This window comes from Pseudomonas putida (assembly GCF_028682175.1).
Taxonomy (GTDB): domain Bacteria; phylum Pseudomonadota; class Gammaproteobacteria; order Pseudomonadales; family Pseudomonadaceae; genus Aquipseudomonas; species Aquipseudomonas putida_AD.
This window is the reverse complement of record NZ_JANHKS010000029.1, coordinates 1-57,671: the sequence shown is the minus strand read 5'-3', so window position 1 is coordinate 57,671 and position 57,671 is coordinate 1. Positions and strand designations below refer to the sequence as shown.

Genomic DNA, 57,671 nt, shown 5'->3' with positions numbered 1-57,671 from the left:
GTTACAGGATTTCGCCTGTGCACTGGCTTGTGGCGGTTCCCTTCTACACTCAAGGGGTGGTCGCAGAGAGAACCGAACAGGTCGCTTTGGTGCGCGATCGGCCAAAGCGCCATGGCAAGCTGCCCTTTAGCCCTTGATGAGGTGTGGCGCAGACCGCACCGGGCAAAACAAGACGCCCGACAAGGGTGCCCTGGCCAACGGCCTGAACTGCCACGAAGCCGTGACGTGGCGCGGCCGCAGCCGACACTTTCGGACAACCGACTACCCCTGGTATGTCCGTGACCGTGAGGAATGCTGTATGCCTGATGAGATGTCGTACCTGCCGATGGTCAACCACGTGCTGGAGCGCCACAAAGGCTCCCCCGGCGCGCTGCTGCCCATTCTCCATGAGATTCAGGAGGGCATCGGCTACATCCCCGATGTCACCGTCCCCGAAATTGCCCACGCCCTCAACCTGAGCCAGGCCGAAGTGCGCGGGGTGATCAGCTTCTACCATGACTTTCGCACCGCGCCGCCTGCGCGCCACATCCTGCGCCTGTGCCGTGCCGAATCCTGCAAGAGCCGCGGCGCCGAGCAACTGGCCGCGCAATTGCGCGAACGCCTGCATCTGGACGACCACGGCAGCAGCGCCGACGGCAACATCAGCCTGCGCCCCGTCTATTGCCTGGGGGCCTGCGCCTGCTCGCCGGCGCTGGAACTGGACGGCAAGATCCATGCGCGCCTGAGCGCCGAGCGTCTGAACAGGCTGATCGACGCGTGTCAGGAGGGTGCGTGATGACCCATCTCTACCTGCCTGTCGATTCACTGGCCCGCGCCGTGGGCTCCGATGAGGTGGCCGTGGCCCTGGCCAGCGAGGCGCGCAAACGCAACCTGCCGCTGGACCTGCACCACACCAGCTCCCGGGGCCTGTACTGGCTCGAACCGCTGCTGGAAATGGACTCCCCGCAAGGCCGCATCGGCTTCGGCCCGCTGACCGCCGAGGACGTGCCCGGCGTGCTCGACGCCCTGCAAGGTGAACCTTCAAGCCATCCGCTGGCCCTGGGCCTGGTGGAAGAGCTGCCCTATCTCAAATCCCAGCAACGCCTGCTGTTTGCCCGCGCGGGCATTACCCAGCCGCTGTCGCTGGATGACTACCGCAGCCACGGCGGCTTCGAGGGCCTGACCCGGGCCATCGCCGTCGGCGGCGAACAGACCGCCACCGAAGTGTTCGATTCGGGCCTGCGCGGACGTGGCGGCGCGGCGTTCCCCGCCGGGATCAAATGGCGCACGGTGCGCGGCACCCAGGCTGCGCAGAAATACATTGTGTGCAACGCCGACGAAGGCGACTCCGGCACCTTCGCCGACCGCATGCTGATGGAAGGCGACCCCTTCCTGCTGATCGAAGGCATGGCCATCGCCGGCATTACAGTGGGTGCGAATTACGGCTACATCTACGTGCGCTCGGAATACCCGCAGGCCATCGCCACCCTGCGCGAAGCACTGGGCATCGCCCGCGCCGCTGGCTACCTGGGCGCCAATGTCGGCGGCAGTGGCCTGGCCTTCGACATGGAAGTACGAGTCGGTGCCGGCGCCTACATCTGCGGCGAGGAAACTGCGCTGCTGGACTCCCTGGAAGGCAAGCGCGGCATCGTTCGCGCCAAGCCACCGATCCCCGCATTGCAAGGCCTGTTCGGCCAGCCAACCCTGGTGCACAACGTGCTGACCCTCGCTTCGGTGCCCATCATCCTGGCCAAGGGCGCGCAGTTCTATCGCGACTACGGCATGGGCCGCTCCACCGGCACCATGCCCTTCCAGCTGGCCGGCAACATTCGCCATGGCGGGCTGGTGGAGCGAGCGTTCGGCCTGACCCTGCGCGAGCTGGTGGAAGACTACGGCGGCGGCACGGCCAGTGGCCGACCCTTGAAAGCCGCTCAGGTCGGCGGCCCGCTGGGCACCTGGGTGCCGCCTGAACATTTCGACACCCCGCTGGATTACGAAGCCTTCGCCGCCATCGGCGCGATGCTCGGCCACGGCGGTGTGGTGGTCGCCGACGACACGCTGGACATGGCCCACATGGCGCGCTTCGCCATGCAGTTCTGCGCCGAGGAATCCTGCGGCAAGTGCACGCCCTGCCGCATTGGCTCGACCCGTGGCATGGAGGTCATCGACCGTATCCTCGCCGCGCCCGACCAGGGCAAGCGCACGGAACAGGCCATCGTCCTCAAGGATCTGTGCGACACCTTGCAGTACGGCTCGCTTTGCGCGTTGGGCGGCATGAGCGCCTTCCCGGTCGCCAGCGCACTCAAATACTTCCCCGCCGACTTCGGTCTGCAAGCCTCGGAGGCCGAACAATGATCACTATTTTCGATCCGAAAACCGACATCGATCTGGGCACGCCGGCGCGGGAAAGTCAGGTGCAGGTCACCCTCAACATCGACGGGCGCAGCATCACCGTGCCCGAAGGCACCTCGGTCATGCGTGCCGCGGCGCTGATGGGCACCACCATCCCCAAACTCTGCGCCACCGACAGCCTGGAAGCGTTCGGCTCGTGCCGCATGTGCCTGGTGGAAATCGACGGCATGCGCGGCTATCCCGCATCCTGCACCACGCCGGTCAGCGAAGGCATGAGCGTGCACACCCAGACGCCCAAGCTCGCCACCCTGCGCCGCAACGTCATGGAGCTGTACATCTCCGACCACCCGCTGGACTGCCTGACCTGCTCGGCCAACGGCAACTGCGAGCTGCAGACCGTGGCCGGCCAGGTGGGCCTGCGCGAGGTGCGCTACGGCTATGAAGGCGAGAACCATCTGAGCGATGCCAAAGACACCTCCAACCCCTACTTCGATTACGACCCCAGCAAGTGCATCGTCTGCAACCGCTGCGTGCGTGCCTGTGAAGAAACCCAGGGCACCTTCGCCCTGACCGTGTCCGGTCGCGGTTTCGAATCCCGTATTTCGGCCGCCGGTGGCGAGGACTTCCTGGACTCCGAGTGCGTGTCCTGCGGCGCCTGCGTGCAGGCCTGCCCGACCGCCACGCTGATGGAAAAAAGCGTGGTGCAGATGGGCCAGCCCGAGCGCAGCGTGATCACCACCTGCGCCTATTGCGGGGTGGGCTGCTCGTTCCGCGCCGAGATGAAGGGCGACCAACTGGTGCGCATGGTTCCGGACAAGAACGGCCAGGCCAACCACGGCCACTCCTGCGTCAAGGGTCGCTTCGCCTGGGGTTACGCCACCCATCCGGATCGCATCACCAAGCCGATGATCCGCAAGCACATCAACGACCCGTGGCAGGAAGTCAGCTGGGATGAGGCCGTCACCTACGCCGCCAGCGAATTCCGCCGCCTGCAACAGCAATACGGTCGCGACTCCATCGGCGGCATTACTTCCAGCCGCTGCACCAACGAGGAAACCTATCTGGTGCAGAAACTGGTGCGCACCGCGTTCGGCAACAACAACGTCGACACCTGCGCCCGCGTCTGCCACTCGCCCACCGGTTATGGCCTGAAACAGACCCTGGGCGAATCCGCCGGGACCCAGAGCTTTGATTCGGTGATGAAAGCCGACGTGATCCTGGTCATGGGCGCCAACCCCAGCGACGCCCACCCGGTGTTCGGCTCCCAGCTCAAGCGTCGTCTGCGTGAAGGCGCGCGGCTGATCGTCATCGACCCACGGCGCATCGATCTGGTGGACTCGGTCCATGCCCGCGCCGAGCTGCACCTGGCCCTGCGTCCGGGCACCAACGTGGCTATGCTCAACGCCCTGGCCCACGTCATCGTGACCGAAGGCCTGCTGGACCAGGCGTTCATCGACGAGCGCTGCGAAACCGTCGATTTCGCCCGCTGGAGTGCCTTCGTCAGCCAGCCTGAAAACGCCCCTGAAGTGCTGGGCCTGATCTGCGGCGTACCGGCCGAGGACATCCGCGCAGCAGCGCGCCTCTACGCCACCGGCGGCAACGCGGCGATCTACTACGGCCTGGGCGTCACGGAACACAGCCAGGGCAGCACCTCGGTCATGGGCATCGCCAACCTTGCGATGGCCACCGGCAACATCGGCCGTGAAGGCGTGGGCGTGAACCCCTTGCGCGGACAGAACAACGTCCAGGGCTCGTGCGACATGGGCTCCTTCCCCCACGAATTGCCCGGCTACCGGCACATTTCCAACGAAGTGGTGCGCGCGCAGTTCGAGCAGGCGTGGAACGTCACCCTGCAACCCGACCCGGGCCTGCGCATCCCGAACATGTTCGAATCGGCGCTGGCGGGCAGTTTCAAGGGCCTGTATTGCCAGGGTGAGGACATCGCCCAGAGCGATCCGAACACCCAGCACGTGACCGCAGCGCTGTCAGCGATGGAGTGCGTGGTGGTCCAGGACATCTTCCTCAACGAAACCGCGAAGTTCGCCCACGTGTTCCTGCCGGGCAGCTCGTTTCTGGAGAAAGACGGCACCTTCACCAACGCCGAGCGCCGCATTTCCCGTGTGCGCAAAGTCATGGACCCGCTGGGCGGCAAGGCCGACTGGGAAGGCACGGTGGCGCTGGCAAACGCCTTGGGCTACCCGATGAACTACAGCCATCCGTCGCAGATCATGGATGAAATCGCCAGCCTGACGCCGACCTTCACCAACGTCAGCTACGCAAGCCTGGACCAGCACGGCAGCCTGCAATGGCCATGCAACGAAGCAGCGCCCGACGGCACGCCGACCATGCACATCGATGCATTCGTACGCGGCAAGGGGCGCTTCATGCTCACCGGCTACGTGCCCACCGAGGAGAAGGTCAACACCCGTTATCCACTGTTGCTGACCACTGGCCGCATCCTCAGCCAGTACAACGTCGGCGCCCAGACACGGCGCACGGAAAACGTCGCCTGGCACGAGGAAGACCGGCTGGAAATCCACCCGACCGACGCCGAAAGCCGTGGCATCAACGAGGGCGACTGGGTCGGCATCGGCAGCCGCTCGGGGCAAACCGTGTTGCGTGCACGGGTGACTGAACGGGTTGCACCGGGCGTGGTGTACACCACCTTCCACTTCCCGGAATCAGGCGCCAACGTGATCACCACCGACAACTCCGACTGGGCCACCAACTGCCCGGAATACAAGGTCACCGCCGTGCAGGTCAGCCGCGTCTACCACCCTTCCGAATGGCAGAAACGCTACCAGGCCTTCAGCGACGAGCAACAACGCCTGCTCGATGAACGCCGCCAGGCACGCGCTGACGCGAAAGTCGAGGTGCGCCGATGAGCAATGAAAGCCTGATCAAGATGGCCAACCAGATCGCCCAGTACTTCAGCACCGAACCTGATGAGGAAGTGGCGGTAAAGGGCGTTCGCAATCACATGCAGATGTTCTGGACGCCAGGCATGCGCAAGGAGTTGCTGGCCTTGCAGAGCGGACATGAAGGCGCGCAACTGCACCCGCTGGCGCAGGTGGCGGTCAGCGGTGCGGGTTGGGGGTCATAGCGCCGCAGATCCCCACGTACCTGTAGGAGTGAGCTTGCTCGCGATGGCGTCAGGTCAGATACATCAATATGACCAACGTTACGCTATCGCGAGCAAGCTCACTCCTACAGGGGTGGCGTGATTTCAGATTTTGCGCACAAACAAAAAGCCCGGCATCCGCCGGGCTTTTGATATGGGGTCGGTTCGATCTGAACCCGCCTGTTACTCGTAACGCTGATAGTGCGAGCCGAATTCCTTGCGGTTCTCAGCGACGATCACAGTGCTGCTCGACTGGCTGGCGAAGGGCTTGGCGACTTGTTTGCCGTCAGCGGTGGCGTGGATGTAGGTGGGTTCCAGTACGACAGTCTGGCGGGCAGCCTGAGGCGTGGCGAAGGCAGAGCCGGCGGCCAGGAAGGAAAGTGCGAAGCCCAGGGCGATTGATTTTTTCATGATGGTATCTCCGGTAAGTGGGGGTGAATCGTTTTGTTGAAGCCAATTTAGACCCGTCACCGAAAGATTAAAAACCACCGCTATTTATTTCAGACATCAGGAGCGCTGATAATAGTGTTTACACTATCGGACCGATAGACGATGCACATCGGCAAACCACAAACAACAAAAAGCCCGGCATCAGCCGGGCTTTTTCATGTGCGTTCAGGTTGGACTGAACTTGCACCCTTACTCGTAACGCTGGTAGCTCGAACCGAACTCTTTGCGGTTTTCAGCGACGATTACAGTGCTGGTCGATTTGCTGTCGAAAGGCCTGACCGCATCTTTGCTGGCCACTTTGCTATCCAGGACAGTAGCGCTGGATGCATCGACGATGGCGCGTTGGTAAGTTTTTTCTGGAGCGGCGAATGCAGAACCTGCTGCCAGAACCGAAAGTGCAAAGCCGATAGCGATGGATTTTTTCATGGTCTTGATCTCCGCAGAACTGTTGGTAAGTTGGGTAATTCGTTTCGTTGGAGCTAAGTTAATCGAACGGCCTGTCATTGAAAAACCAAGCGTCGGCATACTGAACATCATTGGCCGTGATGGGTGCGTAGAAGGGCTCTAACTCAATGATTACGGCCCTTGCACGGCCCTGTAGGAGCGAGCTTGCTCGCGATGGCGGAGTATCTGAGGCGAATACGTTGCCTGACACACCGCCATCGCGAGCAAGCTCACTCCTACAGGAAGCGGGTAACTTTCGACTGTTTTACGCAAACAAAAAGCCCGGCATCTGCCGGGCTTTTTACTGTGCGTTCAGGTCGGACTGAACTTGCACCCTTACTCGTAACGCTGGTAGCTCGAACCAAACTCTTTGCGGTTTTCAGCGACGATTACAGTGCTGGTCGATTTGCTGTCGAAAGGCTTGACCGCATCTTTGCTGGCCACTTTGCTGTCCAGAACAGTAGCACTGGAAGCATCGACGATAGCGCGCTGGTAAGTCTTTTGTGGGGCGGCGAATGCAGAACCTGCTGCCAGAACCGAAAGTGCAAAGCCGATAGCGATGGATTTTTTCATGGTCTTGATCTCCGCAGAACTGTTGGTAAGTTGGGTAATTCGTTTCGTTGGAGCCAATCTATTGGATCGGCCCCAACATGAAAAACCACTCATGCAGATATCAAACATCACCTTCGATGATGCAGAGGAGCAGCGCGTCTAGCGCCGGTGTTTCAGCGAATCGGGCGCTGCTGCGCGGCACCGCGTCGGCTGATCCAGACTGAGAAAACGATCACCAGGCCACCGAAAAACAGCTTGCCCAGGTCTTCGTTGCGGCCCCAGATCAGCAGGTTGATCAACAGCCCCACCGGCACATGCAGGTTGTTCATCACCGCCAGGGTGCCGCCGTTGACCAGGCACGCGCCCTTGTTCCACCAGTACATGCCCAGCGCGGTGGAGACCAGCCCCAGAAACAGCAACACACCCCACTGCTGCGGGCCCTCGGGCAGGTGCTGGGGATTGCCGAACAGCAGGAAGGCCGGGAGTGCCACGGCCAGTGCGCCGAGGTAGAAGTAGCCGAAGCGGCGGTAGTGCGGCAGGTCGCTGGGGTGGCGGGCCACGAGGTGTTTGTACAGCACCTGTCCTGCTGCGTAGGTGAAGTTGGCCAGTTGCAGCAACAGGAAACCGCCGAGGAAGTTCGAATCGACACGGTCATAACGGATGATGACCGCCCCCAGTACCGCGACGATGGCCGCCAGCAGGCCCCAGGGGTTGAAGCGGCGATTGAGCGCATCCTCGATCAAGGTCACGTGCAAGGGCGTGAGGATGGTGAACAGCAGCACTTCCGGCACCGTCAGCACCCGGAAACTCAGGTACAGGCAGACGTAGGTCACGCCGAACTGCAATGCGCCGATCAGCAGCATCCCGCGCATGAAGCGCGGCTCGACCTGGCGCCAGCGGGTCAACGGAATGAACACAAGCCCGGCCAGTACGACGCGGATGAGCACGGCCAGGTAACTGTCGACGTGACCTGCCAGATAAACGCCGATCAGGCTGAAGGAAAACGCCTGGATCAGCGTCACAAAGAGTAGATAACCCATGATTGCCCCTTTTTCGAAGGCGGCGACCTTAGCGGGTTCAGCCAGAGCAGTTCAAGCACCACCTCGCCCCTGTAGGAGTGAGCTTGCTCGCGATGCGGTGGCTGGCGCGCCGATGGTGTGCTGGATGTACCGGCCTCTCGCGAGCAAGCTCACTCCTACAGGGGCCGTGGCGAATATTGCAGGCAATAAAAAACCCGATGACCCGGCGCAATCAGGCGGGTCTATCGGGCAATGCACTCAGGAGCGGTTCGAGTGCCAAAGGAGTGTCGATGAACGTGAAGATAATCGCTGGCCAGGATTAACCGACCGTTAAGTCCTTCCCATCAAGCCACCTGGGCCAGTTTGGCGATGGCCTGGTTCAGGCCTTTCTGCGAGAAGTCGCCGCCCATGTTCAGGCCTTCGGCATGAATGAAGGTGACGTCGTGGATGCCGACAAAGCCCAGCACCTGACGCAGGTAGGGTTCCTGGTGGTCCAGCGAACTGCCAGCGTAGATACCGCCGCGAGCGGTCAGTACGTAAGCGCGCTTGCCGGTCAGCAGGCCTTGAGGGCCAGTGTCGCCGTACTTGAAGGTCACACCGGCGCGCAGCACGTGGTCGAACCAGGATTTGAGCGTGCTCGGAATCGCGAAGTTGTACATCGGCGCTGCCAGCACCACCACGTCGGCGGCCACCAGTTCGTCGGTCAGCTCGTTGGAGCGCTCCAGCGCAGCCTGTTCAACGGCGCTGCGCTGATCCTGCGGCTTCATCCAGCCGCCCAGCAGCTCGCTGTCCAGGTGCGGAACCTGTTTCACCGCCAGATCGCGCACGGTGATCTCGTCGGCCGGGTGCGCGCCGCGCCATTGGCTGATGAACTGCTGGGTCAACTGACGGGATACCGAGTCTTGCTGACGGGCGCTGCTTTCGATGACGAGTACGCGGGACATGGGTTTGGCCTCTGGCGAATGAGTGTGTGGATTCGATGGAGGCCAGAGTAACGAGCAACAATTCGATAAAAAAGCGCAAAAAACTGCTACTAAATATCTATTAATTTGTTTTAACAGCGAGAGCGATTTACTCTCTCGCCATGACGCTGACGTCTACTGCGGCTCGCAACTGAGCTTGACCCGCAGCTTGATGATCTCGCGGCTGAATTTGACCGTGACGTTGCTGCTGCTCTTTGCCGCGATCTGCACCCTGCGCGTGCGAGGGGCTTCGGGCCCGTTGTTGAACACCGCAGTGCACTTGGCAGGCACGTCGCCGTAGTTGTTAATCGTGATGTTGCCGATGTCGTAGGCCGTGTCGTGGCTGTTGTAGTCGATCTGCATGCCGTTGAGGTGTTTTTCCACATCGATCGGGTAGGCAAAGGCGCTCAGGGGCAACATCGTCAGCAGCACACAACAGAATCTTTTCATGCGGCAGTCTCCAATTATGAGGCTGCCAGCTTAGGACAGAAGGATCCACACATGAAAGCGCCCCGCGTAACCCTTGATCAATGGCGCACCCTGCAGGCCGTTGTCGATCATGGCGGCTTTGCCCAGGCGGCCGAGGCGCTGCACCGGTCCCAGTCTTCGGTGAGCTACACGGTAGCTCGGATGCAGGACCAGCTCGGCGTGCCCCTGCTGCGCATCGACGGGCGCAAGGCGGTGCTGACCGAGGCCGGTGAAGTACTGCTGCGTCGCTCACGGCAACTGGTGAAGAACGCCAGCCAGCTCGAAGACCTCGCCCACCACATGGAACAGGGCTGGGAGGCCGAAGTGCGACTGGTGGTCGACGCCGCCTACCCCAATGCACGGTTAGTGCGCGCACTGACCGCCTTCATGCCGCAGAGCCGTGGCTGCCGGGTGCGGCTGCGCGAGGAGGTGCTGTCAGGCGTCGAGGAAGCGTTGCTTCAAGGCGTGGCCGATCTGGCGATCAGCGGCTTCACTATTCCAGGCTATCTGGGTGCCGAAATGAGCAGCGTCGAGTTCGTCGCCGTGGCTCATCCCGAGCACCCTTTGCATCTGGTGCAGCGTGATTTGACCTTCCAGGACCTGGAAAGCCAACTGCAGGTGGTGATCCGCGACTCCGGCCGCAATCAACCCCGCGACGTGGGCTGGCTGGGTGCCGAACAGCGCTGGACCGTGGGCAGCCTTGCCACCGCCGCGACCTTCGTCAGCAGCGGGCTGGGCTTCGCCTGGCTGCCGCGGCACATGATCGAGCGAGAACTGCGCGAAGGCGTGCTGAAAATTCTGCCGCTGGACAAAGGTGGCAGCCGCAGCCCGACCTTCTATCTTTATTCCAGCAAGGACAAGCCGCTGGGGCCTGCAACGCAGATCCTCATCGAGCTGATCCAGACCTTCGACACCGCGCCGCTGGATGCGCCCTTCGCGGCGCCGCAGCAGGCGGTGTGACACTGACACACACGGACGTAACCCATGCCCTGGTTCGAACACGACGGCTGTTCCCTGCATTACGAAGAATATGGCCACGGCAGCCCGGTGCTACTGGTCCACGGTCTGGGCTCGAGCTGCCAGGACTGGGAATACCAGATCCCGGCCCTGGCCGCGCATTATCGGGTGATTGCCATTGACGTGCGCGGCCACGGGCGCTCCGACAAACCCCGCGAGCGCTACAGCATCCCCGGTTTCAGCGCCGACATCGAAGCCCTGATCGATCACCTGCACCTGGGCCCGGTGCACCTGGTGGGGCTTTCCATGGGCGGGATGATCGGCTTTCAACTGGCAGTCGATCAGCCGCAATTGCTCAAGAGCCTGACCATCGTCAACAGCGCCCCTGAGGTGAAGATCAAACGCCTGGACGACTTCAAACAGTTCGCCAAACGCTGGTTGCTGGCACGGCTGCTTCCCATGGAAACCATTGGCAAGGGGCTGGGCAAGAACCTGTTTCCCAAGCCCGAACAAACCGACCTGCGGCACAAGATCGCCAAACGCTGGGCGCAGAACGAGAAACGCGCCTATCTTGCGAGCTTCAGCGCGATTGTCGGGTGGGGGGTGCAGGAGAAGTTATCGCGAATCAGTTGCCCGACGCTGATCGTTACAGCGGATCGGGACTACACACCGGTTGAGCTCAAGCGCAATTACGCCGCGTTGATAAAAGGTGCGCGGGTCGAAGTGATCGAGGACTCGAGGCATGCAACGCCGCTGGATCGCCCCGAGGCATTCAACCGGTTGTTACTGGCGTTCATCGAGGCTCAGGAAACCGCAGTAGCGTAGCAGCACGGCTTGCCGGCGGGAGCGGTGTGTCAGGCAGTAAATCTGCATCTGACACACCGCCCCCGCGGGCAAGCCCGGCTGCTACAGGATCGAGGCGCTCGTGGGATCGCGCCACATGCCTCTGTCCAAACCTGCGCAAACGTGCTTCCCTTGCCAACTGTTTGCAGTCGAACAATCAATTCAGGACTTGTGCCCCATGCTGAAAAAAATCGCCCTCTCTGCCGCCGCCGTGCTGTTCGCTTCCAACCTGATGGCCGCTCCTGCGCCACACGTCGTGCTGGACACCAGCTTCGGCCAGGTCGAGATCGAGCTGAACCAGGACAAGGCGCCGGTCAGCACTGCCAACTTCCTCAAGTACGTGGACAGCAACTTCTACTCCAACACTATTTTCCACCGTGTGATCCCGGGCTTCATGGTCCAGGGCGGCGGTTTCACCGCGCAGATGGTGCAGAAGCCGACCAACGATCCGATCAAGAACGAAGCCGACAACGGCCTGCATAACGTACGCGGCACCATCGCCATGGCCCGCACCTCGGACGTGAACTCGGCCACCAGCCAGTTCTTCATCAACGTGGTCGACAACGCCATGCTCGACCACGGCGCCCGCGACTACGGCTACGCGGTGTTCGGCAAGGTGGTCAAGGGCATGGACGTGGTCGACCAGATCGTCAACGTCCAGACCGGCAACAAGCAAGGTATGCAAAACGTGCCGCTGGACCCGATCATGATCAAGTCGGCCAAGCGCGTGAACTAAGCTACCTGAGTGCGCAAAAGCCGGGCGCCCTGCCCGGCTTTTGCATTTCTGGGACACAGTCACGGGAAAGAGTCCGAGCATTCGTGATTTCATGCGGTCAGAACCCATGCGATTGAAAAAACGCACTGCCCGACCCGCCCCTCAGAATGGAGAGCCCGCTCAAGCGTGGGCGTCATAGCCAATGCTCTATCGTCGTTTTGAAAAGCTGATCGACATCTTCCGCGACGCCCCGACCGCCGCGCCTCCCAACCAGGTCGTCGCGTTCTACGTGTATTACCTCAAGCAGGTCTGGCCCAGCTTCCTCGCGTTGCTGGTGGTGGGCCTGATCGGTGCGCTGATCGAGGTGTCACTGTTCAGCTACCTGAGCCGCATCATCGACCTGGCCCAGGGTGCGCCCAACCCGAACTTCTTCAGCGACCACGCTTTCGAGCTGGCGTGGATGGTCATCGTCGCGCTGATCCTGCGGCCGATCTTCGTTGGCCTGCACGACCTGCTGGTGCATCAGACCATCAGCCCCGGCATGACCAGCATGATCAACTGGCAGAACCACAGTTACGTGCTCAAGCAGAGCGTCAATTTCTTCCAGAACGACTTCGCCGGCCGCATCGCCCAGCGCATCGTGCAGACCGGTAACGCCCTGCGCGACTCCGCCGTGCAGACGGTCGATGCCATGTGGCACGTGCTGATCTACTCGATTGGCGCACTGGTGCTGTTTGCCGAGGCTGACTGGCGGCTGATGATCCCGTTGCTGAGCTGGATCGGCGGTTTCATTCTGGCGCTCTGGTACTTCGTGCCACGGGTCAAGGCGCGCTCGGTGGTGTCGTCCGATGCCCGCTCCAAACTGATGGGGCGAATTGTCGACGGCTACACCAACATCACCACTCTCAAGCTGTTCGCCCACACCAGCTCCGAGCAGCAGTATGCCCGCGAGGCAATCAGCGAACAGACCGAGAAAACCCAGCTGGCGGGCCGCGTCATTACCGAAATGGACACGGTGATCACCACCCTCAACGGCATTCTGATCGTCTGGACCACCGGCCTTGCGCTGTGGCTGTGGACCCAGTCGATGATCTCGGTCGGTGCGATTGCGCTGGCCACGGGCCTGGTGATCCGCATCGTCAACATGTCCGGCTGGATCATGTGGGTAGTCAATGGCATCTTCGAGAACATCGGCATGGTGCAGGACGGCCTGCAGAGCATTTCCCAGCCGGTCGGCGTCACCGATCGCGAGGCCGCGCCGAAACTGAACGTCAGCCGTGGCGAAGTGCGCTTCGAACACCTCAAGTTCCAGTACGGTAAAGGCAAGGGTGTGATCCATGACCTGAACCTGGACATCAAGCCTGGGGAGAAGATCGGCCTGATCGGACCGTCGGGGGCAGGCAAATCGACGTTGGTGAACCTGCTGCTGCGCTTGTATGACGTGCAGGGCGGGCGAATTCTGATCGACGATCAGGACATCTCCCACGTCGCTCAGGAAAGCCTGCGCTCGCACATCGGCATGATCACCCAGGATACGTCGCTGCTGCACCGCTCGATCCGCGACAACCTGCAGTACGGCAAGCCCAACGCCACCGATGCAGAATTGTGGGAAGCGATGCGCAAGGCCCGGGCCGACGAGTTCATTCCGCTGTTGTCCGATTCCGAAGGCCGCACCGGGCTCGACGCCCATGTGGGCGAACGCGGGGTGAAACTTTCAGGCGGGCAACGCCAGCGCATTGCGATCACTCGCGTGCTGCTCAAGGACGCGCCCATCCTGATCATGGACGAAGCGACCTCGGCGCTGGACTCGGAAGTGGAAGCGGCGATTCAGGAAAGCCTTGAAACCCTGATGCAGGGCAAGACGGTCATCGCCATTGCCCACCGTCTCTCGACGATTGCCCGGATGGACCGGCTGATCGTGCTGGAGAACGGCCGCATCGCCGAGAGCGGCACCCATGCCGAGCTGCTGGCGCAAAAAGGGCTGTATGCGCGGTTGTGGGCGCACCAGACCGGTGGGTTTGTGGGCGTGGAGGACTTTCCTCTCGCTCCTCAATCCTTGTAACAACACTTGCCTGTGGGGGGCTTTTGAAATCGCCCCCGCCGGCAAGCCGTGCTGCTACGGGATCCGTGGTCAAACAAAGGTTCCGCAAACACCCCTATCCCCGTAGCAGCCGGGCTTGCCCGCGGGGGCGTCGGTCAGGCTTGCCGATACGGCAAGGCCAAACGCGCTTCCTCGGCGTACGCCAGAATCCCCGCCCGCTCCTGCTCCAGAAACCCGGCCACCGCTTCGCGCAATCCGGGGTGGGCCAGGTAGTGCCATGAGTGGGTAATCACCGGTTCAAACCCGCGAATCAACTTGTGCTCGCCCTGCGCCCCGGCATCGAAACGCTTGAAGCCATGGGCGATGGCGTAGTCCATGCCCTGATAGAAACAGGTCTCGAAATGCAGCCGGTCGAATTCGGCCAGGCAGCCCCAGTAGCGCCCGTAAAAGCTGTCGCCACCGATCAGGCTGAACGCCATCGCCACCGGTCGCCCGCCTTGCCTGGCCAGCACCACGCGAATCGCCTGGGGCATGCGCTCAGCCAGCAGGCTGAAGAATTCCCTCGTCAAATAAGGCGCCTGCCTACGGACTTCGTAGGTATTGGAATAGCACGCGTAGACGAAATCCCAGTGGGCCTCGCTCAGCTCATGCCCTTCCAGCCACTGGAAATCAAACCCCTGCCCCGCCACCTGTTCACGTTCCTTGCGCATCTGTTTGCGCTTGCGTGAACTCAAGGCGTCGAGAAAATCCTGAAAGTCGCGATAGTCGCGGTTCTGCCAGTGGTACTGACAGCCGATGCGCTGCAGCCAGTCCGGCTGGCCGGCGAGCATCGTATCGATCACCGGGTCGTTGAAGTTGACGTGAACGCTGGAGAGCTCCTCGGCCTGGGCATAACCGGGCAGGCAAGCCAGCAGTTCGCGCCCGTCCTCAGGCGTTTTTGCCAGCAACCTCGGCCCGCTGACCGGACTGAACGGCACGGCCACCAGCAGCTTGGGATAATAGGTGATCCCTGCCCGGCGACAGGCGTCGGCCCAGGCGTGGTCGAACACGTACTCGCCATAGGAATGCCACTTGCGATAGGTCGGCATCGCGGCAATCAGGCGTTCATCTTCGTAATGTAGAAGATGCTCGGCACGCCATCCCGAACGCGGCCCCAGGCTGCCGCTGTCTTCCAGCGAACTGAGAAAACCGTGGCGCAGGAACGGTGAGTCGCCGGGGATCAGCGCATCCCACTCCTGGGGTGCCAGATCCGACAGCCTGTCCAAACGGTGTAACGACATCGCCCCCTCCAGAACCGCGCCAACGTTTGCGCATTATCACTTATTGAAACCCATTGCACATGAAATTTGCGATGACAGCGCTCTAGCTCGCGGGTTCCACGAAATTTTCACATGTCATCGACATGCCATCACATAGCCATCGTTTCGTAATAATCCGTCGCAATACTGGCGCCTGTTTTTAGAGCCCCCGGTTCTTAAAACCTGACTTTTTTCCGCCCACTCCGGGTCGGTTGTTCCCTGGATGGCCTTTGTCATCCCTTCTCATCTACGGAGATTGATATGCGTCTTGCTTCCACGAAAACTGCGGCAGCCCTGTGTGGCGGTATGCTGCTGGCCCTGAGTGTTCCGGCCAGCGCCGCAGTCGACGCGAAACTGCTCGACATGCTCAAGGCCAACGGTTCGATTTCGCAGGCTCAGTACAGCGAACTGCAAACCGAACTTGCCAAGGATCAGCAGGCTCAAGCTCAAGCACAAAAGGCACAAGCCGACCAGATCGCCGCCGCCACCGCCAAGTCTTCCGACCTGTCGGCTTTCGAACAGAAAGTGGCATGGGCTGCCAAGACCCAGTTCAAGGGTGACGTACGTGTCCGCCAAGAGACCGTCAAGATCGACGATCAAAACAACAGCCAGGACAAGAACCGTCAGCGTATCCGTGTTCGTCTGGGCGCCTACACCGACATCAACCCACAAGTCAGCACTGGTATTCGTATCGCCACTGGCGGCGACAACAAGGCCAACTCCACCAACGTTGACCAGAACGATTACTTCACCAAGAAAGACCTGTGGCTGGATCAGGGCTATATCGACTACCACCCGACTGCCATCCAGAACCTGCACGTGATCGGCGGCAAGATGGCCCAGCCATGGGTCAGCGAAGGCGACGTGATCTGGGATAGCGACATCAACCCGGAAGGTCTGGCAGCCACTTACAGCGTGCCAGTCACCAAGGGCTTCGAGCTGTTCGGTAGTGCCGGTACTTACACCCTCAAGGACAACATCAGCGGCGACGGCACGCAGTTCAAGAACGACCTGCGTCTGAACGCTGGCCAGTTGGGTACACGTATCGCGGTCACCGACAACGTCAAGATGACCCTGGGCGGTTCCGTTTACCAGTACCAGCACTCCAACGACTGCAACCCGGCTGCGGCCAGCACCAGCACCACGTTCTGTGGCCTGGGCATCAACGGCAACAACACCAACGACTTCCGTCTGTATGAAGGCTTCGGTCAACTCGACCTGACCGGCCTGGTCGTTCCAGTGGGTCTGTACGGCCAATACGTGGTCAACAGCGCCACCGACAGCGACCAGGACACTGCATGGCTGGCTGGCGTGAAGACCAAGGTGTTCGGTTTCGGCCTGGACTACAACTATCGCGATACTCAGCGTAACGCAGTGGTTGGCGCCTTCACCGACTCGGACTTCGCCAACGGCACCACCGGTTCGCGCGGTCACAAGCTGAGCGTTTCCTACGATGTTGACAAGAACTTCACCCTGGGCGCCACGTACTTCCTGACCAAGGCAGACTTCGCGTTCGCAGGTGCTGCGCGTGACCAGGATGCCAACACCCTGCAACTGGATGTGATTGCCAAGTTCTAAGAGGAGCAGCCGTAAGCTTCAAGCGGCAAGCTTCAAGCTAAAAGCATCAAGCCTTGAGCGCTCCCTCCAGGCTTGATGTGAGTCTCACAGCCCGCCGTTGCCCTGTCGGATCCCCATCATCCGTTCCGACAGGTCAGTGCCGGGCTGTTTTTGTTTGGGCTGCGAACACATTTTTCTGAACGCAAAAAAAACCTGTAGCAGCACGGCTTGCCGGCGGGAGCGGTGTGTCTGTGACTGATGTGCTGTCTGACACAACGCCCCGCCGGCAAGCCGTGCTGCTACGGGAACGCAGGCGGCTTTACTTCTTGCGCAAGATCACGCTGCCGATCGAATACCCCGCGCCGAACGAGCTGAGCACGCCCAGCGCGCCGCTTGGCAGGTCGGCCTGGTATTTGTGGAAGGCGATGACCGAGCCCGCCGAGCTTGTATTGGCGTAGGTGTCGAGGATCACCGGCGCTTCTTCGACCGCGGCGTCGCGGCCCAGCAGTTTCTTGACGATCAGGTGGTTCATGCTCAGGTTGGCCTGGTGCAGCCAGAAGCGTTTCACGTCGCTGACGTTCAGGTTGTTTTCTTCAAGGTGAGCGCCCACGAGCTCCGCGACCATCGGGCAGACGTCACGGAACACCTTGCGGCCTTCCTGCACGAACAGCTTGTCCGCCTTGCCTTCGCCTTCTTCGGCGGTGCGGTTGAGGAAGCCGAAGTTGTTGCGAATGTTGTTGGAGAAGGTGGTCAGCAGCTTGGTGCTGACGATGTCGAACTGTTCAGCCGACGTCGCAAGATCTGCGCGCTCAACCACTACGGCCGTGGCAGCGTCACCGAAAATGAAGTGGCTGTCGCGGTCACGGAAGTTCAGGTGCGCCGAGCAGATCTCGGGGCTGATCACCAGCAATGCCCGCGCCTGGCCCAGCTTGATGCTGTTGCAGGCGGTCTGAATGCCGAAAGTGGCCGAGGAGCAGGCAACGTTCATGTCAAAACCGAACCCCTGCACACCCAATGCCGCCTGGATTTCGATGGAAATCGCAGGGTAGGCGCGTTGCAGGTTGGAGCACGCGACGATCACGCCGTCGATATCGGCGGCGGTCTTGCCCGCGCGCTGCAAGGCCTGTTCGGCGGCTGCCGTACCCATCTGGCAGAGGATCGACCATTCGTCGTTGGAGCGCTCGGGCAGGCGTGGCTTCATGCGCTGCGGATCAAGAATGCCGTCCTTGTCCATGACGAAACGGCTCTTGATGCCACTGGCTTTCTCGATGAAGGCCGCGCTGGATTCGGTCAGCGCCTGCACCTGGCCCGCCTCGATGGCGGCGGCGTTGTCGGCGTTGAATTGCGCGACGTAGGTGTTGAAGGAATGAACCAGTTCTTCATTGGAAATGCTGTTGGAGGGGGTATAGAGCCCGGTGCCACTGATCACGACGTCGTACACGGTCGTTCCTCTCTTTTTGGATGGCAGCAGACAAAGCGCCTGCGCAAGCATGGTGCTGGCCATTTCTGGAACGACAGTACCAATGCAACGGTAAAATCCCCCGTTATACGGAGGATTGATATTAGTAACACTTGAGGTTTTAGCCGTGAAGTTTGCCATAACGGCCGGGATTTGGCGCTATCGGGCGAGCGAATGGCAGCACATCAATCTCACCGGGAGCGCAAACCCTGTGGGAGTGAGCTTGCTCACGAAGAGGCCAGTACATTCACAGCAGATGCTGAGGCTGAACGTCCGCCTTCGCGAGCAAGCTCGCTCCCACAGGCCATGCATCGTCCATGGGATAGGAGTAAAGAAAGCCTACCCCTCCACCTGACTCCACTGCTTGCTCAGGCGCTTGTCGGAAATCGGCACCTTGGTCCCCAGTTGCTGGCCGAACAGCGACACGCGGTATTCCTCCAGCCACCAGCGGTAGACCGCCAGTTCCGGGTCGCGCTTGCCTTCCTGGGCGTGTTTGTCGGCGCGGGTCTGGTACTGCGCCCAGAGGTTGCCCAGCTCGATGCTCCACACCCGGTCCTTCTGCACCTGCGAGCCGAGTTTCTCAAGGCGCAGTTCAATGGCCTTCAAATAGCGCGGCAGCTCCTTGAGCCACTGCGCCGGCGTCTCGCGCACGAAACCCGGGTACACCAGTTTGCCAAGCTGCGCCTTGATGTCGTTCAAGGCCACCGCCTGTGCCAGGTCGATCTTGCCCTTGAAGCGCTTTTGCAGGCCATGCCAGAGCTTGAGAATCTCCAGCGTCAGCCGCGCCAGGCGCTCGGCGTGTTCGGTGAGGCTGCCGCGCTTGCGTTCGGCCAGCGACATCAGCCCCGCACCATCCCGCGGCAAGGTGGCTTCGCCTTCGAGAATGCAGGTGTCCAGGCTTGCCAGCAGAATGTCTTCGATCAAGGCATCGACCCGGCCCATGTCGCGGTACAACAGAGCAAGCTCGGTCTGCCCCGGCAGTTTGCTGCGCAGGAATTTCGCAGGTTCGGCCAACTGTTGCAGCAACAGGCGCTGCAAGGCGCGGCGGTGTTGGTACTCGGCTTCGGCCGCGGTCGAGAAACGCCCTTCCTTGACCGCGCCGCCCTCTTCCACCAGCGCCGGGTAGACCGTCATGGAAAGCCCGGCGATCTTCTGCTGGGTCTTCTCGGCCACCGCCGCGAAGCCCTTGGCCTCTACCGGCTGCTGGCTTTTCGCCGTTTGCGGCACGGCCAGCGCGGCCTGCCCGGCTTCGGCGAAGCGTGCGGTCAGCTCGTCCAGATCGCGGCCTTCGCCGAGGAACTTGCCGTTGGCGTCGACCACTTCCAGGTTCATCTTCAGGTGGCTTTCCACCTGCTGGGCGGCTTCGGCCCAGGCCTCGTCCGGCACGCGGGCGCCGGTCATGCGCAGCAGTTCACGGCCCAGCGCCTGGGGCAGCGAGCCTTCGGCAAAGACCATGCGTTGCAGCGCCGCCTTGACGAAATCCGGCACCGGCACGAAGTTCTTGCGCAGCGCCTTGGGCAGGTTGCGCACCAGCGCCACGCACTTGGTTTCCAGCAAGCCTGGCACCAGCCACTCCAGGCGCTCGGCCGGCAGCGACAACAACAGCGGCGCCGGTACGCGCAGGGTAACCCCGTCACGCGGGTGATTGGGCTCGAAGTGGTAGCTCAGCGGCAGGGTCAAATCGCCCAGGCGCAGGGTGTCCGGGTACAGGTTGGCGGTGACTTCACTGGCTTCGCGGGCCAGCACGTCCTCTTCGCGCATGATGAGCAGTTGCGGATTTTTCTGGCTCTCCATCCGGTACCAGGCATCGAACGTCGCGGTCTGGTGGATTTCGGGCGGCAGGCGCTCGTCATAGAAGGCGAACAGGGTTTCCTCATCCGCCAGAATGTCGCGCCGACGGGCCTTGGCTTCCAGTTCGTCGAGCTGTTCCAGCAGCTTGGTGTTGGCGCTCAGGCACTTGGCTTTGGACTGGATCTCGCCGCGCACCAGGCCTTCGCGAATGAAGAACTCGCGGGACACCACCGGATCGATCGGCCCGAAGTGCACAGGCCGGCGCCCGACCACGATCAGGCCAAACAAGGTGATCTGCTCGAAGGCCACGACCTGGCCGCGCTTCTTCTCCCAGTGCGGTTCGAAGTGATTCTTCTTGAGCAGATGGCCCGCCAGCGGCTCAATCCAGTCCGGCTCGATCTTGGCCACCATTCGCGCGTACAGCTTGGTGGTTTCCACAAGTTCTGCGGCCATGATCCATTGCGGGCGTTTTCTGCCCAGCCCAGAAGACGGGTGCACCCAGAAGCGGCGCTGACGGGCACCAAGGTAGTCGCCTTCTTCGGTTTTCTGGCCGATCTGGCTCAGCAAGCCCGAAAGCACCGCCTTGTGGAATTTGGGGAAGTCAGCCGGCTCCTTGTTGACCGTCAATTGCAGCTCACGACAGATCAGGCTGAGCTGGCGATGGGAATCACGCCATTCGCGCAGACGCAGGTAATTGAGGAAGTTGCGCCGGCACCAGTTGCGCAGCGGGCTTGCGGTCAACGCCTGGCGTTGTTCCTCGAAGCCACGCCAGAGATTGACCAGCCCGGCGAAGTCCGAATCCTGATCCTTCCACTGTGCGTGGGCCTGGTCGGCGGCCTGCTGACGCTCCGGCGGACGCTCGCGCGGGTCCTGGATCGACATGGCGCTCGCGACGATCAGCACTTCCTGCAAGCTGCCCTGTTTTGCGGCTTCCAGCAGCATGCGGCCCATGCGCGGGTCGACCGGCAGGCGCGCCAGTTGACGGCCCAGAGGCGTCAACTGGTTCTCGCGGGAGACCGCCGACAGCTCCTGCAACAGGTTGAAACCGTCGCTGATGGCCTTGCCGTCTGGCGGCTCGATGAACGGGAAATCGGTGATCTGCCCCAGGCGCAGGTGCAGCATCTGCAGGATAACCGCCGCCAGGTTGGTGCGCAGGATCTCAGGATCGGTGAATTCAGGGCGCGAGAGGAAATCCTCTTCACTGTACAGCCGCACGCACAACCCCGGCTCGACCCGGCCGCAACGGCCCTTGCGCTGATTGGCGCTGGCCTGGGAAATCGCCTCGATGGGCAGGCGCTGAACCTTGGCCCGATAGCTGTAGCGGCTGATGCGCGCGGTGCCGGTGTCGATCACGTAGCGAATGCCCGGCACCGTCAGCGAGGTTTCCGCGACGTTGGTCGCCAGCACCACACGGCGCCCGGGATGGGACTGGAAGATCTTCTGCTGCTCGGCCGGAGTTAGACGCGCATAGAGCGGCAGGATTTCGGTGTGTTTGAGCTGGGCCTTGCGCAGCACCTCGGCGGCATCGCGAATCTCCCGCTCGCCCGGCAGGAACACCAGCACGTCACCCGGGGATTTGCGCTCGCTGCGTTCGAATGCAGCCAACTCGTCCAGTGTGGCGAGGATCGCCTGATCGACGGTCAGGTCTTCCTCGACGCTGTTGCCCTCTTCGTCCTGCTCGGCGGTCATCGGGCGATACCAGGTTTCCACAGGAAAGGTCCGGCCCGAGACTTCGATGATCGGCGCCTTGTCGAAATGCTCCGAGAAGCGCTCAAGGTCGATAGTCGCCGAGGTGATGATGACTTTCAGGTCCGGGCGGCGAGGCAGCAAGGTCTTCAGGAAGCCCAGCAGGAAGTCGATGTTCAGGCTGCGTTCGTGGGCTTCGTCGACGATGATCGTGTCGTAGCGTTCCAGGAAACGGTCGTGCTGGGTTTCGGCCAGCAGGATGCCGTCGGTCATCAGCTTGATCAGGGTGTTGCTGTCGCTCTGGTCCTCGAACCGCACCTGATAGCCGACCAGCGCGCCCAGCGGGGTGCCGATCTCTTCGGCGACACGGCTGGCGACACTGCGCGCGGCGATCCGTCGAGGCTGGGTGTGGCCGATCAGGCCGTGCTGACCGCGGCCGATTTCCAGGCAGATCTTCGGCAACTGGGTGGTTTTGCCCGAGCCGGTTTCGCCGGCGATGATCAACACCTGGTGCTTGAGCAGCGCAGCCTTGATCTCGTCGCGCTTGGCGGCGATGGGCAGGTTGTCGTCATAGCGGATCGCCGGCACGCTCTGCTGACGGCTGACCACTTGCGCGCACGACGCCTGGACACGCTCGACCCACTGCGCAAGCTTCGCCTCGTCTGGCTTCTTGCGCAGTTCGTGCAACTGGCGACGCAGGCGATGACGGTCACTGGTCATCGCGTGGTCGAGGTTCTTGAACAGTTGGTCGATGGAGGTCGATTCGTCGGTCATCAGGGCGCGAAGTCTTTTCTGTCTGAATTCAGGGCGCGGATTGTCGCAGATTTGCTCGCGGACGACACATTGCCGGTGAAGAGCCATCGATGTTTGGCGCGACACGAACCCTGTAGGAGCGCGCTTGCCCGCGACGGCGGCGTGTCAGTCGGCAAATGTGTATCAGGGACACCGCGGTCGCGGGCAAGCGCGCTCCTACAATTGCGCGGAATACACATCGCATTGGTCACGCCATGAATCCTGTAGGAGTGAGCTTGCTCGCGATGGCGGTGCACCTGACACTCCGCCTCGCGAGCAAGCTCACTCCTACAGGACCGTGTCGGGTTCTAAACAACAAACCCCGCACGAAGGCGGGGTTTGTGGGTGTTGCGATGAATCAAGCCGGTTTTTTCAGCGCCAGCTTCTTCAGCTCTTCATCACGCAACTCGCGGCGCAGGATCTTGCCGACGTTGGTGGTCGGCAATGCATCGCGGAATTCCACGCTGCGTGGCACCTTGTAGGCGGTGACGTTGGCGCGCATGTGCTCCATCACCTGTTCCTTGGTCAGGGTCGCGCCCGGCTTGACCACCACGAAGATCTTGATCGCCTCGCCCGATTTTTCATCCGGCACGCCAATGGCTGCGCATTGCAGCACGCCCGGCAGGGTCGCGAGTACGTCTTCCAGTTCATTGGGGTAGACGTTGAAGCCGGACACCAGAATCATGTCCTTCTTGCGGTCGACGATACGCATGTAGCCATCGGGCTGAATCACCGCGATGTCGCCGGTCTTGAGCCAGCCTTCGGCGTCGAGCATTTCGTCGGTGGCTTCCTGGCGCTGCCAGTAGCCTTTCATCACTTGCGGGCCCTTGACGCACAGCTCGCCCACTTCGCCCAGCGGCAGTTCTTCGCCGGCGTCGTTGACGGTCTTGCACAGAGTCGACGGCACCGGAATGCCGATGGTGCCCATCTGGATCTTCTGGATCGGGTTGACCGTGGCCACGGGGCTGGTTTCGGTCATGCCGTAACCTTCACAGATCGAACAGCCGGTGACTTCCTTCCAGCGCTCGGCAGCCGCCTGTTGCAGGGCCATGCCGCCGGACAGGGTGACTTTCAGCGCCGAGAAATCCAGGTTACGGAAATCGGCGTTGTTGCACAGCGCCACGAACAGCGTGTTGAGGCCGACGAAACCGCTGAACTTCCACTTCGACAACTCTTTGACCATTGCCGACAGGTCGCGCGGGTTGCTGATCAGGATATTGTGGTTGCCGATCAGCATCATCGACATGCAGTGAAAGGTGAACGCGTAGATGTGGTACAGCGGCAGCGGGGTGATAAGGATCTCGCAGCCTTCATTGAGGTTGGAGCCCATCAACGCCTTGCATTGCAGCATGTTGGCGATCAGGTTGCGGTGGGTCAGCATCGCGCCCTTGGCAACGCCCGTGGTGCCGCCGGTGTATTGCAGCACGGCAACGTCGCTGCTTTTCGGCGAGACGTCCTGCACCGCCTTGCCCTGCCCCATGGCCAGCACGTCGTTGAACTTGACGGCCCGCGGCAGATGAAACGGCGGCACCATCTTCTTCACGTACTTGATGACGCTGTTGACCAGCAGGCGCTTGAGCGGCGGCAACAGGTCTGCGACTTCGGTGACGATGACGTGCTTGACGCCCGTTTTAGGCACGACCTTCTCGGCCAGGTGGGCCATGTTCGCCAGGCACACCAGCGCCTTGGCACCGGAGTCATTGAACTGGTGTTCCATTTCCCGCGCGGTGTACAGCGGGTTGGTGTTGACCACGATCAGGCCGGCGCGAATGGCACCGAACACGGCAATCGGGTATTGCAGCACGTTGGGCAGCTGCACGGCGATGCGGTCGCCCGGCTGCAGGTCGGTGTGCTGCTGCAGGTAAGCGGCAAACGCCCCGGACAACTCGTACATCTCACCATAGGTGAGTGTCTTGCCCAGGTTGCTGAACGCAGGTTTGTTGGCGAAACGCTCGCAGGACTGTTTCAATACCGCCTGAACGTTTGGATATTCGTCCGGGTCGATATCGGCAGCGATACCAGACGGATATTTATCCTTCCAGAAGTTTTCTATCATGGAAGCCGACTCCTCAGCGACGACGTTTCTACACACCGCTTTGTGCGATGATTTCTTGTGTTTGGAATTCGTAGCAACTGCTTTTTGCTTATCGACTGAACAAAAAGCGGGCCGAGCGTAGCAGCTTTGTCTGAGGCCGACTAGAGCCAATAGTGGCCCCTACAGTCATAAACATGACTCTTGAATATGTTTAAGTCACGTTTAGAGCAATGAACCTAAACACCAGAATTCCACAAATCTTGTAGGAGTGAGCTTGCTCGCGATGACGGCGTGTCTGTGCCATCGATGTTGAATTTGGCGACGTAATCGCGAGCAAGCTCACTCCTACAGGTACTGCCAGCCTCAATAAAAAACGGCGTGTTTTTCAACACGCCGCTTCTTTATATAGCTGGCTCAGGCGATATCGCGTAGCTCTCGCCTCAGGATCTTGCCCACCGGCGTCATGGGCAACGATTCGCGCAACACAATCTGCTTGGGAATCTTGTAGCCGGTGAAGTTCTCCTTGCAGTACGCCTTGAGCTCCTCAACGGTGAGACTGGCCTCCCGAGGCACGACGAACAGCTTGACCGCTTCACCGGAACGCTCGTCCGGCACGCCGATCACCGCGCAATTGGCGACCTTCGGATGGCGCGACACCACGTCTTCCACCTCGTTGGGGTACACGTTGAAGCCGGAGACGATGATCATGTCTTTCTTGCGGTCGACGATGCGGATGAAACCGTCCGGGTCGATCACCGCGATATCACCGGTCTTGAGCCAACCCTCGCTGTCCAGCACTTCAGCGGTGGCCTCCGGGCGGTGCCAGTAGCCGAGCATGATCTGCGGCCCTTTCAGGCACAGCTCGCCCCGCTCGCCCAATGGCAATTCGGCGCCGTCGTCACTGATGACTTTGGCTGTGGTCCCCGGTACCGGCATGCCGACGGTGCCCAGTTTCGACTTGTCACCATAGGGGTTGGCCGTGGCCACCGGCGCGGTTTCAGTCAGGCCGTAGCCCTCGACGATGGGGCAGCCGGTCAGCTTGAGCCAGCGCTCGGCGGTGGATTTGACCAGCGCCGTGCCACCCGAGTTGGTCAGGCGCAGGCTGGAGAAGTCCAGGCTTTTGAACTCCGGATGATCCATCAGCGCCACGAACAGGGTGTTGAGCCCGACCATCGCCGAGAACTTCCACTTCTTCAGCTCCTTGATGAAGCCGCCGATGTCCCGAGGGTTTGTGATGAGCAGGTTGTGGTTGCCGCTGACCATCATGCACATGCAGTTACAGGTGAAAGCGTAGATGTGATACATCGGCAGCGGCGCGACCATGATCTCGCCGCCCTGCTTGAAGATCGGGCTACCGTCCGGCCCGTGCTGCAACATGCAGGCGTAAACCTGCTGCATGTTCGCCACCAGGTTGCCGTGGGTCAGCATCGCACCCTTGGGCGAGCCGGTGGTGCCGCCGGTGTATTGCAGCACCGCGATGTCTTCCAGATCCAGCGCCACCGGCTGCAACTGCACGCCGCGCCCCTGCTTGAGGACGCTCTTGAACGGCACCGCCTGGGGCAGGTGATATTCCGGGACGAGTTTCTTGACCTTTTCCACGACCGTGTTGACCAGCCAGCCCTTGGCCGGGGACTGCATGTCACCCATTTTCACTTCGATCAGGTACTGGATGTCGGTGTCGGGCAGCACTTCCTGGACGTTCTTGCCGAACACATTCAGGTAAACCAGCGCGCGGGCACCGGAATCCTTGAACTGGTGACGCATCTCGCGGGCGGTGTACAGCGGGTTGGTGTTGACCACGATCAACCCGGCGCGCATGGCGCCGAACACGGCGATGGGGTACTGGATCAGGTTGGGCATCTGCACGGCGATGCGATCACCGGGCTTGAGATCGGTGCGCTGCTGCAGGTAACCGGCGAACGCCGCCGACTGGCGCTCGAGCTCGGCATAGCTGAGGGTCACGCCCATGTTGCTGTAGGCCGGGCGATCGGCGAACTTCCTGCAACTGAGCTCGAAGACCTCCACCACAGATTTGTATGCCGCAAGGTCCACATCGGGGAGAACCCCGGCCGGGCGTTTGTCGTTCCAGAAATCAGGTTGCATGTTGTTTTTATCCTCTTACCTGAGAATGCCGTTGCTGCCGGACGTTAGCAGTTGGCGCACAGAAGGCAAATCGTCATCAGCGTCGTGAATCTTGTGGGTGAACGGCATGCCATCTGGCAAGAGCTATACACTGGTTCTAGATGAGTGTCAGCGCGCTAATTCGAGACAATTTTTTACAAGGTCATTCGATACCACGTAAGGAAACGCCATGAAACACGATGCCTTTTGGCTGGACACCAGTGATCACAATCGCCTGTACGTCAACGCCTGGCTGCCAATGACAGGCCCCAGGGCGGTGGTGGTGCTGTCACACGGGATGGCCGAACACAGTGGGCGCTATGAGCGCCTGGGCGCAGCGCTGGCCGAAGTCGGCTTTGCCCTGTATGCCCACGACCAGCGCGGCCATGGCCGCACCGCAGCCAATGGCGTCCTGGGCCACTACGCCGACCAGGATGGCTGGAACAAGGTGGTGGGTGACCTGGCGATCCTGCAGGCCTGCGCGACCCAGCGTCATCCCGGGGCGCCGGTTTTCGTGCTGGGCCACAGCATGGGCAGCTACATTGCCCAGGCCTATCTGCTGCACCACAGCGCCAGCGTGCAGGGCGCGGTGCTCAGCGGTTCGAATTTCCAGCCGGTTTCACTTTATCGAAGCGCCGCCGTGGTGGCGCGCATGGAGCGCTGGCGTCAAGGGGCTACCGGGCGCAGTGCGCTGATCGAATACCTGTCATTTGGCTCGTTCAACAACAGGTTCAAGCCGGTTCGCACGCCATTCGACTGGCTCAGCCGCGATCCCGAAGAAGTCGACAAGTACGTCAAGGACCCGCTCTGCGGGTTTCGCTGCACCAACCAGTTCTGGCTGGACATGCTCGGTGGCTTGCAGCAGATCAGCAAGACCTCCAACCTCTCGCAGATCGACAAGAGCCTGCCGATCCTGATTATGGGCGGCGAATGTGATCCGGTGAGTGAAGGCAAGCGTCTCAAGGATCTGGCAGACGCCTTGACCGGCACCGATCATCAGTCCGTCACGCTGAAGATCTATCCGCAAGCGCGGCATGAAGTCTTCAATGAGACCCACCGTGAGGAAGTCACTCGTGATTTACTCGCCTGGCTCGAGGACGCGCTGGCACGGCCAAGACCCCGGCGCAGCGAATGACCGCTCAGGTTAAAGCCGCTTATTTCCCTATAACGTCACAGGACCGCAACATGTCTCAAGTCACCAATACGCCCTACGAAGCCCTTGAAGTCGGCCAGAAAGCCGAATACACCAAGACCGTCGAAGAGCGCCACATCCAGCTATTCGCCGAAATGTCCGGCGACCGCAACCCGGTGCATCTGGACCAGGAGTTTGCGTCAAAGACCATGTTCAAGGATCGCATCGCCCACGGCATGTTCAGTGGCGCGCTGATCAGCGCAGCGGTCGCTTGCGAGTTGCCTGGGCCGGGTACCATCTACCTGGGTCAGCAGATGAGCTTCCAGAAGCCGGTAAAAATCGGTGACACCCTGACCGTACGCCTGGAAATCCTCGAAAAACTGCCGAAATTCAAGGTGCGCATCGCCACCAACGTGTTCAATCAGAACGGTGATCTGGTGGTGGAAGGCGAAGCGGAGATTCTGGCGCCGCGCAAAGAGCAGACGGTGAGTCTGGCTGAACTGCCAACCATTACCGTGGGCTGACCAGCCGACATGGCAGGGGCCGGCATGCCGGCTTCTGCAAACCTGGCGTTGACCAAATCGCAGGCACAAAAAAAGCGACCCTAAGGTCGCTTTCTCTGTCGTTACGAGGAGTTCAAGGGCCTCGTAACTCAATATGGCGCAGCGGACGGGACTCGAACCCGCGACCCCCGGCGTGACAGGCCGGTATTCTAACCGACTGAACTACCGCTGCGCGTAACACCTTTCAACGAGTGGTGGGTGATGACGGGATCGAACCGCCGACCCTCTGCTTGTAAGGCAGATGCTCTCCCGGCTGAGCTAATCACCCTTGTCTCTCGGTGTGGCGCGCATTCTACGGAGCGATCCAACCTCTGGCAAGCACTTTTTTAAAAAATTTTTATAATCCAACCAAAGGGTTACATCAGGGTTGGCCGCGAGGGCCCGGCAGCGAATAATGCCCCCCTTTGTATAAAGGAGAGATGTACCCCATGTGGTTCAAAAACCTGCTTGTGTACCGCCTGACCCAGGACCTGCCATTTGACGCAGAGGCGCTGGAAACCGCATTGGCGACCAAGCCTGCACGTGCTTGTGCCAGCCAGGAGTTGACCACTTACGGTTTCATCGCCCCGTTCGGCAAGGGCGAAGACGCGCCACTGGTGCACGTCAGTGGCGATTTCATGCTGATCAGCGCGCGCAAGGAAGAACGCATCCTGCCGGGCAGCGTGGTCAACGATGCACTTAAAGAGAAAGTCGAAGAGATCGAGACCGAGCAGATGCGCAAGGTCTACAAGAAGGAACGCGACCAGCTCAAGGATGAAATCATCCAGGCCTTCCTGCCGCGCGCGTTCATCCGTCGCTCGATGACCTTCGCCGCCATCGCCCCTAAACAAGGCGTCATTCTGGTCAACGCCTCCAGCCCGAAACGCGCCGAAGACCTGCTCTCGACCCTGCGTGAAGTGGTTGGCTCGCTGCCGGTTCGTCCGGTGACCGTGAAGACCGCACCGACCGCCGTCATGACCGACTGGGTCAAGAGCGGCGAGACTGCCGAGAACTTCTTTGTGCTGGACGAGTGCGAACTGCGCGACACCCACGAAGACGGCGGCATCGTCAAATGCAAGCGTCAGGACCTGACCAGCGACGAAATCCAGCTGCACCTGAGCACCGGCAAGGTCGTGACTCAACTGTCGCTGGCCTGGCAGGACAAGCTGTCCTTCGTGCTGGACGACAAACTGGGCGTCAAGCGCCTGAAGTTCGAAGACCTGTTGCAGGATCAGGCCGAACAGGACGGCGGCGACGATGCCCTGGGCCAGCAGGACGCCAGCTTCACCCTGATGATGCTGACCTTCGGCGACTTCCTGCCGGACCTGTTCAACGCCCTGGGCGGTGAAGAGATTCCGCAGGGGATCTGATTCACCCCTCCGCTCCCGTAGCAGCACGGCTTGCCGGCGGGGCGGTGTGTCAGACGGTATATTCGTCACAGACACGCCGCCCCCGCCGGCAAGCCGTGCTGCTACGGGTCCGTGTCTTCCCTCAGGAAAACAATAAAAGGAGCAAGCCATGCGTGCCCTGGCTGCATTGAGTCGTTTTGTCGGTAATACCTTTGCATACTGGGTGCTGTTGTTCGCCGTGCTGGCGTTTCTGTTCCCCAGCTGGTTCATCAGCCTCAAGACCCTGATCGTGCCTTTGTTGGGCCTGGTCATGTTCGGCATGGGCCTGACGCTCAAGCTTGAAGATTTTTCCGAGGTCGTGCGCCATCCGTGGCGTGTGGCCCTGGGTGTGGTCGCGCATTTCGTGATCATGCCGGGTGTGGCGTGGCTGTTGTGCCAGGTGTTTCACCTGCCGGCGGAAATCGCCGTGGGTGTGATCCTGGTCGGCTGCTGCCCAAGCGGCACTTCGTCCAACGTCATGACCTGGCTGGCCAAGGGTGATCTGGCGCTGTCGGTGGCCATCGCCGCCGTCACCACCCTCCTCGCCCCGCTGCTGACCCCTGCGCTGATCTGGCTGCTGGCCTCTGCCTGGCTGCCGGTGTCCTTCATGGAAATGTTCTGGTCGATCCTGCAACTGGTGATGCTGCCGATCGTGCTCGGGGTCGTTGCCCAACGCCTGCTCGGCGCCAGGGTGCAGTTCGCCGTCGAGGTGCTGCCGCTGATTTCGGTGGTGAGTATCGTGATGATCGTCTGTGCGGTGGTCGCGGCCAGCCAGGCGAAGATCGCAGAATCGGGCCTGTTGATCATGGCCGTGGTGATCCTGCACAACAGCTTCGGCTTCCTGCTGGGTTACTTCACCGGCAAGCTGTTCAAACTGCCACTGGCGCAGCGCAAGTCGCTGTCGCTGGAGGTCGGCATGCAGAACTCGGGGCTGGGCGCCGCCCTGGCCAGCGCGCACTTCTCGCCACTTGCGGCCGTGCTGAGTGCGCTGTTCAGCGTGTGGCACAACATCAGCGGCGCGTTGCTTTCGACGTATTTCCGCAAGATGGAGCCGGAGCCTGCCGGCGAAACCGCCACCGAATAACGCTTTCGTAGCAGCACGGCTTGCCGGCGGGGGCGGTGTGTCAAACGATACATTCGTCACTGATACTCCGCCCCCGCCGGCAAGCCGTGCTGCTACGGAAGGGGGGGGGTTAGCGCATCTCCCCACGCAACTGCGCCACCCGCTCGCGCACCAGCGCGGGCTCTGATTGATCGCCCGCCAATGCAGGTCCCGCCACCAGGGTCACCCGCGACCACAAGCGGCGAAACACGCCCTTGTCCGGATCGCGGCTGAAAAAGCTGCCCCACAACCCCTGCAACGCCAGCGGAATCACTGGCACATTCGTCTCCTCCAGCACGCGGGTCATGCCGCCCTTGAACTCGTCGATCTCGCCGTTGGTGGTCAATTTCCCTTCTGGGAAGATGCACACCAGCTCACCTTCCTTTAAATACTCGGCAATGCGCTTGAATGCCTGGTCGTAGATCAGCAGATCCTCGCCACGCCCGGCAATCGGGATCGCACCGGCGGTGCGGAAAATGAAGTTGAGCACCGGGATGTTGAAGATCTTGTAATACATGACGAACCGGATCGGCCGACGCACCGAGCCTGCAATCAGCAGCGCATCGACGAACGACACATGGTTGCACACCAGCAGCGCCGCGCCCTCCTCTGGGATCTGCTCCAGATCACGGTGCTCGACGCGGTACATGGAATGGCTGAGCAGCCAGATCATGAAACGCATGGTGAATTCCGGGACGATCTTGAAGATGTAGGTGTTGACCGCGATGTTCATCAGCGACACCACGAGAAACAGTTGCGGGATCGACAGCTTGACGACGCTCAGGAAAATGATCGACACAATCGCCGACACCACCATGAACAGCGCGTTAAGGATGTTGTTCGAGGCAATGACCCGCGAGCGCTCTTTCTCCGGCGTGCGGGACTGGATCAACGCATACAGCGGCACGATGTAAAAGCCGCCAAAGATCCCGATGCCCAGAATGTCCAGCAACACCCACCACGCCTGGCCGTAGCCCAGAATCGCCAGCCAGTCGTTGACCTGGACGTTCTGCGGGAAGTTTCCGGAATGCCACCACAGCAACAGGCCGAACACTGTCAGGCCCATCGAACCGAATGGCACCAGGCCGATTTCCACCTTGCGCCCCGACAACCGCTCGCACAGCATCGAACCTGCGGCGATGCCGATGGAAAACACGGTGAGAATCAGCGTGACGACGGTTTCATCGCCGTAGAGGAATTCCTTGGCGTAGGCCGGGATCTGGGTCAGGTAAATCGCACCGACGAACCAGAACCACGAGTTGCCGACGATGGAGCGCGACACCGCCTTGGTCTGCCCCAGGCCGAGTTTGAGCGTGGCCCAGGACTCGCTGAAGATGTTCCAGTTCAGGCGCATCTCCGGGCTCGCCGCAGGCGCCGGAGGAATGCCGCGACTGGCCAGGTAACCCAGACAGGCGATGCTGACCATGGCCACCGACACCACGGGCGCGTAGTGGGTCGTGGACATCATGATCCCGGCGCCGATGGTGCCGGCCAGGATCGCCAGAAAGGTGCCCATCTCCACCAGGCCGTTGCCACCCACCAGCTCATTCTCATGCAGGTGCTGCGGCAGGATCGAGTATTTGACCGGCCCGAACAGCGCCGAGTGGGTGCCCATGGCGAACAACGCCGCCAGCATCAGCGACAGGTGATCGAACAGAAAGCCCACGGCGCCGACCACCATGATGGCGATCTCCAGTACCTTGATCATGCGGATCAGGCGATCCTTGGGGTATTTTTCGCCGAACTGCCCGGCCAGCGCCGAAAACAGGAAAAATGGCAGGATGAACAGCAAGGCGCAGAGGTTGACGTAGATCGACCGGTCGCCGTCGATGGCCAGCTTGTAGAGGATGGCGAGGATCAGCGACTGCTTGAAGATGTTGTCGTTGAAGGCCCCGAGGGACTGCGTCACGAAAAACGGCAGGAAGCGCCGCTTACCCAACAGACTGAACTGCGACTGACTCATCGATCTCGATCCTGAGTGGCGCCGGAATCGGCTTACAGGATTGGAACGCCAGCGAACCAATCCGAGCCACATTGAAGACGTTCAACCGTTAATTGTCGATAGCGTCAGGGATCATGGTTTCAAGCCTGCGATACAGGGCGAAACGAACAGCTCGCCACGATAGGCACCGATCACCGTGCGCCGCATGATGATCAGCCACAGCGCCGCAAGACCCGCCACCAGCAGCGTACCGAATGCCGAGAAAAATCCCAGGTGCAGCAAGGCGCCCAGCTTGAGGGTGGTCAGGGCGAAGACCCCGATGGGAAAGGTGAACCCCCACCACCCCAGGTTGAACGGCATGCCGTTGCGCAGGTAGCGCGCGGTGATCAGCGTCGCCATCAACAGCCACCACACCCCCACGCCCCACAGGATGATCCCGGCCAGCAGCCCCAGGCCCGCGGCAATCTCGCCCACACCCGGCAGGCCATTGGCCGCAAAGATGGCGGGCGAGTCGGCGCCCAGCACGATCAGGCCATAGGCGCCGGTGCTGATCGGCCCCAGCGCCAGCCAGCTCGACGACGCCATGCTTTCGTGGGGCAATTTGTGCAGGGCCATGCGCAACAGCAGGATGGTCAGGATGCTGAACGCCACCGGCACCGACAGCGCCCACAGCACATAGCTGGTAATCAGCACGCTGAACTGGCTGTGGCTGCTCGCCAGATGCGGCGCCAGCAGCGCGCCACTGACCGCCGCAACCTCCGCCGCCACCACCGGCAACAGCCAGACTGCGGTCATCTGATCGATGCGGTGTTCCTGGCGGGTGAACATCATGAACGGGATCAGCGCGCCACAGGCCAGCGACATCGCCACATCCAGCCACCACAGCGCTTCAGCCAGCGGCAGCACGCCATCGCCCCAACGCGGCAGGCCAAAGGTGAACAGGCCATTGATGATGGTCGCCATGCCCATGGGAATGGTGCCGAAGAACATCGACACCGTGGAATGCCCGAACACCCTGCGCGCCTGCTCGAAAAACATCACCCAGCGCGCGATGTAGAGCAGCGCAAAGGTCACGAACATCACGATGTTGAGCATCCACAGCGCTTCGGCCAGCTGGAACAGGCCGGGAATCTGCACCGGGAGTTGCGTCAGGACGGCCGAGAGAATCCCGGTGCCCATGGTGGCGGCGAACCAGTCCGGGGTGAACTGGCGAATGACTTCCCGGGGGTGGCTCAGTTGGCTGAAAGGCTTGCCGGGGGTGAAAGTGGCGTAGGTCATGAAGGTCTCCTGTCCTCGTGTGAGGTGGGATTCATGGTACGTCCGGGGTGCATATCTACTAAGCGGGTAATTTCTCTATGCCCAATAGATTTTATAGATATACAGATAACTCTCGATCACCGCGGACCTGTAGGAGTGAGCTTGCTCGCGATTGCGCTGTGTCAGGTATGAAGATGTATTAGACAAACCGCCATCGCGAGCAAGCTCACTCCTACAGGGCCGATGTATCCGCCTGCGACACCCTGCCGCTCAGACCTTGGTCGAGACAGACGAACGCCAGCGGGCGTGCGAGACTGTCCGGGCGGGGATGGATCGCCGCTGAAACGTTATTTGCTTGAGTCTGGAGTTCCCCATGTCGCTGTCCAGCGGACTGATCGCCGCCGTCGCCCTGGCCTATATGGCCATCATGTTCGCCATCGCCTTCTACGGCGACCGGCGCAGCGCCGCCCTGCCCCCTCGGCTGCGTGCCTGGGTGTACAGCCTGTCGCTGGCGGTGTACTGCACCAGTTGGACTTTCTTTGGCGCCGTCGGCCAGGCCGCAGAACAGTTGTGGTCATTCCTGCCGATCTACCTGGGGCCGATCCTGCTGCTGTTGCTGGCGCCCTGGGTGCTGCAGAAAATGGTGCTCATCAGCAAGCAGGAAAACATCACCTCGATTGCCGACTTCATCGCCGCCCGCTACGGCAAATCCCAGACGCTGGCGGTGGTGGTCGCGCTGATCTGCCTGATTGGCGTCTTGCCCTACATCGCCCTGCAACTCAAGGGTATCGTGTTGGGCGTGAACATCCTGATCGGCGCCGGGGCCGACGCCACCGGCACCCGCGCCCAGGACACGGCGCTGATCGTGTCCCTGGTGCTGGCGCTGTTCACCATCGTGTTCGGCACGCGCAACCTGGACGCCACCGAGCACCACCGCGGCATGGTGCTGGCGATTGCCTTCGAGTCACTGGTCAAGCTGTTCGCCTTCATGGCGGTGGGCATCTTCGTGACCTTCGGCCTGTATGACGGCGTGGACGATCTGTTCAATCAGGCGATGCTGGCGCCGCGCCTTGAGGAGTACTGGAAAGAGACGGTCAACTGGCCGTCGATGGTGGTGCAGACCGGCGTGGCGATGATGGCCATCGTTTGCCTGCCGCGGCAGTTTCATGTGACGGTGGTCGAGAACATCGAGCCCCAGGACCTGCGTCTGGCCAAGTGGGTGTTCCCGATGTACCTGCTGCTGGCCGGGCTGTTCGTGGTGCCCATCGCACTGGCCGGGCAGATGCTGCTGCCAAGCTCGGTACTGCCCGACTCCTTCGTCATCAGCGTGCCGCTGGCCCACGCCCACCCGGCGCTGGCGATGCTGGCGTTCATCGGTGGCGCCTCGGCGGCCACCGGCATGGTGATCGTCGCCAGTGTGGCGCTGTCGACCATGGTCTCCAACGACATGCTGCTGCCATGGCTCTTGCGCCGCAAGACCGCCGAGCGCCCGTTCGAGGTGTTCCGTTACTGGATGCTTTCAGTGCGCCGGGTCAGCATCGTGGCCATTCTGCTGCTGGCCTACGTCAGCTATCGGCTGCTGGGTTCGACGGCGAGCCTGGCGACCATCGGCCAGGTGGCATTCGCCGCCATCACGCAACTGGCGCCGGCCATGATCGGCGCGCTGTACTGGAAGCAGGCCAACCGCCGCGGGGTGTTCGCGGGCCTGGCGGCTGGCGTGTTCATCTGGTTCTACACCCTGGTACTGCCCATGACCGCCCACAGCATGGGCTGGTCGCTGAACAGCTTTCCGCTGCTGGCCTGGCTGCACAGCAACCCGTTCAACCTGCCGATCAGCCCGCTGACCCAAGGCGTGCTGCTGTCGATGGCGGGCAACTTCATCCTGTTCGCGTGGGTGTCGTTGCTGTCCCGCACGCGGGTGTCGGAGCATTGGCAGGCCGGGCGATTCATCGGCCAGGAACTGCAAGCCAGGTCCAATAGCCGCTCGCTGCTGGCGGTGCAGATCGAGGACTTGCTCAAGCTCTCGGCGCGTTTTGTCGGTGAAGAGCGGGCGCAGCAGAGTTTCATCCGTTTCGCCTATCGCCAGGGCAAGGGCTTCAACCCCAACCAGAACGCCAACGGCGAATGGATCGCCCACACCGAACGGCTATTGGCGGGCGTGCTCGGTGCCTCGTCGACCCGGGCAGTGGTCAAGGCCGCCATCGAAGGCCGCGACATGCAGCTTGAAGATGTGGTGCGCATCGCCGACGAAGCGTCCGAAGTCTTGCAGTTCAACCGGGCGCTGCTGCAAGGCGCCATCGAGAACATCACCCAGGGCATCAGTGTGGTGGATCAGTCCCTGCGGCTGGTGGCCTGGAACGACCGCTATCTGGAACTGTTCAACTACCCGGATGGCCTCATCAGCGTCGGGCGGCCCATCGCCGACATCATCCGCTACAACGCCGAGCGCGGTTTGCTGGGGCCCGGCGAGGCACAGGTGCATGTGGCCCGGCGCCTGCACTGGATGCGCCAGGGCCGTGCCCACACCTCCGAACGGTTGTTCCCCAACGGCCGGGTGATCGAGCTGATCGGCAACCCGATGCCCGGCGGCGGCTTCGTCATGAGTTTCACTGACATCACCGCGTTCCGTGAAGCCGAGCAGGCACTCAAGGGCGTCAACGAAAGCCTTGAGCAGCGGGTCGCCGAGCGCACCCGCGAGCTGTCGCAACTGAACCTGGCGCTGACCGAAGCCAAGGCCCATGCCGAAGCGGCGAGCCAGTCGAAAACCCGCTTTCTCGCTGCCGTCAGCCATGACCTGATGCAGCCGATGAACGCCGCGCGGTTGTTTTCCGCGGCCCTGCTGCACACCGACGACAACGTGCCGGATGAAGCGCGCAAGCTGATTCACCATCTGGACAGTTCGCTGCGTTCGGCCGAAGACCTCATCAGCGACCTGCTGGATATTTCCCGCCTGGAAAACGGCAAGTTCGCACCGACCATTGCGCCCTTTCCCCTCAGCAACCTGTTCGACACCCTGGGGGCCGAGTTCAAGGCGCTGGCCCAGGAGCAGGGTTTGAGCTTCCGGGTGCGCGGCAGCAACCTGCGCATCGCCAGTGACGTGAAGCTGCTGCGCCGGGTGCTGCAAAACTTCCTGACCAACGCCTTCCGCTACGCCAAGGGGCCGATCCTGCTGGGCGTACGACGCAAGGGCCAGCATCTGAGCCTGGAAGTGTGGGACCGTGGTCCGGGCATTCCCGAAGACAAGCGCCAGGTGATTTTCGAAGAGTTCAAGCGCCTGGACAGCCACCAGACCCGCGCCGAGAAGGGCCTGGGCCTGGGGCTGGCGATTGCCGATGGCCTGTGTCGCGTCCTGGGTCACAGCCTTGAAGTGCGTTCATGGCCGGGCAAGGGCAGTGTGTTCAGCGTCACCGTGCCGCTGGCGCGAACCCCGACACTCGCCCCGCAACCCAGCGCCGAGCCCAAACGTGCAGCCCTCAACGGTACGCAGGTGCTGTGCATCGACAACGAAGACAGCATCCTGATAGGCATGAACAGCCTGTTGAGCCGCTGGGGCTGTCAGGTCTGGACCGCGCGCAACCGCGAGGAATGCCAGGCCCTGCTGGACGACGGCATCCGCCCGCACCTGGCGCTGGTGGACTATCACCTGGACCACGGCGAAACCGGCACGGAGGTCATGGCCTGGCTGCGCACGCAACTGGGCGAGCCGGTGCCCGGCGTGCTCATCAGCGCCGATGGCCGCCCGGAACTGCTGGCCCAGGTCCATGCGGCGGGGCTGGAATATCTGGCAAAACCGGTGAAGCCAGCGGCGTTGCGGGCGTTGTTGAGCCGGCATGTGAGCCTGAATTGATACACTAGAAGCAACGCAGCCCCTGTAGGAGTGAGCTTGCTCGCGATAGCGCCCTGTCTGACACGTCTATGTATCTGTCAGCCCCCCATCGCGAGCAAGCTCACTCCTACAGGTCACGATTATGTTTCCACACATTTATTTTAACTCGGCCGTTTAGTCAGAATCAGAACGGCCGTTCGGTCAACATTTAACAAAAACCAACACTTCACCTTCCCGCGATTGCTGGGGCCGGCTGCGTGTCTCAGATTTGTTACAGATCTGCATCCGCGAATTTCAGCCCCTCCTCCCCCTTCAAAACCCACTCCCACGCGAAAAAACCCGCCTTTATCAATGTGATAGCTATTTGATATACAGGCTGGAGAGCCCTCGCACAAAACTACAAAAAAAGGCTTGGAGAACCTCAAATTCGAATGCCAAAGGAGTTGTAGATGTTCATCAGAAACATGCGTATCGGGATCAGGGCGGGATTGGGTTTTGGAGTCGTGGGCCTGCTGTTGGCAGTGGTCGGCGTGTTCTGCCTGGCCAAGATGTCGTGGTTGCGCGCCAGTGCCGAAGTCCTGGAGCAGAACTGGATGCCCAAGATCGAAGCCATCCACGACGCCGCCGACAACGTCATGACCATTCGCATTGAGGCACTGCGCCTGATCGCCAACAATGATCCGGGCAGCCATCGCAAGAGCCAGGGCGTGATCGCCGAAGAGCGCAGCGCCTGGAACGGTCACCTCAGCGCCTACAAGGCCCTGACCAACGAGCCGCAGGATCTGGCGCAGCTCTCCGAAGTGCAGAATCTGTTCACTGACTATCAGCGGGTGCTGGACGCCGTCATCGTCAGCATCGATGCCGGGCAAGTCGAACAGGCCGGCGCCCGCATCAACAGCGAACTGGCCGGCATCGGCAGAAAGCTGGACGCAGCGCTGGAAGGCCTCATCACTTTGAACCAGCAAGGCGCGGACACTGCGGCCCGCGACGCCACCGAGCTGTATGAGCGATCGTGGACGATCGTCGCGTCGATCATCGTGTCGTCCTTGATCCTGACCCTGATTCTGGCCTGGCTGCTGACCCGCAGTATCGTCCAGCCCATCCGCCAGGCACTGGAGGTGGCGCAGACCATCGCCGGTGGCAACCTCACCGCGCGCATCACCCAGGAAGGTCAGGATGAGCCGGCACAACTGCTGGCGGCGCTGTCGACCATGCAACAGAACCTGCGCTCGACCATTCAGGGCATCAGCGAATCGTCGCAACAACTGGCTTCGGCCGCCGAAGAAATGAGTTCGGTGATGGAGCAAAGCACCCGAAGCCTGCAGGCACAGAACGACGAGATCGAACTGGCCGCCACGGCGGTCACGCAAATGAGCGCGGCGGTGGATGAGGTGGCGAGTAATGCGGTGTCCACCTCCGAGGCCTCACGGGCGTCCGATGCCGACAGCCAGCACGGCCATCTGCAGGTCGCCCAGACCATCGAGTCGATTCAGGGGCTGGTGGGAGAAGTCATGAGCGCATCGGCGCAGGCCCAGGGCCTGGCCACTCAGGCGCAGGACATCAGCAAGGTGCTGGAGGTGATTCGTGGCATCGCCGGGCAGACCAACCTGCTGGCGCTCAACGCTGCAATCGAGGCGGCGCGGGCTGGCGAGGCGGGACGCGGGTTTGCGGTGGTCGCCGATGAGGTTCGCTCACTGGCGCAGCGCACCCAGGATTCGACCCAGGAAATCGAGCAGATGATCAGCAGCATCCAGACTGGCACTCAGGACACGGTCGGGGCCATGCAGAACAGTGCGAACCAAGCCGAGCAGACCCTGCAACGGGCGAGCGGCGCCGGTCAGGCACTGGAGAAGATCACGGCGGCGATCTCGCAGATCAACCAGCGCAACCTGGTGATCGCCAGCGCGGCGGAGCAGCAGTCTCTGGTGGCGCGGGAAGTGGATCGCAGCCTGGTGAGCATTCGCGACCTCTCGACGCAAACCGCAGCGGGCGCGACCCAGACCTCGGCAGCCAGCCAGGAATTGTCGCGACTGGCCGTGGATTTGAATGGGTTGGTGACGAGGTTTGTGTTGTAACACACCGCTCTCGAATCACTCGTAGCAGCACGGCTTGCCGGCGGGAGCGGTGTGTCAGACAGAACATTCGTCACAGACACACCGCCCCCGCCGGCAAGCCGTGCTGCTACGGGGTCAGCGGCGCTTGATCGTGAGGCTACTTCACCTTACGAAACACAAAAATCAGCCCCACCACGATCAACACCATCCCCAACAGGCTCAACAAGGCCAGGCGATTACCGAAGATCAGGTAATCCATGATCGCCGTCACCGCCGGCACCAGGTAGAACAGGCTGGTGACGTTCACCAGGTTGCCCTGGGCAATCAGCCGGTACAGCAGGAAGGTCGCCAGCACCGACACCACAAGCCCCATGTACAACACCGGCACGTAGAAGCCGAAACTGTGCTCGAAGTGAAACGGCTGGAACGGCACGAATGCCGCACACACCAGGGTCCCGGCGAAGTATTGGACCGGCAGCGTACCCAGCGGGTTATCGGTGATGCGCTTCTGCATGATCGAGCCTCCGGTCATGGCCAGCATGCCCAACACACCAAAGGCCATCCCGGCCAGCGAGCCACCGTCGCCAATGCCCTGGAACACCACCAGCACCAGGCCGGCCAGCCCCAGGCACAAACCGAACATCCGCGACCAGGCACGGCTGCGCTCGACCAGCACCGCCGTGAGGATCGGCTGCACGCCCATGATGGTCGCCATCACCCCAGGCGCCACCTTCATGTCCAGCGCCAGCAGGTAGCAGATTTGATAGGCGCCCAGCAGAATCGCGCCGGTCGCCAGGGCGTAGCGCATCGACTGCCGGGTTGCGGGCAACTTGTAGCCCAGAGTGGGGATCAGAATCGCCAGCGCCACCAGCGCCAGCAGAAAACGAAACAGCAGGAAGGCAAAGGGAGAAGCGTGGGTCAAACCCCACTTGGAAACGATGGCCCCGCTACTCCAGAGCAGGACGAACAGCGTAGTCGTGGCCATCGAGGCCAGGGCTTTGTTGGCAAACATGAAGTCACCTGTGATTCAGACAAAAACGGACCCGGCGAGAACCGGATTCACAAACGTTTTGTTGGGCTTTGCAGCGTGATTCGACGGCGCGGGGGCAGTCGATCAGCCAAGCACAACCACGGCTGGCGGTGCGACAACGGCGCACACAACAGGAGTGGTCACAGGGGATGGAGGTGGATAGCGCGTGATGTAGAACGCTTGCTGGTCGCCACACGGTTTCTCCACAGCGAAGGCTGCGGCATCAAACGCGAACAGTGGACGGGAAGCAGGCATGGCGCTGATCTTCTTCGGAATGGGGGTTGGGTGTTTCGACTTGATTCAAGACACCGGCGCTGAATATAACCAGCGCGCGGTGGATGATGCAACAGTTTGTGTCAGCCGAACAGCCAGTAGCCCAGGAGGGTCAGCACGATCACCGCCAGCACCGGGCGCAGCACGCGGTAAGCCTTGGGATTGGCCCGCTTGAACTGCTTGACCTTGCCACTGAAGGCATTGCTGAAACGCTTGCTGAAGGCATAGGCCTGGTTGATCCCGCCGACGCGCTCGTCATCGGTGTTCTGCGGCGCGGTGGCGCGGCCCAGAAATGCACTGACGCTGCGGTTGACGCGGGTCATGAAACGATTGGAGAGCGGCCGCTCGATGTCGCAGAACAGAATCACGCGGGTCACGTCGGTCTCGTTCTTGACCCAGTGCACGTAGGTTTCATCGAACATCACGTCTTCGCCGTCGCGCCAGGCGTAGACCTTGCCATCGACGAAAATCCGGCAGTCGTCGGAGTTGGGCGTCGAAAGCCCCAGGTGATAACGCAGGGAGCCGGCAAAGGGATCGCGGTGCGGGTTGAGGTGACTGCCACCTGGCAGCAAGGCGAACATAGCGCCTTTCACATTGGGGATACGGCTGACCAGCTCGACGGTTTTCGGGCACAGGGTTTCGGCCGAAGGCAGCGGCTTGTCATACCACTTGAGATAGAAACGCTTCCAGCCCTTCTTGAAGAACGAGCCGAAACCGGCGTCGTTGTCCTTGGCAGCGGCACGAATGTAACCCTCGTCGAACAGGTGCATCGCTTCGTCGCGAATGACTTCCCAGTTGTCCTTGAGCACATCGAGCTCAGGGAACTTGCTGCGGTCCAGATAGGGTTTGGACGGCACGCTGGAGAACAGGTACATCAAGGCGTTGTACGGCGCGAACAGTGCAGAGTGGTTCACGAACTGGCGCAATACCGGCAAACGCGCCTTGCCACGCAAATGCACATACAGCGTGCTGCCCAGGAACAGCAGCAGGATCGCCGCCTTGGCAGCGAATGAAAGGGTCATGAATCTCTCCTTGGAACAGCCGGGTGACCGTTTTTCCTGCAGAAGCGAACGCAATCGCTCCTGCAGTGTTTTGCGCGGCCACTATAAGCCTTCGCAAGCCCGGTAAAAAGCCAGGTTGCCTGTCCGGGCGACTATTGGGTCAGCTCCTGTTCAGTAAACAGGTCGCTGAACAGCATGCTCGACAGGTAACGCTCGCCCGAATCCGGCAGAATCACCACGATGGTCTTGCCCTGCATCTCCGGCTTTTCGGCCAGGCGAACGGCGGCCTGCATCGCGGCGCCACAGGAGATGCCGCACAGGATCCCCTCCTCCTGCATCAGCCGCAGCGCCATGGCCTTGGCTTCGTCCTCGCTCACCAGCTCGACGCGGTCGACGATGTCCAGATCAAGGTTCTTGGGGATGAAACCTGCGCCAATGCCCTGAATCTTGTGGGGGCTTGGGGTGATTTCCTGGCCGGCCTTGGCCTGTGTGATGATCGGCGAAGACATCGGCTCCACCGCCACCGACAGGATCGGCTTGCCCATGGTGTGCTTGATGTAGCGCGAAACACCGGTGATGGTGCCGCCCGTACCCACGCCCGCCACAAGCACGTCGATGGCGCCATCGGTGTCGTTCCAGATTTCCGGGCCGGTGGTCTTCTCGTGGATGGCCGGGTTGGCCGGGTTCTCGAATTGCGCCGGCATGAAGTATTTCGCCGGATCGCTGGCCACCAGTTCCTCGGCCTTGGCGATAGCGCCTTTCATGCCCTTGGCAGGCTCGGTCAGCACCAGTTCCGCGCCGAGGGCCTTGAGCACCTTGCGCCGCTCTATGCTCATGGAAGCCGGCATCGTCAGCACCAGTTTGTAACCGCGCGCTGCGGCAACGAACGCAAGGCCGATCCCGGTGTTGCCCGAGGTCGGTTCGACAATAGTCATGCCCGGCTTGAGTTTGCCACGGCTTTCAGCGTCCCAGATCATGCTTGCGCCGATCCGGCATTTGACCGAATACCCCGGATTACGCCCCTCGATCTTGGCCACGATGGTGACCCCGCGTGGCGCGATGCGGTTGATCTGCACCAATGGCGTATTGCCGATGGAGTGGGCGTTGTCTGCGTAAATACGGCTCATGACCGGGTCCTTGTGCAGGTGGGGAAAAACCCAAAGCGTATGCCGTGGGCACATATTGCGTCCAGTCACAGCGAACCTGTGACGTGGCCTACAGTCAACAAATCAGGCAGTCATCAGTCGGCAACCGGAGAGCCTTGCCATGAAACGTCGCTATAGCTGGCCACTGTGGACAGTCGTGGGCCTCGTCGTCGTGTTGATCGCCATCCACATCGCGCTGCCCTACGTGGTGCGCAACTACCTCAACGACAAGCTGGCCGACATGGGCGACTACCGCGGCCACATCGCCGATGTGGACCTTGCCCTGTGGCGCGGGGCATACAAGATCAACGGCCTGAGCATCGTCAAGACGGACGGCAAGGTCCCGGTGCCCCTGCTCAAGGCGCCGGTCATCGATCTGGCCGTTAGCTGGCACTCACTCTGGTACGACCACGCCGTCGTGGCACAGGTTGCGTTTATCAGCCCGGAACTCAACTTCGTCGACGGCGGCACCGACAAACAGCAGTCCCAGACCGGTGCCGGCACCGACTGGCGCGCCCAGTTGAACAAACTCCTGCCCATCACCCTGGACGAGGTGCGGGTGCAGGACGGCAAGATCACCTTCAGCAACTTCAATTCCACGCCACGGGTGAAAATCCAGGCCGACGACGTCAACGCCAGCGTCTACAACCTGACCAACGTGGTCGATGCTGCCGGCAAGCGCGACGCCCGCTTCGAGGGCAAGGCGCTGCTCGAAGGCCACGCACCGCTTGAAAGCAGCGCCACCTTCGACCCTCTCAGCAACTTCGAAAACTTCGACTTCAAGCTGCGCGCCACCGGCCTGCAACTCAAGCGCCTGAACGATTTCGCCTCGGCCTACGGCAAGTTCGACTTTAACGCCGGCAGCGGCGACATCGTCATCGAAGCCCAGGCCAACAAGGGCCAACTGTCCGGCTACATCAAACCCCTGCTGCGCGACGTCGACATCTTCAACTGGCAGCAAGACGTCGAGAACAAGAACAAGGGCTTCTTCCGCTCGATCTGGGAAGCCATGGTCGGCGCCAGCGAAACCGTGCTCAAGAACCAGCGCAAAAACCAGTTCGCCACCCGCGTCGAACTCAGCGGCAGTGTGCACAAACAGGACGTCAGCGCCTTCCAGGCGTTCCTGCAGATCCTGCGCAACGCCTTCGTGCAGGCGTTCAATACGCGGTATGACAGTGGCAAGAGTGAGGCGCAGTGACTCCTGGCATCCACGATCCCCTGTAGGATCTTGCGCGGCGCCGATCAAACCTCGACCCACCATTCAGCAACTGAATAAAGGGTCTGCGTTCACAGCCAAGTGGGGGCCGCGTTATAGTCGCTGCATTCTTTATGCTGAATCAGCGCCGTTCGGGTCTGTTGCCCGCACTTTACGTTCGAGGATTTTCCGATGAAGTTCGAAGGCACCCGCGCCTATGTCGCCACCGACGACCTCAAGCTTGCCGTCAACGCCGCCATCACGCTGGAGCGTCCGCTGCTGGTCAAGGGCGAACCCGGCACCGGCAAGACCATGCTGGCCGAGCAACTGGCCGAGTCCTTTGGCGCAAAGCTGATCACCTGGCACATCAAGTCGACCACCAAGGCTCATCAGGGTCTGTACGAGTACGACGCAGTCAGCCGCCTGCGCGACTCGCAACTGGGCGTCGACAAGGTCCACGACGTGCGCAATTACCTGAAGAAAGGCAAGTTGTGGGAGGCGTTCGAGTCCGAGGAACGAGTGATTCTGCTGATCGACGAGATCGACAAGGCGGACATCGAGTTCCCCAACGACCTGCTGCAAGAACTCGACAAGATGGAGTTCTACGTCTACGAGATCGACGAGACGATCAAGGCGAAGAAACGCCCGATCATCATCATCACCTCCAACAACGAAAAAGAACTGCCGGACGCCTTCCTGCGCCGCTGTTTCTTCCATTACATCGCCTTCCCCGATCGCAACACCCTGCAGCAGATCGTTGACGTGCACTATCCCGACATCAAGAAAGACCTGGTCAGCGAAGCGCTGGACGTGTTCTTCGACGTGCGCAAAGTGCCGGGTCTGAAGAAAAAGCCTTCGACCTCCGAGCTGGTGGACTGGCTCAAGCTGCTGATGGCCGACAACATCGGCGAGGCGGTGCTGCGCGAACGCGATCCAACCAAGGCCATTCCGCCGCTGGCAGGCGCCCTGGTCAAGAACGAGCAGGACGTTCAGTTGCTCGAGCGTCTGGCGTTCATGAGCCGTCGTGGCAATCGCTGAGTTCTTCCGGATAAGTGCGGGGCCCTGTTCATGCTGCTCAACCTGTTCAACGAAATGCGCGCAGCGAAGGTGCCGGTCTCGGTACGTGAACTGCTGGACCTGATCAACGCCCTGAAACAGCGGGTGACCTTCGCCGATATGGACGAGTTCTACTACTTGTCCCGGGCGATTCTGGTCAAGGACGAGCGCCACTACGACAAGTTCGACCGGGCCTTCGGTGCCTACTTCAACGGGCTGGAAAAGCTCGACGACCACTTGCAGGCGTTGATCCCCGAAGACTGGCTACGCAAGGAGTTCGAGCGCTCGCTGACCGATGAGGAACGTGCGCAGATTCAGTCGCTGGGCGGCCTGGACAAACTCATCGAGGAATTCAAGAAGCGCCTGGAGGAACAGAAGGAACGCCACGCAGGCGGCAACAAATGGATCGGCACCGGCGGCACCAGCCCGTTCGGCTCCGGCGGCTACAACCCGGAAGGCATTCGCGTCGGCGATGCGGGCAAGCGCCAAGGCAAGGCAGCCAAGGTCTGGGATCAGCGCGAGTACAAGAACCTCGACGACCAGGTGGAACTGGGCACGCGCAACATCAAGGTGGCCCTGCGCCGCCTGCGCAAGTTCGCCCGCCAGGGTGCGGCGGACGAACTGGACATCGACGGCACCATCGACCACACCGCACGCGATGCAGGCCTGCTGAACATCCAGATGCGCCCGGAACGGCGCAACACCATCAAGCTGTTGCTGCTGTTCGACATCGGCGGCTCGATGGACGCCCACGTGAAGATCTGCGAAGAACTGTTCTCGGCCTGCAAGACCGAGTTCAAGCACATGGAGTATTTCTACTTCCATAACTTCATCTATGAATCGGTGTGGAAGAACAACCTGGGCCGCACTTCCGAGCGCACTTCAACCCAGGACTTGCTGCACAAATACGGCGCCGACTACAAAGTGATCTTCATCGGCGACGCCGCCATGGCCCCCTACGAAATCACCCAGCCGGGCGGCAGCGTCGAACACTGGAACGAAGAAGCCGGCTACGTCTGGATGCAACGCTTCCAGGCCAAGTTCAAGAAAATCATCTGGATCAACCCCTACCCCAAGGACGCCTGGGGTTACACCACCTCCACCAACATCGTGCGGGACCTGATCGAAGATCAGATGTACCCGCTGACGTTGAGGGGGCTGGAGGAAGGGATGCGGTATTTGGCGAAGTAGCTTTCCATCCCCCTCCTCCGTAGCAGCACGGCTTGCCGGCGGTGGCGTCGGCATGGTCGCTGCCGCCGGTAAGCGGAACGCCGCCCTCCCCACAGGGTTTACACTTTCTTACGTCTTCAACATTGACACCATCAAATCCCATCTGATTACTTCATTTTATCGGCTGAAAGTACAACTGATTAAAAACACATTATTACATCTGTGCTATCCGCCAGATATCCGTCACGTGCAACAAAGAAACCTAAAAGGGACTTACAATGAACAGTCACGCCTATAAGAAAACCGCTATAGCTGCATCACTCCTTTTAACGTTAACAGGCTTATTCAGCACAATGGCGTGCGCCGACCCCGCGTGCGACCCAGACGAAACACGGGCGTCAAATACAAGCGAAAGCACCCCAACCCAAGTATCCAGTGATGAATTCGTTGAACCCACCGACGCTCAATTGACCGAACTGCCTGACAAAATTAACCGTATCTTCGACAAACTGGAAACCGCAGGCGACGTCAAATATTATAGTTTTACGGCTTTGCGCGGACAGAAAGTAATGGTCAATCATGTCCAGCAAGGGGATGAACGCTCACATTGGAAAGTTGAATACAACATCGGAGACAAATGGCAGCCCGCGCCTACGTTCGACTCACTTATCACACCCTCCCTGACTGTCGGTCAGAAAGTGAAACTCCGAATCTCACACCAAAAGGGCCTATCCTTTAAACCGAACAATTTTTTCCATATCGATTTTGGATCCGCCCCGTACGCCCATAACATCAGAATCGAAACACGGGGCCCCAGGACGGGAACTTATTTTTCCACCACCACATTCAGGGACCAAATCGAGTGGGCAACCAACATTAGAGACTCAACGGATGAGTATCTAGAAGGGGCAACTGTCGATTTTATTCTGCAGCCAGACAACCAAAACCCCTCAACCACTATCAGGTCTCAACGAGTAACCATCGGAGGAGGGGGAATTGTCCAATATATTGATTTTCCAAGCTGCGTCGGCCGCCATTCCACTGCTCCTTTTACTGGGGTCTACGACAACATCAGAAAGTGGCGCGCTGGCTATAACACCGGCCACTGGTATGTCACCGTCCGAGGCAATCCAAACACCGGCATCAGCCCTGTGCCTATCACACAAATCTGTACGATTGGCATCATAGGCTAACACCTGACGGCTAACCGCAATCAACGCGGTTAGCCACTCACAGTCAGGATCCTGCAAAATACCTGGCATACTTAGCTGACAAGCCTTCCGTCGTATAAGCCAACAGCCCTGAAACCATCAGAGCATACGCCTTGGCCGTTTTTCTTAATTCTGAGTGGTTATCGAGCATTTCAAAGAGGCGCTTTTCATCCTCAGGATCCGAAACCAGTCCGCTACACTCCGGCCTTACATCTCCCTTCTCATCAATCAGAAAGCCTGCTTTATCGAGATACTCAGGCTGAATATCGACAGCCTTCTCTTTTAAATCCTGCCACATCTCATCCATTTGAACAGCCAGTTGTTCTGTCGCAACCCGACGGGAGTTCAATTTAATACTTTCATAAAAATCACGTGAACTCAAAGTTCGAAATGACACGCAGCCATCCTCATGCACCCTCAAACTACCATCGAGCTTGCTTTCATGATAAACATAATCAGGTTCCGGCTCACTCAGCACCCTTTCGCATTCTTGCGCAGTCACTTCATCGACTCCGCCGTCTCTTATTGCCTTTTCATAAGCAATTTTTACAGCCTGCTTATAGGAGTGAGTCTGATCAACTATCAAAGTCAGGTTCATACGTGCACCTCATGTCGTGAATACATGAAGTGCTTAACGACCCTCACTAAAAAATGATGACCTCAACACCCTGCCCGGCAATTCCGACAACTACGTAGGATAACGGCTACAAGTCTATTTAGCGCGTGAGCAACCGCAAATACCCCACCTGCTCCTTATGCGCCATCTCCTGCACCACCGCTCGCAAGCGCACCACACTCCCCGGCAGCTTCTGCGCCAATCGCGCCAGTGACAACGGAGTCAGTGCCCCGAGGCGTGGGTAGCCGCCGATGGTCTGGCGGTCGTTGAGCAGGATGATGGGCTGGCCGTCCGGCGGGACCTGGATGGCGCCCAGGGGGATGCCTTCGGAGATCATGGGTTTGCCCTGATACACGAGTTCCGGGCCGAGCAGGCGGATGCCCATGCGGTCGGCGCGGCTGTCCAGGGTCCAGTCGCTGTTGAAGGCGTCGAACAGGCTCAGGCCGCTGAACTGGCCGATCTGTGCGCCGAGCACGACGTCCAGCGGGCGTGGGTCGGCCAGGTTCGGGATCAGGTGTTCAGGCAGGGTTTGCAGCGCGATGGAGCGATTGCGGCAAGTCAGGCGGTCGCCTTCGGCCAATGCCTTGCCGGTGCCGTCCAGGCCGCCCAGCCCTTCCCGAACCACCGTGGCGCTACTGCCGAGCAGGTCTGCCGCTTCAAAGCCGCCGGGCGCGGCGAGGTAGGCTCGTGCGCCGCTGACCGGTTGTGTGAAGCGCAGTTGCTGGCCCTTGTTGAGGAAAAAACTGCGCCAGGGGGCGACCGGGCGATCATCGAGCATGGCGCCCAGGTCGGCACCGGCCAAAGCCAGGCAGCAATCCTCAAGAGCGACCAGCGTCAGTCCCCCCAGCGTGATCTCGATAACCGCGGCGTCCAGCGGATTGTTCAGCAGCTTGTTGGCCCACGACATGGAAACCCAGTCCAGCGCGCCGCCCTGGGTCACGCCCAGATGACGAACGCCAAACCGTCCTGCGTCTTGCAGCATGCACAGTGGGGTGCTGCTTTTGACCGTCAGCACGCTCATGCCAGCGCCTCCAACGGAGAATCGTCGCCGCCCAGGCGAATGAATTCGGCGCGATAGACCGGCTCGAAGCGCACGGTGTCGCCAGGCTGCAGCAGGCTATAGCCGTCGATTTCACGATCAAAGAGTTTGGCCGGGGTGCGGCCAAGGATGTTCCAGCCGCCTGGCGATTGCAGCGGGTACACCGCCGTTTGACGTTCGGCAATGCCGACGCTGCCCGCGGGGACGCGTTTGCGCGGGGTCTTGATGCGCGGCGCGGCGAGAATTTCTTCTACCAGCCCCATGAAACCGAAGCCCGGTGCGAAGCCCAGCGCGAACACCTGGTACTCGCGCTGACTGTGGCGTTCGATCACTTCAGCCACCGCCAAGCCGCTGCGTTCGGCCAGCAATGCCAGTTCAGGCCCGACCCTGGGGTCATACCACACGGGCAGCACGTGCTGTCGACCGGCGCTCGCCGCATCCGGCGAGAGATCGACCATCGCCTCTACAATCAACGCCCGCGCCTGCTGTGGGCTCAGTGCCAGCAAGTCATAGTGCACCATCAAAGTGGTGTAGGACGGCACCAGATCAACCAAATGCGCCCCGAATCCGTCCCGCAGACGCTGGCTGGCCGCAAGCATCCACGGCATGTTCGCCTCGTCGATGGCATCGAACAGGCGCACCATCAGGCAATCGATCGCAACGACTTCGATGCGCAACTTCATGAGGCAGACGTCTGGCCCAGTGCTTCACGGATGCGCCTCACCGCCGCGATGGAGCTGGCGTTGTCACCATGCACGCACAGGGTGTCGGCGTTGAGCAGTAACGAACTGCCGTCGCTGGCGGTCAAGGCCTCCCCGCGGGAAAGAGTCAGCGCCTGGGCGATGATCAACTCCGGATCATGGTGAACGGCGCCCGTCAGATTGCGCGAAACCAGTCGCCCTACACGGTCGTAGGCACGGTCGGCGAAGGCTTCGAACCACAAAGTCACGCCGAACTCATCGGCCATGGTTTGGGCTGCGCTGTTGTCGCGCATGGCCAGCAGCATCAACGGCAGCTCGGGGTTGTAGCGGGCGATGGCTTCGATGACGGCGCGCAATTGGGTCGGATTGGCCATCATGTCGTTGTACATCGCGCCGTGGGGTTTGACGTAGCTGACCCGGCCGCCCTGGGCACGGCACACGCCGTCCAGCGCGCCGATCTGGTAATGCAGCATGTCCTGGATTTCCTGCGGGGAGCAGGCCATGGAGCGGCGACCGAATCCCACGAGGTCCGGGTAGGCCGGGTGCGCGCCGATGGTCACGCCGTGGGTCAGCGCCAGGGCGACGGTCTTGCGCATGACGCTGGGGTCACCGGCATGAAAGCCACAGGCGATGTTGGCGCAATCGATGTACGGCATGACCTCGGCGTCCAGACCCATGGTCCAGGCACCGAAGCTTTCACCGATGTCACAGTTCAATAACAGGCGGCCCACGGGGTATCTCCTGTGTGAATGGAGGGAAGACACGTTGAATCTACGCGCCGCACGCGATCCGTAGCAGCCCGGCCGGGCGGCGCTCCGCTTGCCGGCGGGAGCGGTCGTTCAGTTGATGATGCGTCGCCTGATACACCGCTCCCGCCGGCAAGCCGTGCTGCTACGGGAGCGCAGTCCTTGAGGGCTCACTGCCAGTCGCGATTGACCCGCTTCTTGTAGACCCTTCCAACAAACAACCAGTCGATGAACACCACAAAGCTTTCGATCACCAGCGAGAACAGCAGCGCGCAGGCCAGGCCCCAGCCGATGACTTCCGGTGACAGCAGCACCTGCCAGGTGTAGCCATTCCAGGTCTCGGTGCGGATGGCCGGGTCTGCGGCGGTCAGCACGTGAAACGCGCGGCTGTACCACGGCCCCTGCAACGCCATCCATTCGCGGTCCAGGATCTGGTTGCGGCTCAACAGGTTGGCGATGTTGTTGGCGTCAGTACGGAACACCGGGTCTTCGCTGCTGCGATAGTGCTGGATCAGCGCCTGCACGTCGCCATTGAAGAAGCGCTGCGCTGTCTCGTTGTAGCCGCGCAGGTTCTGCTGGGCTTCCATCAGGTGCGCTTCGACACGCTTGCTGTAATCACTGATGAATCCGGGAATCTGCACGCCGATCAACAGGCCTGCCGTGAACAATACCAGTCGTACATAGCTGCGCAGCATAGATCCCTCTCAGTCAGTCCGGCCTTCGGCCACGCATTCACCACGACGCCACAGACTCCAGTGGCCGGGTTCGTAGCGATTCCAGGTTTCGTTCTCGGTCAGCGGCTCGGTGGCGATCACCGTGACCACATCGTTTGGCGTGGTTTCGGCCTGAAAATCGACGATCACGTCGACATCTTTCAGGCGAGCCGGACCAAACGGTGCGCGGCGTGTGATGTGCACAAGCTTGGTCGAGCAGAAACAGAACAGCCAGTCGCCATCGCTGAGCAGGCCGTTGAACACGCCCTTGGCGCGATATTCGTTACAGGCTTTGACCAGCGTCGGCAGCAGGCCTTCGACCTCGACCGGCTCCGGAAAGGCCTCGCGCACGCGGTTGAGCAAGTCGCAAAATGCCGCTTCGCTGTCGGTATCGCCCACCGGGCGGTAGAAGGTCGCGCTCGGCTGGAAATCCGCCAGCTGGCCGTTGTGGGCAAAGCACCAGTTGCGGCCCCACAGCTCGCGCACGAACGGGTGGGTGTTGGACAGGCAGACCTTGCCGACGTTGGCCTGGCGAATATGGCCGATGACCACTTCGCTCTTGATCGGATAACGCTGCACCAGTTGCGCCACTTCCGACTCGCTGCTGGCAGCCGGATCCTGGAACAGGCGCAGGCCGCGCCCTTCATAGAAACCGATGCCCCAGCCATCACGGTGGGGACCGGTGCGGCCGCCCCGCTGCATCAGCCCGGTAAAGCTGAAGACGATGTCGGTCGGTACATTGGCACTCATGCCCAGAAGTTCACACATGCTCAGCTCTCGGTACACTCAACGACACATCAGCTTGTAGGAGCGCGCTTGCCCGCGATAGCAGAAGATCAGGCAACTGCTGTAGTACAGATACACTTCAATCGCGGGCAAGCGCGCTCCTACAGTGTTCGGCAAGGGTTAAAGCTTGGGTTCGACCCGATAACGACCGCTCGCACCGCCCTTGTCAATACCCGCCGGGGCTGCCGGCTGGCTTGCGTAACGAGGGGTACCCTGGGCGGCGAAGGGTTCGTCGTCCGCTTTCAGCTCGGCGGCAGCCTGGGCGGCAGCGGCCTCGGCGTGGGCCTGACGGGCTTTCTTGCGGCGCAGGAATGGCAGGCGGATCAGCGCGAAGATGACGTACAGGCCCAGGGCGATGGCGCCGTAGGTGGCCAGGTCCAGCACCGCGCGCCAGACGTTGTTGCCCACCTTGAAGGCAAGGTCCAGGGCGCTGATGGCCAGCGCCGGGGCGTAGGTGTCCTTGACCGGGTCGATGACCGTCGGGCAGAACAGCAGCACCGCGCCGATCACCCGCAGTGGCTCGCGCAGGTAGCGCCACATCCAGCCCGTCAGCTTGAACCACACCAGCAGACAACCCAACGCAGCGAATGCGTACAGGCCCCAGGCAATCAGATAGTCGTTGTCGGTCATGACGTCCGTGGTAAGGCAGGTAAAGAGGCGCTTATGATAACGACTTTTCGCAAGCCTGGCTTACCCGGCTTCAGTTATCGGTCCGCCGCCCCTTTGAGAGAGCCCAGCATGCCTTCTTCCGCCACCTCCCCAAGCGCCCCGCTCGCCCGCAAGGCCGACGGCGCCGACCCGTATGCCTGGCTGCAGAATCGCGACAGCGATGAGGTGCTCGACTACCTCAAGGCCGAAAACCATTACCAGGAAAGTCAGCTGGCCGATCAGCAGGCCCTGCGCGAAACGCTGTTTCAGGAGATCAAGGGTCGGATTCTGGAAACCGACCTGTCGCTGCCTTCGCCCTGGGGGCCCTGGCTTTATTACACCCGCACCACCGAAGGCGACGAATACGCTCGCCACTACCGCTGCCCGCGCCCGGCCGACGACTCGCAAACGGTCGACGAAAGCGCCGAACAACTGCTGCTCGACCCCAATGTGCTGGCCGGCGGCGGCTTCTTTTCGCTGGGCGCATTCAGTATCAGCCCGGACCACCAGCGCCTGGCCTACAGCCTGGACACCAGCGGCGAGGAGGTCTACCAACTGTACGTCAAGGAACTGGCCACTGGCCTTGTGACCAGCCTGCCGTTCGAAGACTGCGACGGCAGCATGACCTGGGCCAACGACAGCCAGACGCTGTTTTTCGGCGAACTGGACGACACCCACCGCCCGCACAAGCTGTATCGCCACACACTCGGCAACGATTCTGCGGACCTGGTATTCAACGAACCGGACGGGCGGTTCTTCCTGCATTGCTACCGCTCAAGCTCCGAGCGCCAACTGGTGCTGGCACTGGACAGCAAGACCACCGGCGAGAGCTGGGTGCTGGACGCCGACAAGCCCGAGCAGGCCTTCGTCTGCATGGCCCCGCGCAGCGAAGGCCACGAATATTCGGTGGACCATGGCCTGATCGACGGCACCTGGAGCTGGGTGATTCGCAGCAACCAGGCCGGGATCAACTTCGCGCTGTACCATGCGCCGGAAAAAACCAGTGGCGTGCCTGAGCGCAAGGACTGGCAAACCCTGATCGGCCACAGCGACATCATCATGCTCGACGGTTTCAGCCTCAACGCCCGGGGCCTGACCCTGAGCCTGCGTGAAGGCGGCCTGCCCATCGTCGAAGTCCACCCACAGGGTTTGCCGGCGTATCGGGTGCAATTGCCGGACGCGGCCTACAACCTGTATGTGCAAGACACCCTTGAATTCGAAAGCGACAAGATTCGCCTGCGCTATCAGTCGCTCAATCGCCCGCCACAGGTGCGTCAATTGGCGCTGGCAACCGGTGAGCAGGTCGTGCTCAAAGAAACCCCGGTGCTCGGCGTATTCGACGCCGATGCCTATGTCAGCCAGCGCCTGTGGGCGACAGCGGCCGATGGCACCCAGGTGCCTATCAGCCTGGTAGTCAAGCGCGAACTGGCAGGCACCCCCGTGCCGCTTTACCTGTACGGCTACGGCGCCTATGGCGAGAGCCTCGACCCCTGGTTCTCCCATGCCCGCCTGAGCTTGCTCGATCGCGGCATCGCCTTTGCCATCGCCCATGTGCGCGGCGGCGGCGAGCTGGGTGAAAACTGGTATCGCACCGGCAAGCAGGAACACAAGCAGAACACCTTCCACGACTTCATCAGCTGCGCCGAACATCTGATTGCACAGAACCTGACAACGGCCGACACACTGGTCATCAGCGGCGGCAGCGCGGGAGGGCTGTTGATCGGAGCGGTGGTCAACCAGCGCCCCGACCTGTTCAAGGCCGCCATTGCCGAGGTGCCGTTCGTCGACGTGCTCAACACCATGCTTGATCCCGAGCTGCCGTTGACCGTCACTGAGTACGACGAGTGGGGCAACCCGCAGGAGCCTGAGGTGTACGCGCGGATCAAGGCCTACGCGCCTTACGAAAACGTTGCGGCCCAGGCCTATCCGGCGATGCTGGTCATCGCCGGCTACAACGACAGTCGGGTGCAATACTGGGAGGCGGCCAAATGGGTGGCAAAGTTGCGCGCCAGCAAAACGGACGACAACCTGCTGTTGCTCAAGACCGAACTGGGTGCCGGCCACGGCGGCATGAGCGGTCGCTATCAGGGATTGCGTGACGTGGCGCTCGAATACGGATTTGTGTTCAAGGTATTGCAACTGGCCTGAGGAACTCTTCAAAGCCCGTTGGTCATATCAGACGGCTCCGTACCGCTTGTAGGACGGAGCTGTTTTTGTGGTCAGTTTTCATTCTTCATCTCATTCAACAAGAACATGCCATGCCGACACCTTCATCTCTGAACAATGAAATCCGCGAAATGCTGATGGACTGTGGGCTGTTCCTGGCCCTGACCCCTGCCGACTTTTCTGCGGCGGCGGGTTACTTCAGCATCAGCAATATCGAAAAAGGCGAGGCGATCTTCAACGAAGGCGATGCGGGCACCTTCATGTGCATCATTCATTCGGGCACGGTGTCGGTGCAGAAGGTCAATGGCGAAGGCAAGCTGGTGGAAACTGCGATCCTGCGGGCTGGTCGGGCGTTCGGCGAAATGGCCGTGCTGGACGGAGAACGCCGCTCGGCCAGTTGCATCGCCGCTTCCAGTTGCTACCTGCTGAACCTGGGCCGTGACTCGCTGGACAAGATGCTCAACGACGCCCCCAAGGTCGCCGCCAAGATCATCCGCGCCATTGCCATCGCCATGTCCAAGCGCTTGCGCATGATGGATGGACAGGTGTTGGCGCAGCAGGAATAGCGCACTGCAATGAATCTGTCTTTGATCGTTCCCATGCTCTGCGTGGGCACGCCCCTGTAGGAGTGAGCTTGCTCGCGATGACAGTGTGTCAGGCGGTGCATCTGCATCTGCTGCACCGCCATCGCGAGCAAGCTCACTCCTACAGGTTCGGTGCGTTTCAGGGATTACCCGGTTTTGCCGGTGGCGGCTGCAACCCCGGCAACGGCTCATCCTCTTTCGGCGGGCCGGGCTGGGGGATTTTCGGCAACAGTGGCGGATTACCCTGCCCGCCCACGTGAGGAACGCTGGGTGGGGAAATCTGCGGATAGGGGGTCGGCGTTGCAGTGCCCGGTGACCCCGAGGTGGCCGCCACAGGCTCCGGCGTGTTGAGTACAGGTTGCAGGCTTTCGGCAAAAACCGGCGATACGCCAAGCATCAGCGCAGCAATCGCCGCTAGAATGGACCGCTTCATCGTTGGCCTCCACTGCCAATCTTCTGCTGTGACGCTCAGGCTACTCCTGCGCAGCGCTTCGTGCGCTGACAAATTGCCCTGTGCCCCGACCGCGCCCCTCGACGAGTTCCCCATGAAACGTTTCGTTCTGCTCGACACCACCCCGATTCCCGATAACGGCGGCGCCCTGTGCCTGTTCGAGTACGGCGAAGATTTCGTGATCAAGATCCAGGGCGGCGACGGCGGCCAGTTGATGAACACCCGCATGCATGGGTCCGAAGATGCGCTGGCAGAAATTCCCTGCAAGAAAGTCGCCTCGCGCACGCAACCGCGGGTATTGATTGGCGGGCTGGGCATGGGCTTTACCCTGGCGTCCGCCCTCAAGCACCTGGGCAAGAACGGCGAGGTGGTGGTGGCCGAACTGGTGCCTGGGGTGGTTGAGTGGAACCGCGGCCCGCTGGGTGAGAAATCAGGCAACCCGTTGCAGGATCCGCGCGCCAAGGTGGTCATCCAGGACGTCGCCAAGGTGCTGAAAAGCGAGCCTCAAGGCTTCGACGCGATCATGCTCGATGTCGATAACGGCCCCGAAGGCCTGACCCAAAAGGCCAACAGCTGGCTGTATTCGGCCGGCGGTCTGGCCGCCTGCGCCACGGCCCTGCGGCCCAAGGGCGTGCTGGCGGTGTGGTCTGCCAGCGCCGACGCCGCCTTCAGCGACAAACTGCGCAAGGCCGGCTTCAAGGCCGAAGAGGTCAAGGTGTACGCCCACGGCAACAAAGGCACGCGCCATACCATCTGGATCGCCGAGAAACTCAAGGGCTGATCCCCCTGTCGCCCTGCCTAAAAAAACCGCGGCCAATGGCGCCCGAAACGCTAGAATCGGACCATTGCCAACCGTACACGAACCAGGTGACACCATGAGCTCCACCAATACCTCCAAGCTCGACCGCATCCTTGCCGATGCCAAGCGCGACAAGGAAATGGGCTACCGCGACAAAGCGCTGAAGATGTACCCCCACGTCTGCGGCCGCTGCGCCCGGGAGTTTTCCGGCAAGCGCCTGAGCGAGCTGACCGTTCACCACCGTGACCACAACCACGACAACAACCCGCAAGACGGCTCGAACTGGGAACTGCTCTGCCTGTTCTGCCATGACAACGAACACTCGCGCTACACCGACCAGCAGTACTTCTCGGACTCGTCCCTGGGCACGCCGAAAACGGCCAAGGCCACGCACAATCCGTTTGCAGCCCTTGCCGGTCTCATGAAAAAAGAAGATTGACGTCCGTAGCAGCACGG

At 61.1% G+C, this 57,671-nt stretch carries 47 protein-coding genes and 2 tRNA genes; 23 read left to right on the top strand and 26 right to left on the bottom strand.

Going from position 1 to position 57,671, the window contains the following annotated elements; translation table 11 throughout:
• Positions 1–298: 298 nt before the first annotated feature.
• The 4 genes from NPS29_RS19180 to NPS29_RS19165 are packed head-to-tail and all read left to right on the top strand — an operon-like array spanning position 299 to position 5,434.
• Positions 299–775: a formate dehydrogenase subunit gamma gene (locus NPS29_RS19180; RefSeq protein WP_274134324.1), complete on the top strand. Its 477-nt coding sequence runs from the start codon at positions 299–301 to the stop codon at positions 773–775.
• On the top strand, positions 775–2,334 hold the full coding sequence (locus NPS29_RS19175; RefSeq protein WP_274134323.1) for a formate dehydrogenase beta subunit: 1,560 nt from the start codon (positions 775–777) through the stop codon (positions 2,332–2,334). The genes NPS29_RS19180 and NPS29_RS19175 overlap by 1 nt, the downstream gene beginning before the upstream one ends.
• The gene (gene fdhF / locus NPS29_RS19170) at positions 2,331–5,216 is read left to right on the top strand and encodes a formate dehydrogenase subunit alpha (protein WP_274134322.1); all 2,886 of its coding nucleotides are present in this window, start codon (positions 2,331–2,333) and stop codon (positions 5,214–5,216) included. The genes NPS29_RS19175 and fdhF overlap by 4 nt, the downstream gene beginning before the upstream one ends.
• Positions 5,213–5,434: a formate dehydrogenase subunit delta gene (locus NPS29_RS19165; RefSeq protein WP_274134321.1), complete on the top strand. Its 222-nt coding sequence runs from the start codon at positions 5,213–5,215 to the stop codon at positions 5,432–5,434. Before fdhF ends, NPS29_RS19165 begins: the two co-directional genes overlap by 4 nt.
• A gap of 201 nt (positions 5,435–5,635) precedes the next feature.
• Here the strand turns inward: NPS29_RS19165 and NPS29_RS19160 are convergent, their stop codons facing one another.
• The 6 genes from NPS29_RS19160 to NPS29_RS19135 form a co-directional block, all read right to left on the bottom strand.
• Positions 5,636–5,863, bottom strand: a complete 228-nt coding sequence (locus NPS29_RS19160) for a hypothetical protein (RefSeq protein WP_274134320.1) — start codon at positions 5,861–5,863, stop codon at positions 5,636–5,638.
• Between the two features lie 228 nt (positions 5,864–6,091).
• The gene (locus NPS29_RS19155) at positions 6,092–6,427 is read right to left on the bottom strand and encodes a hypothetical protein (protein ID WP_274134319.1); all 336 of its coding nucleotides are present in this window, start codon (positions 6,425–6,427) and stop codon (positions 6,092–6,094) included.
• Between the two features lie 255 nt (positions 6,428–6,682).
• A complete protein-coding gene (locus NPS29_RS19150) occupies positions 6,683–6,919 on the bottom strand; it encodes a hypothetical protein (RefSeq protein WP_274134318.1) in 237 nt (78 codons plus the stop codon).
• A gap of 152 nt (positions 6,920–7,071) precedes the next feature.
• Positions 7,072–7,938 carry a carboxylate/amino acid/amine transporter gene (locus tag NPS29_RS19145; protein WP_274134317.1) on the bottom strand — a complete coding sequence of 289 codons (867 nt, stop codon included), beginning with the start codon at positions 7,936–7,938 and terminating at the stop codon, positions 7,072–7,074.
• 323 nt (positions 7,939–8,261) lie between these two features.
• Entirely contained in the window at positions 8,262–8,861 is a 600-nt protein-coding gene (locus tag NPS29_RS19140) for an FMN-dependent NADH-azoreductase (protein ID WP_274134316.1), read from the bottom strand.
• Positions 8,862–9,014: 153 nt separating this feature from the next.
• On the bottom strand, positions 9,015–9,329 hold the full coding sequence (locus NPS29_RS19135; RefSeq protein WP_274134315.1) for a 3-phosphoglycerate kinase: 315 nt from the start codon (positions 9,327–9,329) through the stop codon (positions 9,015–9,017).
• Between the two features lie 51 nt (positions 9,330–9,380).
• On the opposite strand from NPS29_RS19135, the gene NPS29_RS19130 reads away from it, so the two are divergent.
• From NPS29_RS19130 to NPS29_RS19115, 4 genes are all read left to right on the top strand, one after another.
• Positions 9,381–10,307, top strand: coding sequence for a LysR family transcriptional regulator (locus NPS29_RS19130; protein ID WP_274134314.1), 927 nt, complete (start codon positions 9,381–9,383; stop codon positions 10,305–10,307).
• A gap of 24 nt (positions 10,308–10,331) precedes the next feature.
• On the top strand, positions 10,332–11,129 hold the full coding sequence (locus NPS29_RS19125) for an alpha/beta fold hydrolase (protein ID WP_274134313.1): 798 nt from the start codon (positions 10,332–10,334) through the stop codon (positions 11,127–11,129).
• A gap of 196 nt (positions 11,130–11,325) precedes the next feature.
• Positions 11,326–11,883, top strand: coding sequence for a peptidylprolyl isomerase (locus NPS29_RS19120; protein WP_274134312.1), 558 nt, complete (start codon positions 11,326–11,328; stop codon positions 11,881–11,883).
• Between the two features lie 181 nt (positions 11,884–12,064).
• On the top strand, positions 12,065–13,924 hold the full coding sequence (locus NPS29_RS19115; RefSeq protein ID WP_274134311.1) for an ABC transporter ATP-binding protein: 1,860 nt from the start codon (positions 12,065–12,067) through the stop codon (positions 13,922–13,924).
• A gap of 134 nt (positions 13,925–14,058) precedes the next feature.
• Here the strand turns inward: NPS29_RS19115 and NPS29_RS19110 are convergent, their stop codons facing one another.
• Positions 14,059–15,183 carry a GNAT family N-acetyltransferase gene (locus NPS29_RS19110; RefSeq protein ID WP_274134310.1) on the bottom strand — a complete coding sequence of 375 codons (1,125 nt, stop codon included), beginning with the start codon at positions 15,181–15,183 and terminating at the stop codon, positions 14,059–14,061.
• A 279-nt stretch (positions 15,184–15,462) separates the two neighbouring features.
• Between NPS29_RS19110 and NPS29_RS19105 the strand changes: the two genes are divergently transcribed.
• Positions 15,463–16,779: a putative porin gene (locus NPS29_RS19105; RefSeq protein WP_274134309.1), complete on the top strand. Its 1,317-nt coding sequence runs from the start codon at positions 15,463–15,465 to the stop codon at positions 16,777–16,779.
• A gap of 298 nt (positions 16,780–17,077) precedes the next feature.
• Here NPS29_RS19105 and NPS29_RS19100 read toward each other — a convergent pair whose 3' ends face one another.
• The 4 genes from NPS29_RS19100 to fadD2 form a co-directional block, all read right to left on the bottom strand.
• The gene (locus NPS29_RS19100; protein WP_274134308.1) at positions 17,078–18,199 is read right to left on the bottom strand and encodes a beta-ketoacyl-ACP synthase III; all 1,122 of its coding nucleotides are present in this window, start codon (positions 18,197–18,199) and stop codon (positions 17,078–17,080) included.
• Between the two features lie 357 nt (positions 18,200–18,556).
• Positions 18,557–22,468 carry an ATP-dependent RNA helicase HrpA gene (gene hrpA / locus NPS29_RS19095; RefSeq protein WP_274134307.1) on the bottom strand — a complete coding sequence of 1,304 codons (3,912 nt, stop codon included), beginning with the start codon at positions 22,466–22,468 and terminating at the stop codon, positions 18,557–18,559.
• A gap of 376 nt (positions 22,469–22,844) precedes the next feature.
• Positions 22,845–24,542 (bottom strand): long-chain-fatty-acid--CoA ligase FadD1, encoded by a 1,698-nt coding sequence (gene fadD1, locus NPS29_RS19090; protein WP_274134306.1) that lies wholly within the window; start codon positions 24,540–24,542, stop codon positions 22,845–22,847.
• Positions 24,543–24,935: 393 nt separating this feature from the next.
• Positions 24,936–26,624, bottom strand: a complete 1,689-nt coding sequence (fadD2, locus tag NPS29_RS19085) for a long-chain-fatty-acid--CoA ligase FadD2 (protein ID WP_274134305.1) — start codon at positions 26,622–26,624, stop codon at positions 24,936–24,938.
• Positions 26,625–26,832: 208 nt separating this feature from the next.
• Here fadD2 and NPS29_RS19080 point away from each other — a divergent pair, with 208 nt between their 5' ends.
• Together NPS29_RS19080 and NPS29_RS19075 are read left to right on the top strand one after the other, a co-directional pair.
• On the top strand, positions 26,833–27,777 hold the full coding sequence (locus NPS29_RS19080; RefSeq protein WP_274134304.1) for an alpha/beta hydrolase: 945 nt from the start codon (positions 26,833–26,835) through the stop codon (positions 27,775–27,777).
• Positions 27,778–27,827: 50 nt separating this feature from the next.
• Entirely contained in the window at positions 27,828–28,298 is a 471-nt protein-coding gene (locus NPS29_RS19075; protein WP_274134303.1) for a MaoC family dehydratase, read from the top strand.
• A gap of 134 nt (positions 28,299–28,432) precedes the next feature.
• On the opposite strand, the gene NPS29_RS19070 is transcribed toward NPS29_RS19075, so the two are convergent.
• Both NPS29_RS19070 and NPS29_RS19065 read right to left on the bottom strand, forming a co-directional pair.
• Positions 28,433–28,509: transfer RNA gene (locus NPS29_RS19070), tRNA-Asp, on the bottom strand.
• 20 nt (positions 28,510–28,529) lie between these two features.
• Positions 28,530–28,605, bottom strand: a tRNA-Val gene (locus NPS29_RS19065).
• A gap of 160 nt (positions 28,606–28,765) precedes the next feature.
• Here NPS29_RS19065 and rdgC point away from each other — a divergent pair.
• Positions 28,766–29,686, top strand: a complete 921-nt coding sequence (rdgC, locus tag NPS29_RS19060; RefSeq protein ID WP_274134302.1) for a recombination-associated protein RdgC — start codon at positions 28,766–28,768, stop codon at positions 29,684–29,686.
• 148 nt (positions 29,687–29,834) lie between these two features.
• Positions 29,835–30,788 (top strand): bile acid:sodium symporter family protein, encoded by a 954-nt coding sequence (locus tag NPS29_RS19055; protein WP_274134301.1) that lies wholly within the window; start codon positions 29,835–29,837, stop codon positions 30,786–30,788.
• A gap of 109 nt (positions 30,789–30,897) precedes the next feature.
• On the opposite strand, the gene NPS29_RS19050 is transcribed toward NPS29_RS19055, so the two are convergent.
• Complete coding sequence (locus tag NPS29_RS19050) at positions 30,898–32,769, bottom strand: MFS transporter (protein WP_274134300.1); 1,872 nt, start codon at positions 32,767–32,769, stop codon at positions 30,898–30,900.
• Between the two features lie 111 nt (positions 32,770–32,880).
• Complete coding sequence (locus tag NPS29_RS19045) at positions 32,881–34,026, bottom strand: TDT family transporter (RefSeq protein ID WP_274134299.1); 1,146 nt, start codon at positions 34,024–34,026, stop codon at positions 32,881–32,883.
• 352 nt (positions 34,027–34,378) lie between these two features.
• Between NPS29_RS19045 and NPS29_RS19040 the strand changes: the two genes are divergently transcribed.
• Together NPS29_RS19040 and NPS29_RS19035 are read left to right on the top strand one after the other, a co-directional pair.
• Entirely contained in the window at positions 34,379–37,852 is a 3,474-nt protein-coding gene (locus NPS29_RS19040) for a hybrid sensor histidine kinase/response regulator (protein ID WP_274134298.1), read from the top strand.
• 428 nt (positions 37,853–38,280) lie between these two features.
• Positions 38,281–39,906 carry a methyl-accepting chemotaxis protein gene (locus tag NPS29_RS19035; RefSeq protein ID WP_274134297.1) on the top strand — a complete coding sequence of 542 codons (1,626 nt, stop codon included), beginning with the start codon at positions 38,281–38,283 and terminating at the stop codon, positions 39,904–39,906.
• Positions 39,907–40,042: 136 nt separating this feature from the next.
• On the opposite strand, the gene NPS29_RS19030 is transcribed toward NPS29_RS19035, so the two are convergent.
• The 3 genes from NPS29_RS19030 to cysK form a co-directional block, all read right to left on the bottom strand.
• Positions 40,043–40,897, bottom strand: a complete 855-nt coding sequence (locus tag NPS29_RS19030) for a DMT family transporter (protein WP_274134296.1) — start codon at positions 40,895–40,897, stop codon at positions 40,043–40,045.
• Between the two features lie 374 nt (positions 40,898–41,271).
• Positions 41,272–42,210, bottom strand: coding sequence for an aspartyl/asparaginyl beta-hydroxylase domain-containing protein (locus NPS29_RS19025; protein ID WP_274134295.1), 939 nt, complete (start codon positions 42,208–42,210; stop codon positions 41,272–41,274).
• Positions 42,211–42,341: 131 nt separating this feature from the next.
• Positions 42,342–43,316: a cysteine synthase A gene (gene cysK, locus NPS29_RS19020; RefSeq protein WP_274134294.1), complete on the bottom strand. Its 975-nt coding sequence runs from the start codon at positions 43,314–43,316 to the stop codon at positions 42,342–42,344.
• Between the two features lie 139 nt (positions 43,317–43,455).
• Between cysK and NPS29_RS19015 the strand changes: the two genes are divergently transcribed.
• The 4 genes from NPS29_RS19015 (at position 43,456) to NPS29_RS19000 (ending at position 47,948) form a co-directional block, all read left to right on the top strand.
• Positions 43,456–44,532, top strand: coding sequence for a DUF748 domain-containing protein (locus tag NPS29_RS19015; protein ID WP_274134293.1), 1,077 nt, complete (start codon positions 43,456–43,458; stop codon positions 44,530–44,532).
• A gap of 189 nt (positions 44,533–44,721) precedes the next feature.
• The gene (locus tag NPS29_RS19010; RefSeq protein ID WP_274134292.1) at positions 44,722–45,567 is read left to right on the top strand and encodes an AAA family ATPase; all 846 of its coding nucleotides are present in this window, start codon (positions 44,722–44,724) and stop codon (positions 45,565–45,567) included.
• 30 nt (positions 45,568–45,597) lie between these two features.
• Positions 45,598–46,776 (top strand): vWA domain-containing protein, encoded by a 1,179-nt coding sequence (locus NPS29_RS19005; RefSeq protein WP_274134291.1) that lies wholly within the window; start codon positions 45,598–45,600, stop codon positions 46,774–46,776.
• Between the two features lie 257 nt (positions 46,777–47,033).
• Positions 47,034–47,948: a hypothetical protein gene (locus tag NPS29_RS19000; protein WP_274134290.1), complete on the top strand. Its 915-nt coding sequence runs from the start codon at positions 47,034–47,036 to the stop codon at positions 47,946–47,948.
• 43 nt (positions 47,949–47,991) lie between these two features.
• Here NPS29_RS19000 and NPS29_RS18995 read toward each other — a convergent pair whose 3' ends face one another.
• The 7 genes from NPS29_RS18995 to NPS29_RS18965 form a co-directional block, all read right to left on the bottom strand.
• Positions 47,992–48,564 carry a hypothetical protein gene (locus NPS29_RS18995; RefSeq protein WP_274134289.1) on the bottom strand — a complete coding sequence of 191 codons (573 nt, stop codon included), beginning with the start codon at positions 48,562–48,564 and terminating at the stop codon, positions 47,992–47,994.
• 118 nt (positions 48,565–48,682) lie between these two features.
• Positions 48,683–49,603, bottom strand: coding sequence for a biotin-dependent carboxyltransferase family protein (locus NPS29_RS18990; RefSeq protein WP_274134288.1), 921 nt, complete (start codon positions 49,601–49,603; stop codon positions 48,683–48,685).
• Positions 49,600–50,304 (bottom strand): 5-oxoprolinase subunit PxpB, encoded by a 705-nt coding sequence (gene pxpB / locus NPS29_RS18985; protein ID WP_274134287.1) that lies wholly within the window; start codon positions 50,302–50,304, stop codon positions 49,600–49,602. The genes NPS29_RS18990 and pxpB overlap by 4 nt, the downstream gene beginning before the upstream one ends.
• The gene (locus NPS29_RS18980) at positions 50,301–51,053 is read right to left on the bottom strand and encodes a 5-oxoprolinase subunit PxpA (protein ID WP_274134286.1); all 753 of its coding nucleotides are present in this window, start codon (positions 51,051–51,053) and stop codon (positions 50,301–50,303) included. Before NPS29_RS18980 ends, pxpB begins: the two co-directional genes overlap by 4 nt.
• A gap of 185 nt (positions 51,054–51,238) precedes the next feature.
• Complete coding sequence (locus NPS29_RS18975) at positions 51,239–51,763, bottom strand: DUF2937 family protein (protein WP_274134285.1); 525 nt, start codon at positions 51,761–51,763, stop codon at positions 51,239–51,241.
• Between the two features lie 9 nt (positions 51,764–51,772).
• Positions 51,773–52,549, bottom strand: coding sequence for a class II glutamine amidotransferase (locus NPS29_RS18970; protein ID WP_274134284.1), 777 nt, complete (start codon positions 52,547–52,549; stop codon positions 51,773–51,775).
• 138 nt (positions 52,550–52,687) lie between these two features.
• Positions 52,688–53,197, bottom strand: coding sequence for an MFS transporter (locus NPS29_RS18965; protein ID WP_274134283.1), 510 nt, complete (start codon positions 53,195–53,197; stop codon positions 52,688–52,690).
• Positions 53,198–53,305: 108 nt separating this feature from the next.
• Between NPS29_RS18965 and NPS29_RS18960 the strand changes: the two genes are divergently transcribed.
• Both NPS29_RS18960 and NPS29_RS18955 read left to right on the top strand, forming a co-directional pair.
• Positions 53,306–55,363, top strand: a complete 2,058-nt coding sequence (locus NPS29_RS18960; RefSeq protein WP_274134282.1) for a S9 family peptidase — start codon at positions 53,306–53,308, stop codon at positions 55,361–55,363.
• Positions 55,364–55,473: 110 nt separating this feature from the next.
• Positions 55,474–55,947 carry a cyclic nucleotide-binding domain-containing protein gene (locus NPS29_RS18955; RefSeq protein ID WP_274134281.1) on the top strand — a complete coding sequence of 158 codons (474 nt, stop codon included), beginning with the start codon at positions 55,474–55,476 and terminating at the stop codon, positions 55,945–55,947.
• Between the two features lie 157 nt (positions 55,948–56,104).
• Here the strand turns inward: NPS29_RS18955 and NPS29_RS18950 are convergent, their stop codons facing one another.
• The gene (locus NPS29_RS18950; protein WP_274134280.1) at positions 56,105–56,398 is read right to left on the bottom strand and encodes a hypothetical protein; all 294 of its coding nucleotides are present in this window, start codon (positions 56,396–56,398) and stop codon (positions 56,105–56,107) included.
• Positions 56,399–56,510: 112 nt separating this feature from the next.
• Between NPS29_RS18950 and NPS29_RS18945 the strand changes: the two genes are divergently transcribed.
• Both NPS29_RS18945 and NPS29_RS18940 read left to right on the top strand, forming a co-directional pair.
• Positions 56,511–57,197, top strand: a complete 687-nt coding sequence (locus tag NPS29_RS18945; protein ID WP_274134279.1) for a spermidine synthase — start codon at positions 56,511–56,513, stop codon at positions 57,195–57,197.
• A gap of 94 nt (positions 57,198–57,291) precedes the next feature.
• Entirely contained in the window at positions 57,292–57,654 is a 363-nt protein-coding gene (locus NPS29_RS18940; RefSeq protein WP_274134278.1) for a YajD family HNH nuclease, read from the top strand.
• The last annotated feature ends 17 nt before the right edge of the window (positions 57,655–57,671 follow it).

Bases quoted from the DNA above. Each gene is read 5' to 3' on its own strand.
- NPS29_RS19180 (WP_274134324.1), top strand. From the start codon at position 299: ATGCCTGATGAGATGTCGTACCTGCCGATGGTCAACCACGTGCTGGAG.
- NPS29_RS19175 (WP_274134323.1), top strand. From the start codon at position 775: ATGACCCATCTCTACCTGCCTGTCGATTCACTGGCCCGCGCCGTGGGC.
- fdhF (WP_274134322.1), top strand. From the start codon at position 2,331: ATGATCACTATTTTCGATCCGAAAACCGACATCGATCTGGGCACGCCG.
- NPS29_RS19165 (WP_274134321.1), top strand. From the start codon at position 5,213: ATGAGCAATGAAAGCCTGATCAAGATGGCCAACCAGATCGCCCAGTAC.
- NPS29_RS19160 (WP_274134320.1), bottom strand. From the start codon at position 5,863: ATGAAAAAATCAATCGCCCTGGGCTTCGCACTTTCCTTCCTGGCCGCC.
- NPS29_RS19155 (WP_274134319.1), bottom strand. From the start codon at position 6,427: ATGCCGACGCTTGGTTTTTCAATGACAGGCCGTTCGATTAACTTAGCT.
- NPS29_RS19150 (WP_274134318.1), bottom strand. From the start codon at position 6,919: ATGAAAAAATCCATCGCTATCGGCTTTGCACTTTCGGTTCTGGCAGCA.
- NPS29_RS19145 (WP_274134317.1), bottom strand. From the start codon at position 7,938: ATGGGTTATCTACTCTTTGTGACGCTGATCCAGGCGTTTTCCTTCAGC.
- NPS29_RS19140 (WP_274134316.1), bottom strand. From the start codon at position 8,861: ATGTCCCGCGTACTCGTCATCGAAAGCAGCGCCCGTCAGCAAGACTCG.
- NPS29_RS19135 (WP_274134315.1), bottom strand. From the start codon at position 9,329: ATGAAAAGATTCTGTTGTGTGCTGCTGACGATGTTGCCCCTGAGCGCC.
- NPS29_RS19130 (WP_274134314.1), top strand. From the start codon at position 9,381: ATGAAAGCGCCCCGCGTAACCCTTGATCAATGGCGCACCCTGCAGGCC.
- NPS29_RS19125 (WP_274134313.1), top strand. From the start codon at position 10,332: ATGCCCTGGTTCGAACACGACGGCTGTTCCCTGCATTACGAAGAATAT.
- NPS29_RS19120 (WP_274134312.1), top strand. From the start codon at position 11,326: ATGCTGAAAAAAATCGCCCTCTCTGCCGCCGCCGTGCTGTTCGCTTCC.
- NPS29_RS19115 (WP_274134311.1), top strand. From the start codon at position 12,065: ATGCTCTATCGTCGTTTTGAAAAGCTGATCGACATCTTCCGCGACGCC.
- NPS29_RS19110 (WP_274134310.1), bottom strand. From the start codon at position 15,183: ATGTCGTTACACCGTTTGGACAGGCTGTCGGATCTGGCACCCCAGGAG.
- NPS29_RS19105 (WP_274134309.1), top strand. From the start codon at position 15,463: ATGCGTCTTGCTTCCACGAAAACTGCGGCAGCCCTGTGTGGCGGTATG.
- hrpA (WP_274134307.1), bottom strand. From the start codon at position 22,468: ATGACCGACGAATCGACCTCCATCGACCAACTGTTCAAGAACCTCGAC.
- fadD1 (WP_274134306.1), bottom strand. From the start codon at position 24,542: ATGATAGAAAACTTCTGGAAGGATAAATATCCGTCTGGTATCGCTGCC.
- fadD2 (WP_274134305.1), bottom strand. From the start codon at position 26,624: ATGCAACCTGATTTCTGGAACGACAAACGCCCGGCCGGGGTTCTCCCC.
- NPS29_RS19080 (WP_274134304.1), top strand. From the start codon at position 26,833: ATGAAACACGATGCCTTTTGGCTGGACACCAGTGATCACAATCGCCTG.
- NPS29_RS19075 (WP_274134303.1), top strand. From the start codon at position 27,828: ATGTCTCAAGTCACCAATACGCCCTACGAAGCCCTTGAAGTCGGCCAG.
- rdgC (WP_274134302.1), top strand. From the start codon at position 28,766: ATGTGGTTCAAAAACCTGCTTGTGTACCGCCTGACCCAGGACCTGCCA.
- NPS29_RS19055 (WP_274134301.1), top strand. From the start codon at position 29,835: ATGCGTGCCCTGGCTGCATTGAGTCGTTTTGTCGGTAATACCTTTGCA.
- NPS29_RS19050 (WP_274134300.1), bottom strand. From the start codon at position 32,769: ATGAGTCAGTCGCAGTTCAGTCTGTTGGGTAAGCGGCGCTTCCTGCCG.
- NPS29_RS19045 (WP_274134299.1), bottom strand. From the start codon at position 34,026: ATGACCTACGCCACTTTCACCCCCGGCAAGCCTTTCAGCCAACTGAGC.
- NPS29_RS19040 (WP_274134298.1), top strand. From the start codon at position 34,379: ATGTCGCTGTCCAGCGGACTGATCGCCGCCGTCGCCCTGGCCTATATG.
- NPS29_RS19035 (WP_274134297.1), top strand. From the start codon at position 38,281: ATGTTCATCAGAAACATGCGTATCGGGATCAGGGCGGGATTGGGTTTT.
- NPS29_RS19030 (WP_274134296.1), bottom strand. From the start codon at position 40,897: ATGTTTGCCAACAAAGCCCTGGCCTCGATGGCCACGACTACGCTGTTC.
- NPS29_RS19025 (WP_274134295.1), bottom strand. From the start codon at position 42,210: ATGACCCTTTCATTCGCTGCCAAGGCGGCGATCCTGCTGCTGTTCCTG.
- cysK (WP_274134294.1), bottom strand. From the start codon at position 43,316: ATGAGCCGTATTTACGCAGACAACGCCCACTCCATCGGCAATACGCCA.
- NPS29_RS19015 (WP_274134293.1), top strand. From the start codon at position 43,456: ATGAAACGTCGCTATAGCTGGCCACTGTGGACAGTCGTGGGCCTCGTC.
- NPS29_RS19010 (WP_274134292.1), top strand. From the start codon at position 44,722: ATGAAGTTCGAAGGCACCCGCGCCTATGTCGCCACCGACGACCTCAAG.
- NPS29_RS19005 (WP_274134291.1), top strand. From the start codon at position 45,598: ATGCTGCTCAACCTGTTCAACGAAATGCGCGCAGCGAAGGTGCCGGTC.
- NPS29_RS19000 (WP_274134290.1), top strand. From the start codon at position 47,034: ATGAACAGTCACGCCTATAAGAAAACCGCTATAGCTGCATCACTCCTT.
- NPS29_RS18995 (WP_274134289.1), bottom strand. From the start codon at position 48,564: ATGAACCTGACTTTGATAGTTGATCAGACTCACTCCTATAAGCAGGCT.
- NPS29_RS18990 (WP_274134288.1), bottom strand. From the start codon at position 49,603: ATGAGCGTGCTGACGGTCAAAAGCAGCACCCCACTGTGCATGCTGCAA.
- pxpB (WP_274134287.1), bottom strand. From the start codon at position 50,304: ATGAAGTTGCGCATCGAAGTCGTTGCGATCGATTGCCTGATGGTGCGC.
- NPS29_RS18975 (WP_274134285.1), bottom strand. From the start codon at position 51,763: ATGCTGCGCAGCTATGTACGACTGGTATTGTTCACGGCAGGCCTGTTG.
- NPS29_RS18970 (WP_274134284.1), bottom strand. From the start codon at position 52,549: ATGTGTGAACTTCTGGGCATGAGTGCCAATGTACCGACCGACATCGTC.
- NPS29_RS18965 (WP_274134283.1), bottom strand. From the start codon at position 53,197: ATGACCGACAACGACTATCTGATTGCCTGGGGCCTGTACGCATTCGCT.
- NPS29_RS18960 (WP_274134282.1), top strand. From the start codon at position 53,306: ATGCCTTCTTCCGCCACCTCCCCAAGCGCCCCGCTCGCCCGCAAGGCC.
- NPS29_RS18955 (WP_274134281.1), top strand. From the start codon at position 55,474: ATGCCGACACCTTCATCTCTGAACAATGAAATCCGCGAAATGCTGATG.
- NPS29_RS18950 (WP_274134280.1), bottom strand. From the start codon at position 56,398: ATGAAGCGGTCCATTCTAGCGGCGATTGCTGCGCTGATGCTTGGCGTA.
- NPS29_RS18945 (WP_274134279.1), top strand. From the start codon at position 56,511: ATGAAACGTTTCGTTCTGCTCGACACCACCCCGATTCCCGATAACGGC.
- NPS29_RS18940 (WP_274134278.1), top strand. From the start codon at position 57,292: ATGAGCTCCACCAATACCTCCAAGCTCGACCGCATCCTTGCCGATGCC.